This window comes from Streptomyces sp. NPDC057253, assembly GCF_042669125.1.
Classification (GTDB): Bacteria; Actinomycetota; Actinomycetes; order Streptomycetales; family Streptomycetaceae; genus Streptomyces.
Genome location: NZ_JBHUXV010000001.1, coordinates 169,781 through 226,835, shown reverse-complemented (window position 1 = coordinate 226,835; position 57,055 = coordinate 169,781). Strand labels below are relative to the sequence as shown.

Annotated in this window: 49 protein-coding genes (2 of these 49 cut by a window edge); 13 read left to right on the top strand and 36 right to left on the bottom strand. The window is 71.4% G+C overall.

Annotated features, from left to right (window positions below; all coding sequences use genetic code 11):
• The 6 genes in view from ACFULQ_RS00985 to ACFULQ_RS00960 are tightly spaced (at most 28 nt apart) and all read right to left on the bottom strand, a layout consistent with a single transcriptional unit that may run on beyond the window.
• Positions 1–609, bottom strand: the 5' portion of a protein-coding gene (locus tag ACFULQ_RS00985) for an aldo/keto reductase (protein ID WP_383536278.1). Its footprint begins 354 nt before the window's first position; the window shows 609 of its 963 coding nt (coding positions 1–609); its start codon is at positions 607–609; its stop codon lies off the left edge, out of view.
• Positions 606–1,361, bottom strand: a complete 756-nt coding sequence (locus tag ACFULQ_RS00980) for an SDR family NAD(P)-dependent oxidoreductase (protein ID WP_383536276.1) — start codon at positions 1,359–1,361, stop codon at positions 606–608. Before ACFULQ_RS00980 ends, ACFULQ_RS00985 begins: the two co-directional genes overlap by 4 nt.
• A complete protein-coding gene (locus ACFULQ_RS00975) occupies positions 1,358–2,707 on the bottom strand; it encodes an L-fuconate dehydratase (protein WP_383536274.1) in 1,350 nt (449 codons plus the stop codon). The genes ACFULQ_RS00980 and ACFULQ_RS00975 overlap by 4 nt, the downstream gene beginning before the upstream one ends.
• A gap of 28 nt (positions 2,708–2,735) precedes the next feature.
• Complete coding sequence (locus ACFULQ_RS00970; protein WP_383536272.1) at positions 2,736–3,761, bottom strand: ABC transporter permease; 1,026 nt, start codon at positions 3,759–3,761, stop codon at positions 2,736–2,738.
• Positions 3,754–5,256, bottom strand: a complete 1,503-nt coding sequence (locus ACFULQ_RS00965) for a sugar ABC transporter ATP-binding protein (protein WP_383536270.1) — start codon at positions 5,254–5,256, stop codon at positions 3,754–3,756. Before ACFULQ_RS00965 ends, ACFULQ_RS00970 begins: the two co-directional genes overlap by 8 nt.
• Positions 5,253–6,326 carry a sugar ABC transporter substrate-binding protein gene (locus tag ACFULQ_RS00960; protein ID WP_383536268.1) on the bottom strand — a complete coding sequence of 358 codons (1,074 nt, stop codon included), beginning with the start codon at positions 6,324–6,326 and terminating at the stop codon, positions 5,253–5,255. The genes ACFULQ_RS00965 and ACFULQ_RS00960 overlap by 4 nt, the downstream gene beginning before the upstream one ends.
• Before the next feature lie 158 nt (positions 6,327–6,484).
• Here ACFULQ_RS00960 and ACFULQ_RS00955 point away from each other — a divergent pair, with 158 nt between their 5' ends.
• The 3 genes from ACFULQ_RS00955 to ACFULQ_RS00945 all read left to right on the top strand — a co-directional run bounded on the left by ACFULQ_RS00955 (position 6,485) and on the right by ACFULQ_RS00945 (position 12,247).
• On the top strand, positions 6,485–7,186 hold the full coding sequence (locus ACFULQ_RS00955; RefSeq protein WP_383536266.1) for a FadR/GntR family transcriptional regulator: 702 nt from the start codon (positions 6,485–6,487) through the stop codon (positions 7,184–7,186).
• A gap of 86 nt (positions 7,187–7,272) precedes the next feature.
• Positions 7,273–7,698 (top strand): hypothetical protein, encoded by a 426-nt coding sequence (locus ACFULQ_RS00950; RefSeq protein WP_383536264.1) that lies wholly within the window; start codon positions 7,273–7,275, stop codon positions 7,696–7,698.
• 124 nt (positions 7,699–7,822) lie between these two features.
• Positions 7,823–12,247: an AAA family ATPase gene (locus tag ACFULQ_RS00945; protein WP_383536262.1), complete on the top strand. Its 4,425-nt coding sequence runs from the start codon at positions 7,823–7,825 to the stop codon at positions 12,245–12,247.
• Here ACFULQ_RS00945 and ACFULQ_RS00940 read toward each other — a convergent pair.
• The 7 genes from ACFULQ_RS00940 to ACFULQ_RS00910 form a co-directional block, all read right to left on the bottom strand.
• Entirely contained in the window at positions 12,237–12,713 is a 477-nt protein-coding gene (locus tag ACFULQ_RS00940) for a hypothetical protein (protein ID WP_383536260.1), read from the bottom strand. The two genes, ACFULQ_RS00945 and ACFULQ_RS00940, sit on opposite strands and share 11 nt — an antisense overlap.
• 381 nt (positions 12,714–13,094) lie before the next feature.
• Entirely contained in the window at positions 13,095–16,109 is a 3,015-nt protein-coding gene (locus ACFULQ_RS00935) for an alpha-mannosidase (protein ID WP_383536258.1), read from the bottom strand.
• Positions 16,110–16,136: 27 nt separating this feature from the next.
• Positions 16,137–18,125: an endo-beta-N-acetylglucosaminidase gene (locus ACFULQ_RS00930; protein ID WP_383536256.1), complete on the bottom strand. Its 1,989-nt coding sequence runs from the start codon at positions 18,123–18,125 to the stop codon at positions 16,137–16,139.
• Positions 18,122–19,378 (bottom strand): glycosyl hydrolase, encoded by a 1,257-nt coding sequence (locus ACFULQ_RS00925; protein WP_383536254.1) that lies wholly within the window; start codon positions 19,376–19,378, stop codon positions 18,122–18,124. The genes ACFULQ_RS00930 and ACFULQ_RS00925 overlap by 4 nt, the downstream gene beginning before the upstream one ends.
• A gap of 27 nt (positions 19,379–19,405) precedes the next feature.
• Complete coding sequence (locus ACFULQ_RS00920; protein WP_383536252.1) at positions 19,406–20,236, bottom strand: carbohydrate ABC transporter permease; 831 nt, start codon at positions 20,234–20,236, stop codon at positions 19,406–19,408.
• Positions 20,233–21,126, bottom strand: coding sequence for a carbohydrate ABC transporter permease (locus tag ACFULQ_RS00915; protein ID WP_383536250.1), 894 nt, complete (start codon positions 21,124–21,126; stop codon positions 20,233–20,235). Before ACFULQ_RS00915 ends, ACFULQ_RS00920 begins: the two co-directional genes overlap by 4 nt.
• A gap of 2 nt (positions 21,127–21,128) precedes the next feature.
• Complete coding sequence (locus ACFULQ_RS00910) at positions 21,129–22,421, bottom strand: ABC transporter substrate-binding protein (protein WP_383536248.1); 1,293 nt, start codon at positions 22,419–22,421, stop codon at positions 21,129–21,131.
• Positions 22,422–22,605: 184 nt separating this feature from the next.
• On the opposite strand from ACFULQ_RS00910, the gene ACFULQ_RS00905 reads away from it, so the two are divergent.
• Together ACFULQ_RS00905 and ACFULQ_RS00900 are read left to right on the top strand one after the other, a co-directional pair.
• Positions 22,606–23,652, top strand: a complete 1,047-nt coding sequence (locus tag ACFULQ_RS00905; protein WP_383536246.1) for a LacI family DNA-binding transcriptional regulator — start codon at positions 22,606–22,608, stop codon at positions 23,650–23,652.
• Between the two features lie 185 nt (positions 23,653–23,837).
• Entirely contained in the window at positions 23,838–24,908 is a 1,071-nt protein-coding gene (locus ACFULQ_RS00900) for an alpha/beta hydrolase family protein (protein WP_383536244.1), read from the top strand.
• Positions 24,909–24,924: 16 nt separating this feature from the next.
• Here ACFULQ_RS00900 and ACFULQ_RS00895 read toward each other — a convergent pair whose 3' ends face one another.
• Positions 24,925–26,457, bottom strand: coding sequence for an alpha-L-fucosidase (locus ACFULQ_RS00895; RefSeq protein ID WP_383536242.1), 1,533 nt, complete (start codon positions 26,455–26,457; stop codon positions 24,925–24,927).
• An 11-nt stretch (positions 26,458–26,468) separates the two neighbouring features.
• Positions 26,469–28,289, bottom strand: a complete 1,821-nt coding sequence (locus tag ACFULQ_RS00890) for a family 20 glycosylhydrolase (protein ID WP_383536240.1) — start codon at positions 28,287–28,289, stop codon at positions 26,469–26,471.
• A 248-nt stretch (positions 28,290–28,537) separates the two neighbouring features.
• Here ACFULQ_RS00890 and ACFULQ_RS00885 point away from each other — a divergent pair, with 248 nt between their 5' ends.
• Both ACFULQ_RS00885 and ACFULQ_RS00880 read left to right on the top strand, forming a co-directional pair.
• On the top strand, positions 28,538–29,881 hold the full coding sequence (locus ACFULQ_RS00885) for an amidase (protein ID WP_383536238.1): 1,344 nt from the start codon (positions 28,538–28,540) through the stop codon (positions 29,879–29,881).
• Between the two features lie 113 nt (positions 29,882–29,994).
• Positions 29,995–30,156: a GNAT family N-acetyltransferase gene (locus ACFULQ_RS00880; protein ID WP_383536327.1), complete on the top strand. Its 162-nt coding sequence runs from the start codon at positions 29,995–29,997 to the stop codon at positions 30,154–30,156.
• A gap of 39 nt (positions 30,157–30,195) precedes the next feature.
• Here the strand turns inward: ACFULQ_RS00880 and ACFULQ_RS00875 are convergent, their stop codons facing one another.
• Both ACFULQ_RS00875 and ACFULQ_RS00870 read right to left on the bottom strand, forming a co-directional pair.
• Complete coding sequence (locus ACFULQ_RS00875) at positions 30,196–30,678, bottom strand: GNAT family N-acetyltransferase (protein ID WP_383536236.1); 483 nt, start codon at positions 30,676–30,678, stop codon at positions 30,196–30,198.
• 51 nt (positions 30,679–30,729) lie between these two features.
• Positions 30,730–30,903, bottom strand: coding sequence for a hypothetical protein (locus ACFULQ_RS00870; RefSeq protein WP_007386357.1), 174 nt, complete (start codon positions 30,901–30,903; stop codon positions 30,730–30,732).
• Between the two features lie 471 nt (positions 30,904–31,374).
• Between ACFULQ_RS00870 and ACFULQ_RS00865 the strand changes: the two genes are divergently transcribed.
• Positions 31,375–31,725, top strand: coding sequence for a hypothetical protein (locus ACFULQ_RS00865; RefSeq protein WP_383536234.1), 351 nt, complete (start codon positions 31,375–31,377; stop codon positions 31,723–31,725).
• Positions 31,726–31,750: 25 nt separating this feature from the next.
• Complete coding sequence (locus tag ACFULQ_RS00860) at positions 31,751–32,542, top strand: SDR family oxidoreductase (protein ID WP_383536232.1); 792 nt, start codon at positions 31,751–31,753, stop codon at positions 32,540–32,542.
• A gap of 5 nt (positions 32,543–32,547) precedes the next feature.
• Here the strand turns inward: ACFULQ_RS00860 and ACFULQ_RS00855 are convergent, their stop codons facing one another.
• From ACFULQ_RS00855 to ACFULQ_RS00820, 8 genes are all read right to left on the bottom strand, one after another.
• Entirely contained in the window at positions 32,548–32,778 is a 231-nt protein-coding gene (locus ACFULQ_RS00855) for a hypothetical protein (RefSeq protein ID WP_383536230.1), read from the bottom strand.
• Between the two features lie 93 nt (positions 32,779–32,871).
• The gene (locus ACFULQ_RS00850; RefSeq protein ID WP_383536228.1) at positions 32,872–34,377 is read right to left on the bottom strand and encodes an SDR family NAD(P)-dependent oxidoreductase; all 1,506 of its coding nucleotides are present in this window, start codon (positions 34,375–34,377) and stop codon (positions 32,872–32,874) included.
• Between the two features lie 105 nt (positions 34,378–34,482).
• Positions 34,483–35,811 (bottom strand): wax ester/triacylglycerol synthase family O-acyltransferase, encoded by a 1,329-nt coding sequence (locus ACFULQ_RS00845; RefSeq protein WP_383536226.1) that lies wholly within the window; start codon positions 35,809–35,811, stop codon positions 34,483–34,485.
• A gap of 145 nt (positions 35,812–35,956) precedes the next feature.
• Positions 35,957–38,569, bottom strand: coding sequence for a PA14 domain-containing protein (locus tag ACFULQ_RS00840; protein WP_383536224.1), 2,613 nt, complete (start codon positions 38,567–38,569; stop codon positions 35,957–35,959).
• Positions 38,570–38,644: 75 nt separating this feature from the next.
• Complete coding sequence (locus ACFULQ_RS00835; protein WP_383536221.1) at positions 38,645–39,091, bottom strand: GNAT family N-acetyltransferase; 447 nt, start codon at positions 39,089–39,091, stop codon at positions 38,645–38,647.
• Positions 39,092–39,101: 10 nt separating this feature from the next.
• On the bottom strand, positions 39,102–40,322 hold the full coding sequence (glgC, locus tag ACFULQ_RS00830) for a glucose-1-phosphate adenylyltransferase (protein ID WP_383536219.1): 1,221 nt from the start codon (positions 40,320–40,322) through the stop codon (positions 39,102–39,104).
• A 48-nt stretch (positions 40,323–40,370) separates the two neighbouring features.
• The gene (glgA, locus tag ACFULQ_RS00825) at positions 40,371–41,525 is read right to left on the bottom strand and encodes a glycogen synthase (RefSeq protein WP_383536217.1); all 1,155 of its coding nucleotides are present in this window, start codon (positions 41,523–41,525) and stop codon (positions 40,371–40,373) included.
• A gap of 39 nt (positions 41,526–41,564) precedes the next feature.
• A complete protein-coding gene (locus ACFULQ_RS00820; protein ID WP_383536215.1) occupies positions 41,565–42,359 on the bottom strand; it encodes an IucA/IucC family C-terminal-domain containing protein in 795 nt (264 codons plus the stop codon).
• A 210-nt stretch (positions 42,360–42,569) separates the two neighbouring features.
• On the opposite strand from ACFULQ_RS00820, the gene ACFULQ_RS00815 reads away from it, so the two are divergent.
• Entirely contained in the window at positions 42,570–43,892 is a 1,323-nt protein-coding gene (locus tag ACFULQ_RS00815) for a DMT family transporter (protein ID WP_383536213.1), read from the top strand.
• On the opposite strand, the gene ACFULQ_RS00810 is transcribed toward ACFULQ_RS00815, so the two are convergent.
• A complete protein-coding gene (locus ACFULQ_RS00810; protein ID WP_383536210.1) occupies positions 43,882–45,021 on the bottom strand; it encodes a transglycosylase family protein in 1,140 nt (379 codons plus the stop codon). The genes ACFULQ_RS00815 and ACFULQ_RS00810 overlap by 11 nt on opposite strands.
• A gap of 286 nt (positions 45,022–45,307) precedes the next feature.
• Between ACFULQ_RS00810 and gndA the strand changes: the two genes are divergently transcribed.
• Complete coding sequence (gene gndA, locus ACFULQ_RS00805) at positions 45,308–46,747, top strand: NADP-dependent phosphogluconate dehydrogenase (RefSeq protein WP_383536209.1); 1,440 nt, start codon at positions 45,308–45,310, stop codon at positions 46,745–46,747.
• A gap of 1,138 nt (positions 46,748–47,885) precedes the next feature.
• Here the strand turns inward: gndA and ACFULQ_RS00800 are convergent.
• The 4 genes from ACFULQ_RS00800 to ACFULQ_RS00785 form a co-directional block, all read right to left on the bottom strand.
• On the bottom strand, positions 47,886–48,236 hold the full coding sequence (locus ACFULQ_RS00800; RefSeq protein WP_383536207.1) for a GNAT family N-acetyltransferase: 351 nt from the start codon (positions 48,234–48,236) through the stop codon (positions 47,886–47,888).
• Between the two features lie 34 nt (positions 48,237–48,270).
• Positions 48,271–48,690 (bottom strand): aspartate 1-decarboxylase, encoded by a 420-nt coding sequence (gene panD / locus ACFULQ_RS00795; RefSeq protein ID WP_383536205.1) that lies wholly within the window; start codon positions 48,688–48,690, stop codon positions 48,271–48,273.
• Between the two features lie 210 nt (positions 48,691–48,900).
• A complete protein-coding gene (locus ACFULQ_RS00790) occupies positions 48,901–49,869 on the bottom strand; it encodes a hypothetical protein (RefSeq protein WP_383536203.1) in 969 nt (322 codons plus the stop codon).
• Between the two features lie 108 nt (positions 49,870–49,977).
• Complete coding sequence (locus tag ACFULQ_RS00785) at positions 49,978–50,910, bottom strand: helix-turn-helix domain-containing protein (protein WP_383536201.1); 933 nt, start codon at positions 50,908–50,910, stop codon at positions 49,978–49,980.
• 135 nt (positions 50,911–51,045) lie between these two features.
• Here ACFULQ_RS00785 and ACFULQ_RS00780 point away from each other — a divergent pair, with 135 nt between their 5' ends.
• Positions 51,046–51,411, top strand: a complete 366-nt coding sequence (locus ACFULQ_RS00780) for a beta/gamma crystallin domain-containing protein (RefSeq protein WP_383536199.1) — start codon at positions 51,046–51,048, stop codon at positions 51,409–51,411.
• 266 nt (positions 51,412–51,677) lie between these two features.
• On the opposite strand, the gene ACFULQ_RS00775 is transcribed toward ACFULQ_RS00780, so the two are convergent.
• From ACFULQ_RS00775 to ACFULQ_RS00760, 4 genes are all read right to left on the bottom strand, one after another.
• A complete protein-coding gene (locus ACFULQ_RS00775) occupies positions 51,678–52,610 on the bottom strand; it encodes an NADP-dependent oxidoreductase (RefSeq protein ID WP_383536325.1) in 933 nt (310 codons plus the stop codon).
• 242 nt (positions 52,611–52,852) lie between these two features.
• Complete coding sequence (locus tag ACFULQ_RS00770) at positions 52,853–53,500, bottom strand: 3-oxoacid CoA-transferase subunit B (RefSeq protein ID WP_383536198.1); 648 nt, start codon at positions 53,498–53,500, stop codon at positions 52,853–52,855.
• A complete protein-coding gene (locus ACFULQ_RS00765; RefSeq protein WP_383536196.1) occupies positions 53,497–54,192 on the bottom strand; it encodes a 3-oxoacid CoA-transferase subunit A in 696 nt (231 codons plus the stop codon). The genes ACFULQ_RS00770 and ACFULQ_RS00765 overlap by 4 nt, the downstream gene beginning before the upstream one ends.
• Positions 54,189–55,394: a thiolase family protein gene (locus ACFULQ_RS00760; RefSeq protein ID WP_383536195.1), complete on the bottom strand. Its 1,206-nt coding sequence runs from the start codon at positions 55,392–55,394 to the stop codon at positions 54,189–54,191. The genes ACFULQ_RS00765 and ACFULQ_RS00760 overlap by 4 nt, the downstream gene beginning before the upstream one ends.
• A gap of 71 nt (positions 55,395–55,465) precedes the next feature.
• Here ACFULQ_RS00760 and ACFULQ_RS00755 point away from each other — a divergent pair, with 71 nt between their 5' ends.
• Positions 55,466–56,347, top strand: a complete 882-nt coding sequence (locus tag ACFULQ_RS00755) for a LysR family transcriptional regulator (RefSeq protein ID WP_383536193.1) — start codon at positions 55,466–55,468, stop codon at positions 56,345–56,347.
• A gap of 19 nt (positions 56,348–56,366) precedes the next feature.
• Here the strand turns inward: ACFULQ_RS00755 and ACFULQ_RS00750 are convergent, their stop codons facing one another.
• Both ACFULQ_RS00750 and ACFULQ_RS00745 read right to left on the bottom strand, forming a co-directional pair.
• The gene (locus tag ACFULQ_RS00750) at positions 56,367–56,789 is read right to left on the bottom strand and encodes a heme-binding protein (RefSeq protein ID WP_383536191.1); all 423 of its coding nucleotides are present in this window, start codon (positions 56,787–56,789) and stop codon (positions 56,367–56,369) included.
• 124 nt (positions 56,790–56,913) lie between these two features.
• Positions 56,914–57,055, bottom strand: partial view of a TetR/AcrR family transcriptional regulator gene (locus ACFULQ_RS00745; RefSeq protein ID WP_383536189.1) — the end only. 500 nt of this gene lie beyond the right edge of the window; the window shows 142 of its 642 coding nt (coding positions 501–642); its start codon lies off the right edge, out of view — the gene reads right to left on this strand; it ends in the stop codon at positions 56,914–56,916.

The following is a 57,055-nucleotide window of genomic DNA, read 5'->3' as shown; positions in this document are numbered from 1 at the left end:
GAGCGCGCTCTGGTCGAGCAGGGTGTAGCGGCCGGCGCACAGCACCACGTCCACGTCGGTCTCGCGGACGAAGCGGGTGAGCATCTCCGTCTGGTTCATCCCGGCGCCGATCGCCCCGATCACCCCTTCGGACCGGAGCTTCTCCAGGGCCGGGTAGCCCTCGCGGAAGGCCTCCTCGGCGTGCTCGTCGGGGTCGTGGAGGTAGACGACGTCCACGCGGTCGAGGCCGAGCCGTTCGAGACTGGCCTCCAGAGTGCGTCGTACGCCGTCCTCGCTGAAGTCCCAGACGCGGTGCCGGGTGGCGGGGACGGCGAAGCCGTTGGCGAGGTCGTCGCCGCCCGCCGTGGCGGGCTCCAGGCGGCGGCCCACCTTGGTGGAGACGGTGAACTCCGCGCGCGGATACGCCTTCAGGGCCTCGCCCAGCCGCTGTTCCGACAGGCCCAGACCGTAGTGCGGGGCGGTGTCGAAGTAGCGGATGCCGCGCTCCCAGGCGGCGGTGACCGCCTGGTGGGCCTGTTCGTCGCTCACCGCGGTGAAGAGGTTGCCGATGGCCGCTCCGCCGAAGGCCAGTCCGCTGACGGGGACATCGCTGTTGCCGAGCGTGGTCACTGGCCCACCGGCCTCAGGCGCAGGCCCTGCATGCCGCCGTCGACGGCGAGGGAGGTGCCGGTGGTGGCGCCGGAGAGGGGGCTCGCCAGGTAGGCGACGGCGCCCGCGACCTCGTCCGCCGAGACGAGCCGGCCGGTGGGCTGGCGGGCCTCCAGCGCCGCCCGTTCGGCGGCCGGGTCGGCGGCCTTGGCGAGGAGCCGGCCGATCCACGGGGTGTCCACCGTGCCGGGGTTGACGCAGTTCACGCGGATGCCCTCGCGGACGTGGTCGGCGGCCATCGCGAGGGTCAGCGACTGCACCGCCCCCTTGGTCGCGCTGTACAGCGCCCGCTGCGGCAGGCCCGCGGTGGCCGCGATCGAGGAGGTGTTCACGATCGCCGCGTGCGCGGACTCGCGCAGATGGGGCAGGGCGGCCCGGGTCACCCGGACCAGGCCGACGACGTTGACGTCGTAGACGCGGTGCCATTCCTCGTCGTCGTTGTCGGCCACGGTGCCCTGGGCGCCGATGCCCGCGTTGTTGACCAGGACGTCGAGTCCGCCGAGGTCGGCGGCGGCCGCCGCGACGGCCGCCCGCACCGAGGCGTCGTCGGTGATGTCCGCGCGGTAGGCCAGCAGCGGCTTGTCGACCGAGGACGGATCCAGGTCGAGGACGGCGACCTGGGCGCCGCGCGCGGCCAGGAGTTCGGCCGTGGCCCGCCCGATGCCGGAGGCCCCTCCGGTCACCAGAGCCCTCAGGCCCTCGAAGTCGCTCATGCCGCCTGCCCCTTCTTCCGTGTGTCGTCGGCGAGGTCTTCTGCCCAGAAGGCCCCGTCCGGGAACCTGTACCGCGCGATGGACTCCGGGCGCATGGCGGCCGAGAAGCCGGGCACGGTGGGTGCCGTGTAGTGGCCTTCCCGGATCACCACGGGATCCAGGAAGTGGTCGTGCAGATGGTCGACGTACTCGATGACCCGGTTCTCGGTGGTGCCGGTGACGGCGACGTAGTCGAACATCGAGAGGTGCTGGACGAGTTCGCACAGGCCGACCCCGCCCGCGTGCGGGCAGACCGGTACGCCGAACTTGGCGGCGAGCAGGAGGACGGCGAGGTTCTCGTTGACGCCGCCGACGCGGGCCGCGTCGATCTGGACGATGTCGACGGCCCCGGCCTGGAGCAGCTGCTTGAAGACCACCCGGTTCTGGACGTGCTCGCCCGTGGCGACCTTGACCGGGGCGACCGCCTTGCGGACGGCCGCGTGGCCGAGGATGTCGTCGGGGCTGGTGGGCTCCTCGATCCAGTACGGGTCGAACTCCGCGAGCGCCCGGGTCCAGCGGATCGCCTCGGCCACGTCCCAGCGCTGGTTGGCGTCGATCGCCATGCGGATGTCGGGGCCGACGACCTGGCGGGCGACCCGGCAGCGCCGTACGTCGTCCGCCAGGTCCGCGCCGACCTTCAGCTTGATCTGCTTGAAGCCGTCGGCGACGGCCTCGGCGGCGAGCCGGGTGAGCTTCTCGTCGTCGTAGCCGAGCCAGCCGGCGGAGGTGGTGTAGGCGGGGTAGCCCGTCGCGATAAGGGTCTCGCTTCTCCGGGCCGCCCCTTCCCGGCCCCGGCGCAGGATCTCCAGCGCCTCCTCGGGGGTCAGCGCGTCCGTGAGGTACCGGAAGTCGATCTGCCGTACCAGCCACTCGGGGTCCCCGTCGGCGAGCAGCTGCCACAGCGGCTTCTCGGCGCGCTTGGCGGCCAGGTCCCACACGGCGTTGACGACCGCGCCGATCGCCATGTGCATCACGCCCTTCTCGGGCCCGAGCCAGCGCAGTTGGCTGTCGCCGATGAGGTCGCGGTTCAACGTCCCCGGGTCCGCGCACAGTTCGTCGACGGGCCGGCCGATCACATGTCCGCGCAGCGCCTGGATCGCGGCGACCTGGACCTCGTTGCCCCGCCCGATGGTGAAGGTGAAGCCGTGCCCCTCGTGCCCGTCGGCCGCGTCGGTGCGCAGCACGACGTAGGCCGCCGAGTAGTCGGGGTCCGGGTTCATCGCGTCGGAGCCGTCGAGCTCGCGCGAGGTGGGGAAGCGGATGTCGTGGGTGTCTACCGCGGTGATGCGGGCGGTGGTCGGGGACACGGAGTGCCTTTCGGTTGGTTGCGGGGGGTCAGTCCTGGGCCCGGCCCGTCGTCACCCGGGCGATCATGAGGGCGACCAGGATGATTCCGCCGTAGATGGCCTGGATCCAGAAGGACGGCACCTGGGCGAGGGTGAGCAGGTTCTGCACGACACCCAGCAGGAGTACGCCGGTCAGGGCGCCGAACATGGTGCCCTTGCCGCCGTCCAGGCTGATGCCGCCGATGACCGCGGCCGCGAACACGGTGAAGATCATGTTCTGGCCCTGGTTGGCGCTGATCGCGCCGACGTAGCCGGTCTGCATGATGCCGCCGACGGCGGCGAGGACACCGGCGACCACGAACACGCCCAGCATCACCCGCTCGACGCGGATGCCGGCGGCGCGGGCCGCGTCGGCGTTGCCGCCGATGGCGTACAGGGCGCGGCCGACGCGGTGGTACTTGAGCACGAGACCGGCGACGGCGAAGGCGGCCGCGGCGAGCCACACCGACATCGGGATGGTCAGGAAGGTGGTGGTGGCCAGGGAGTAGAAGCTGTCCGGCATGCCGAAGAGGGTCTTGCCCTTGGTCGCGCCGACGAGCAGTCCGCGCAGCACGATCAGCATCGCGAGCGTCACGATGAACGCGTTGAGCTTGAACTTCACGACCAGGACACCGTTGAAGGCGCCGACTACCGCTCCGGCCACCAGGACCGCCAACAGGGCGAGCGCGGCCGGGAGTTCGGTCCCCCAGCCGGACTGGGCGGCGGGCAGGACGAGCAGGGCTCCGACGGCGGGCGCGATGCCGACGACCGACTCCAGGGACAGGTCGAACTTGCCGGTGATCAGGACGAGGGACTCGGCCAGGACCACCATCGCGAGGGCCGCCGAGGCGCCGAGGATGGAGATCAGGTTGCGTTCGGTGAGGAACGAGTCGTTGACGAACGCGCCGAGCACCATGAGGAGCAACAGGGCCGGGACGAGGGCGAGTTCGCGGGCCCGGCGCAGCAGGACCGTCCGGGCCGAGCCGGGGGTGCGGGCGCGGACGGGGGCGAGCGGGCGGGCCTTGGTGTCAGCCATGGTCCACTCCTTCTATGGAGGCGATCAGCTCGTGGTCGCGCCAGCCCGCCGGGTGCTCGGCGACCACGCGGCCGTGGAAGAGGACGAGAACGCGGTCGCAGCGGCGCAGGTCGTCGAGTTCGTCGGAGACGACGAGGACCGCGGTGCCGTCCTCGCGGGCGGTGTCCACGCGGGAGAGCAGGGACTCCTTCGACTTCACGTCGACGCCCGCGGTGGGGTTGATGAGGACGAGCAGCCGGGGGTCGGAGGCGAGGGCGCGGGCCATGACGACCTTCTGCGCGTTGCCGCCGGAGAGGTCGGAGACGGGCTGGTCGGGGCCCTCGGTGTGGATGTCGAGACGGTCGATGAGCTCGGTGGCGAAGCCGCGTCTGCGGTCGGTGCGGACGAACCCGCGGCGGCCGAGCCGGTCCAGGACGCTGAGGGTGGCGTTGTCGCCGATGGTCATGCCGAAGACCAGGCCCTGGGCGTGCCGGTCGCGCGGCACGAAGCCGACACCGGCCTTCAGGGAGGCCTGTACGTCGCCGAACGGAAGCGGTCTGCCGTCGAGCAGGGCCGTGCCGCTCGTGGGGGTGTGCAGTCCGGTGAACGACTCGGCCAGCTCGATCTTGCCGCTGCCGCTGATGCCGGCGAGGCCGACGACCTCGCCGCGGCGGACGGTGAGGTCGACGTCCCGGTAGGCGTCGGAGGTCAGTCCGCGGGCGTCGAGGAGGACGGGGGCGTCGGCCTGTCCGGTGCGCACGCTCTGTTCCTGTTCGGCGACGGTCTCGCCGGCCATCGCCTCGATCAGGGCGGCCCGGGGCATGTCGGCCACGGGCGCCGTGGTGATCCAGCGGGCGTCCCTGAGGACGGTGACCGTCTGGCACACCTCGTACACCTCCTGGAGGTGGTGCGAGATGAACAGGAAGGTGACGCCGGAGTCCTGGAGTGCGCGCATCCGGCTGAAGAGCCGTTCGATCTCCCGGTTGTCGAGCTGCGCGGTCGGTTCGTCGAGGACGATGAAGCGGGCGCCGAAGCTCAACGCCCGTGCGATCTCCACCATTTGGCGGTCCTCGACCTTGAGGTCGGCGGTGCGCGCGTCCGGGTCGACGTGTACGTCCCAGGTGTCGAGGAGCGCGGCGGCTTCCTTCTTCAGGCTGCGCCAGCTGATGAACCCGCGGTGCAGCGGCTGCCGGTTGATGAAGAGGTTCTCGGCGACCGTCAACTCGGGTACGACGGTGGGCTTCTGGTAGACGCAGGCGACCTTGCTCCGCCAGGCGTCCCGGTCGGCGAGCGGGGGTGCCGGCTCGCCGTCGAAGCGGACGGTGCCCTCGTCGGGGGCCTGGAGACCGGTGAGGACGGTGACGAGGGTGGACTTGCCCGCGCCGTTGCGGCCGACGAGGGCGTGGGACTCGCCGGGCAGGACGGTGAGCCGGCCGTCGGCGAGGGCGGTGGTGGGGCCGTACCGCTTGACGACCCCCTGGGCTTCGACGAGAGGTGTGACCGGTGGGGTGCTCATTTGACCGTGTTGCCCCACAGCTTCGGGTCGTCGACGTTGTCCTTGGTGACCAGGGGCGCGGGCAGCTGGTCCTCGAGGATGCCGCTGGGCAGCTTGACGATCGTGGAGTCGTGGTCGGTCGGGCCGGGCTCGAAGGTCTTCCCCTGCATCGCCGCCTTGATGTAGTACATGCCGTACTTGGCGTACAGGTCGGCGGGCTGGGAGACGGTCGCGTCGATCTCGCCCTTGCGGATGGCGTCGTACTCCTGCGGGATGCCGTCGTTGGAGACGATGGCGATGTGGCCCGCGGTACCGGCCTTCTTCAGCATGCCCTTGGACTTCAGGGTCTGGAGGGTCGGCGCGAGGTACACACCGCCGGCCTGCATGTAGATGCCCTTGATGTCGGGGTTGGCGTTGAGGAGGGTGTTCAGCTGCGAGGCGGCGGTGTCCGACTCCCACTTGGCGGGGATCTCCAGCACCTTGAGCTTCGGGAAGTTCTTCTTCACACAGGCGCGGAAGGCCTCGGAGCGGTCGCGGCCGTTGACGGAGGCCAGGTCGCCCATGATCTGCACGACCTTGCCGGAGGTGATGTGCTCGCCGAGGTACTGGCAGGCCTTCTCGCCGTACGACACGTTGTTCGCCCGGACGACCATGGCGACCTTGCCCTTGTCGGGGGCCACGTCGACGGCGACGACCGGCACGCCCTTGCGCTCCGCCTGGTCCAGGCCGGCTTCGATGGCGGCACTGTCGAGCGGGGCGACGACCAGGCCCTTCACACCCTGGTTGAGCTCGTTGTTGATGTCGGTGATCTGCTGCGAGGGGTCGCTGTTGGAGTTGACCGTCTTCAGCGCGTCCACCCCCTCGGACTTGGCCATCTTGGGCACGTAGTCGTTGTACGACTGCCAGAACGGCGAGGTCAGCAGCGGCAGGACCACGCCCACCTTGCCTGTCCCGCCGCCTCCCTCGCTGCCCGAGCTGCCGGTGTCCTTGGTGCTGCCGCACGCGGCGAGCGCGAGCGAAGCGCCGGCGGCCACGGCCACCGCACCGAACCTGCGCAGCGTGTTCCGCTTCCCCACTGTTCTCCCTGGCATCTTTCGGCTCCTCGTCGAGCGTGATCGGGCATGAGGGTGTTCGAGCAGTTGACGGCATACTTATCAGACCACTCGGAGGTCTTAACACCCTCCGGAGGCAGTTTTTCCCGGATACGGGCCATAGTGGTCCGACCACATCGGCGATTAGACTGCGGCGCGTGGACGAGACAGCCCCGCAGAAGGGCACCGTGACCCAGCGCGCCATCGAGCAGATCAAGGCGATGATCGGCGAGGGCCGGCTGGAGCCGGGCGAGCGGCTGCCGACCGAGCGCGATCTGGCGGCCCAGCTGGGCATCTCGCGCAGTTCGATGCGGGAGGCGATCCGCGCGCTGACGGTCCTGGGCGTGCTGGAGGCCCGGCACGGCTCGGGCATCTACGTCACCCAGCTGGAGGCCGGCGACCTGCTGGAGACCTTCGGCGTGGTCGCCGACCTGTCCCGGGGCCCGCGTCTGGTGGAGCTCCTGGAGGTCCGCCGCATCCTGGAGTCCACGGCGACCGCGCTGGCCGCCGCCCGGATCACCCCCGACCAGCTGGCCGAGGTCGAGAAACACCTCACGGCGATGAACGCCACCGACGACCCGGAGGAGATCCTCGCCCACGACCTGGCCTTCCACCGCGAGATCGCGGCGGCGGCAGGGAACGACACGATGGCCGCGATCCTGGACGGCCTGTCCTCCCGCACCTTCCGCGCCCGGGTCTGGCGCGGCTACCAGGAGGAGGGCGCCTTCGAACGCACCAGACGCGAACACGCGGCCATCCACCGCGCCCTGCTGGCCCACGACCCGGAAGCGGCCCGGGCGGCGGCGGCCGCGCATGTGGGCGAGGTGGAGCAGTGGCTGCGGGCTCAGTTGGGGGCCTGATCACCCGACGACGTTGTCGAGAATGCCGGAAACCTCTCTTGTTCGTCCCCCAAGTCCTAGCATTGTCACGGAAATCGGGGGGTGCGATGGACGTGGTGGTGACCGCGGACGGCGGCGACTCGGACGGCGAAGGGGCCGCCGCACTGGGCGAGTTGCGTCGGCAGCTGGCGAACGAGGACATGCTCCGGGGCCGGGTCCGCGAACGCTCGATCGAGGACGAAGCGGGCGAACACCTCGGTCCGCTGACCGACGCGCTCGTCGCCGCGCTGGAGCCCGGCGGAGCGTTCACCGTTCTCGTCGGCGCGGTCGTGGCCTGGATGCGCCTGAGGCCGCGCACCGAGGCAGTGACCTTCGAGATCACCCAGAAGGACAGGACCGTGCGGCTCGTACTGCGCCGGCAGCAGGCCAAGGAGTACGACGCCGTGGAGCGCATCGTGCGGGCCGCCGTGGAGGCCGGAGTCGACGTGGAGGCTGCGCCACAGCCCCCGGCGTCCGCCCCGTCCGACGGATGAGGCACCGGTGTCCCCACCCTCTCGCGGGCGAGGACAGCTGTTCCTGGATAACGAGAAGACCCAAGCGGTCATCGTGTCCTGTTCCCCCCGCGACGGCAGCGCCTCCTTTCCGCACGCCCCCTCTGTGCACCGCTCCGCCGACGCACTCACGCGGATCCTGACCCAGCGCTGCGGCCTGGATCCGACCCGGCTCCTGAGGATCACGGACCCCGAGTCGCCCGCGGACATCCTGGACCCGCTCACCGCTCGGGCGCGCGGCGCGACCGAAGGGCTCCTGTTCTACTTCATCGGCCACGGATCGGTCGCGCACGGCCCCGAGAGCGCGCTCCTGGTGACCGCGAAGGCCGCCCGCCGCGACTTCGACGACACCTCCCTGCCCTCGGAATCCCTGCGGTTCGGTGAACTGACGCGCGCCCTGGAGCCGGTGGGCCGGGGGCTGCTCATGATCGTGCTCGACTGCTGCCACTCCGGAGTCGCCCAGAGCAGTGGGGAGTTCGCCGACAGCAGGCTGCACGCGCTCGCCGAACGCGAGGCACGGGCCAATGTGCTCCTCACCGCCGCGGCGCAGGGCTGGGCCTTCGCTCCGCGGGACGCCGAGCACACCGCCTTCACCGGTGAAGTGGTCCGCTTCCTGGAAGGCGGTGACGCCACCGGGCATCGGCTGCTGACCGTAGGCGCGTTGGCCCAGCACCTGACCCGTGCGTCGTCCGCGGGCACATTGCGCTCGGTCCCCCGCTACTCGGCCCACAACCGGGCGGAGACCGTGGTCCTGGCCCACAACCCGGCCTACGACCCCGAGACGCTCTGTCAGGCCTCGGATCTCGGCCACCCCGAATGCCCCTATCCCGGACTGACCCCGTTCGACAACGACGACACCTCGCGCTTCCACGGTCGGCAGACCGAGGTCGCCGAACTCACCCGGCACCTCGCGAACCGCTTGGACGAAGGCCCCGTGCTGATCACCGGTGCTTCCGGCATCGGCAAGACGTCCCTGCTGAGGGCCGGGCTCCTGCCCGCGCTCGCGGCCGGCCGCGGACTGCCGGAAGCAGCCCGATGGCCGCAGCTCACCGTCTCGGTGGGCCGTCACCCGTTCGCCTCCCTCGCCCGGGCGTTGCTCGGCCGACGGGAGGGTGAACACAGCGGTTCCGTCCTCGAGTTGACGCGCCGGCTGGCCGCGGATCCGACGGCCCTGGCCCGCGAACTCACCGCACGCGCCGAGCGCCTCGCCGCCCGGGACGAGCAGGGCGACCCGGTCAGGCATCTCCTCGTCGTCGACCAACTGGAGGAAGTCTTCCAGCGCCACGACGAGGAGACCGCCGAGGAGAAGAGCGAACGACGCGTCTTCCTCCAGGCACTGGTGAACGCCTCGACCGCATTCGACACCACCGACGGCTCGGACTCCACCGGATCGGACCACCGCACGGCGCCCGCCGCGGCCGTCGTCATGGCGGTGCAGCACAGCCATCTGCACGCCTTGCTGTCGTACGAATTCCTGGAATCCACCTGCACACTCGGCGTCGGAATGTACCTCCTGCGGGTCCTGGACGCGGAACGACTGGAGGAGGTCATCGTCAGACCGGCCCACATCGCGGGCCACGACATCAGTGCCGAACTGATCGCCCAGCTCAAAGCCGACGCCGCTCCCCACTCGGGTGCCCGCGCCGACTTCGACAGCGGGGTGCTCCCCCTTCTCTCGCACGCTCTGCGCGCGACCTGGGAAGGCCACAGCGGTCCGGTCCTGCACAAGAGGGACTACGACCGCACCGGCGGCCTCGGACAGTCGATCGCCCGTGAGGCCAACGCCTTCTACCGGCGCCTGGCCAGTGACCAGGACCGGGAGATGGCTCGCAGGATCCTCGTGGAGCTGGTGCACTGGACCGGCGACACCGAGTCGACCGTGAGACGCATGCCCACAGGACTGCTGCGCGGCGCGTTCCCGGACGGCCAGCAGGAGGCCTTCCGGTCCCTGCTGGACCAGTTGAAGCGGCACAGGCTGGTCACCGAGGGCGAGCACCACGTCCAGCTCGTCCACCGCAGTCTCCTCACGGGCTGGGCCGAGCTGCGGGAATGGGTGGAACAGGAGCACGACGGCGAGCCGCTGCTCAAGATGCGCCTGGAGGCCGCCGCCACCGAGTGGGAGCGCGAGCCCCGCGACCAACTGCTGTGGCAGGGCGGTGACTTGTCCGACGCACAGCAGTGGGCGGACCGGCAGCTCACCCCGGTGAGAAGCCATGTGCGGGACTTCCTGACCGCGTCGGCCGGGCGAAGCCGGCGCCTCCGCCGACGCCGGGTGCTGCTCGGCGCCCTGCTGGCCTGTCTGATGGTCCTCGGGGGCGGTACCGGGTTCCTCGTCAGTGAACACCTCGCGGACCAGGAGGCCCGCAGGGAAAAAGCGGCTCGCCGCCTGCTGGCCGAGTCCGAGTCACTGCGGGCCGCCGACCCGGCCCTGGCCGCGCAGCTGGCTCTGGGCGCGCACCGCACCCACACCGATGCGGACAGCCGGGACGCCCTGCTCACGACCGCGTCCGCCCAGTCGTCCGTCCAACTCACCGCACAGGGACCGGACATATCGTCACTGGCCTTCGACGCCACAGGTGCTCGTCTGGTCGCCGCCGGTGGAGGGCGGGTGCGTGTCTGGCCGGTCGGAGCGGCGGGGCCCGGCAGGCCCTCGTCACCGGTCGGTGTGCGACAGCCGACCGTCGCCGTCTTCCGCCCGGACGGAAAGCGCCTGGCCGTCGACACTCGGGAGAAGGTGCCCGCCGGGACGATGGACCGGGCTCATGTGGCCCTGCTGTCCGCCTCCCCCGGGGCCCGCCGGGACGACAGGGCCCTGTCACAGGCCTTCAACGGACGGGTCACCGGGATCGCGTTCCGCCATGACAGCCGGCGTCTCGCGCTCACCTTCGCACCCGGCTTCACCGTCGTCCTGGACGCCGAGAGCGGTGCCGCCGTCACCGGCGCCTGGACGAGCTGGCAGATCGCCGGTGACGCCGGGCCCGTGGTGTACGGCCGGGACGGGGACTGGGTGGCCGTCGGCGCGGAGGACGGTTCCGTGATCGTCCTGGACGGCTCCGGCGAGCGGCGCACGACAGCGGTTCACCACACGCTGCCCGGCATCGGCCCGGTGCGCACCCTGGCGCTCAGCCCGGACGGATCCCTCCTGGTCGCCGGGCACGACAACGGCACGGTGTCCCGCTGGCGGATGAGCGACGAGGGGCGGCACGCCGAAGCACTGCCCGCTGATCCGGTGCTCGCCGGGGACGGGCCGGTGGTGGGTCTCGCCTTCACCGGTGACGGGGCCGAACTGCTCGTCGCCCACCGCGACCGCACCATTCGTGTCTTCAGCACACGCGCAGACCGGCTGACCGCCGAACTGCGCACTCCGGATCCCCTGGACGCGGTCGCCCTGTCGCCCGACGGACGCACGGTGGCCGCCTCGTCCGGTCCCCGGCTGGTCCTGCGGAGTCTGCCCGACCCTGACCTGCGCCGACAGCCGGATCCGGTGACCGTCCTCGCGGTGCGGCCGGACGGCGGTCTCGTCGCCGCGGGCGGCACCGACGGTTCCGTACACCTGTGGCGCCCCGGCCCCAACCGGTCGATGCTGCCGGCCGGCGGGCTGCCCGGCTCCGCCGCCGAGCGTGGCAGTACGACAGCCCTGGCGTTCGGCGGGAAAGGCGACTCCCTCCTGGTGAGCGGGCACGCCGAGGGTGCCGTCCTGCTGTGGCGGGCAACCGCGCCCGGCCGGCGGCCGTTGATTCGGCTGCGGACGACCGACGGAGCTCCGGTCACCTCGGTGGCTCTGAGCCGGGACGGCTCCCTCCTGGTCGCGGGCACCGCACGGGGCCGGGTGGTCGTCTGGAACCTGCATGACGTCGACCGGATCCCCCGGCCCGTGGAGGTCGCCGGACACGCCGGCGCCGTGACGGGCATGGCGTTCCTCGGCGGTTCGGACGAGCTGGCCATCTGCTCGGAGGACGGCACGGTGGACGTGTGGGGTTTCTCCGACCGCAGAATGCCGGATCAGGCGCTCAAACTGGCGGGCACCGGCCCCGGTCGGCCGCGCGCGCTGTCGACGAGCGGTGACGGGACCACGGTGGCCGTGGCCCAGCAGGACGGCTCGGTGACGGTGTGGGATCTGACAGGGGGCGGCCGCTCTTCGATCCGGCTCCCGGGCAGCGAGGGCAACCTGACGGCCGTGGCCCTCGGTACGGGAGAACGGCCGGGGAACCGCACGCTCGCCGCGCTCGGCGAGGACGGAACGGTGAGGGTCTGGGCGTCGCACCGACCGGGTGTCTGGACGGCCGACGGCCGACTCGGTGCTGCCGCTCCAGGGGCCACGGCCATTGCCTTCGCGTCCGGCAGGAGCGCGACACTCGGCTCGTCGCTGGTGGCGGTGACGGCGGAAGGCCGCATCGGCCCGTGGTTCTCCGACGCCCCCACCGCCGCCGCGTGGGTGTGCGCCGCTCCGGGCGCGTCGACGACCGCCCGCCTGTGGCACGCGCGGTACCCGGTCGAAGCCCCCTGCACTGCCGCGCAGGTCACTCGTTGAAGAGGGCGTCGAGCTTTCGGTAGGCGATGGCGACGATGTCCTGGGTGACATCCGCGTCGGCCGCGTCGCCGTACGTGAGGACGGAGATGGCCAGGACCACACCGCTGGGGTGGACCGCGTAGACGGTGTCGGTGTTCTGGCGAAGTCCGTACGCCGAGGTGGCCAACCGCCCCGCCGCCGTCCGCTCTCCCGTGGCGGGAAACGCCAGCGGACCGACGTCCATCGGGAAGCTGCCGATGACCAGGCGCCGGCACTCCCGGAAGACGTCCGCCTGGGACTCGACGAACTGCCGGGCGTCGGCGATCTCGTAGACGGCGAGCACTTCGTGCAGGATGGCGATCGGCTGGTAGCGCCACAGGTCCGAGGCCACATCGGGCCGGATCGGCCGGATGTCATGGTGCGTGGCGCGGTCCATCGCCGCACAGCCCTCGGAGGAGTTCGGCGTCGCCGTGTTGGGGCCGCTCATCGTCGGTGAGGGTGCATTGCTGGGCGGATGAACGAACCCTTTGAGGTCGGCGGGCTCAAGGAGCGCCGGTCCGAGGTCCGTCGGCACGCGCAGCGTCCGGATCGACGGCGCCGACGAAGCGGACGGGGACGACGACACCGGGTGCGGTGGGACGGGCGCACCGTCCGTCCCACCGCACCCGGCCAGTAACAGCGCCCCGCCCACCGCCGACCACACCAGCCGGCGTGGCATCACATGACCTGAAAAGGCGACTCTCCCCATGCCCCGACGATAGGTGCCGAGGATCACACAGGGAATCATTTAGTCATACACGCCAAAAGGCGACAGGGCATGCATCTTGTCCGTCAGAAGCAGAGCACACGCATACAGGATCCGAGCGGGTCACGCCCTGCTGAGTCGCAACGTCATCAGCTCGAACGGACGCAGTCGCACAGAGATCCGGTTACTGTGCACCACAGGTGCGGTCGTCTCGTCCGACGGCCGCTCCAACAGATCCGTCGCCGTCACCCCGGCGACCTCGAACCCCGCCGTGAGCGTGGCCCGCGCCCGCCCCCCGTGCGCCTCGTGGAAGCGGACCACCACGTCGCCGCTGCCGTCGTCCGCCAGCTTGACCGCCGTGACGACGACCGCGTCCTGGTCGACGGTCACCAGCGGGGCGACCTCCTCGGCGCCCCTCACGAGCCGTTCCGGGACATTGATCCGCCAGCCCTCCCGTACCGCGTCCCCGATGCCCGCCCCCGGCACCAGCGCGTGCCGGAAGCGGTGGACGCCCTGGTCGGTCTCGGGGTCGGGGAAGCGCGGGGCGCGGAGCAGGGACACCCGGACCGTGGTGGTCGTGCCCAGGTCGCCGTCGCTGCGGACCGTGCGGGTCACGTCGTGGCCGTACGTCGAGTCGTTGACGACCGCCACGCCCCAGCCGGGTTCCTCCAGGTGCACGAAGCGGTGGTTGCAGGCCTCGAACTTCGCCGCCTCCCAGGAGGTGTTGGTGTGCGTGGGCCGGTGGAAGTGCCCGAACTGCGTCTCGGACGCGTACCGTTCGGCGTGCACGTCGAGCGGGAAGGCGAGCTTGAGGAACTTCTCCGTCTCGTGCCAGTCCACCTCGGTGTCGATGAGCAGCCTGCGCTCACCCGGCGCGAGGGACAGGACCTGGGTGACGCGGGAGGAGCCGAAGGCTCGGGTGATCCGCACGGCCCCGTCCTCCGGGACCAGGTCGTCCACCTCGGTGAGGTCGGTGACGGTGTTGCGGTAGAACTCGTCGACGTCCCAGGCGTCCCACATGTTCGGGAAGTCCGGGTGGAGTTGGAGGAGGTTGGCGGCACGGCCGGGTGCGACGGTCTCCCGGTCGGCCTCGATGTCGAAAGCGGAGACGACCAGCCCCTGCGCGTCGATCTCGACCCGCAGGATGCCGTTGTCCAGGATGTGGCCGCCACCGGGACGCCCGGTCACCGTCGTCCGCCCCTCGACGGTCGCGGTCCCGGCGCCGCCCGCGGCGACTCCGGCCCGGCCATGGGGAGCCGCGTTGAACACCAGCTCGCGCTCCCCCTCCCCCGCCAGCGCCCGTTGCGCCGCCCCGATGATCCCGTCCAGCTCGGCGGCGACCGCTTCGTACGTCCGCCGCGCCTCCCGGTGCACCCACGCGATGGACGACCCCGGCAGGATGTCGTGGAACTGGTGCAGCAGGACCGTCTTCCAGATGCGGTCCAACTCCTCGTACGGGTAGGCGAATCCGGCCCGTACGGCCGCGGTCGCCGCCCACAGCTCGGCCTCGCGCAGCAGGTGTTCGCTGCGGCGGTTGCCCTGCTTGGTCCGCGCCTGGCTGGTGAGGGTGGCGCGGTGGAGTTCGAGGTAGAGCTCGCCCACCCAGACGGGCGGTTCGGGGTACTCGGCCTCGGCCTTGGTGAAGAACTCGGCCGGGGTCTCCCAGGCCACGGTGGCCGAGCCTTCGAGGTCGCGCAGCCGGGCCGCCTTGGCGATCATCTCGCGGGTCGTGCCGCCGCCTCCGTCGCCCCAGCCGGTGGGGGCTAGGGAGTGCCGGGCGACCCCCTTGTCCTTGAAGTTGCGTGCCGCGTGGGCGATTTCGCTGCCCTTCATGGAGCAGTTGTAGGTGTCGACGGGCGGGAAGTGCGTGAAGATCCGGGTGCCGTCGATGCCCTCCCAACGGAACGTGTGGTGCGGGAACCTGTTCGTCTGCGACCACGAGATCTTCTGGGTCAGCAGCCACTTGGAGCCCGCCGCCTTGATGATCTGCGGCAGTCCGGCCGCGAAGCCGAAGGTGTCGGGCAGCCACGCCTCCTCGTTCTCGATGCCGAACTCGTCGAGGAAGAACCGCTTGCCGTGCACGAACTGACGGGCCATCGCCTCCGAGCCCGGCATGTTGGTGTCCGACTCCACCCACATCGCGCCGGCCGGCACGAACCGTCCGTCGGCCACGGCCTTCTTCACCCGGGCCCACACCTCGGGCCGGTGGTCGCGCACCCACGCCCACTGCTGGGCCTGGGACATGGCGAACACGAACTCCGGCTCGTCGTCGAGCAGCGCGGTCATGTTGGAGGTGGTCCGGGCGACCTTGCGCACGGTCTCGCGCAGCGGCCACAGCCACGCCGAGTCGATGTGCGCGTGGCCGACCGCGCTGATCCGGTGGGCGGAGGGGACGGCGGGCTCGGACAGGACCGTCTCCAGCCGTACCCGCGCCTGCGCGGCCGTGCCGCCCACGTCCTGGAGGTCGACGGCGTCCAGCGCCTTCTCCACCGCCCGCAGGATCTCCCAGCGCCGAGCGGATTCCACCGGCAGCTCGGCCATCAGCTCGCCGAGCACCTCCAGGTCGAGGACCAGCTGCCAGACGGTCTCGTCGAAGACGGCGAGGTCCATGCGGGTCAGCGTGTACTGCGGTGTGCTGCCCGCGGTCTCCTTGTCGCCCAACCGCGTGGGCAGGAAGGGGTGGTAGTCCAGGATCACGGGGTTGGAGGCGGCCTCGATGTGCAGGCGCACCTCCTCGCCGCCCTCGACGGGGGCGCCGATCCGCACCCACTGGTTGCGCGGGTTCAGGCCCTTCACGGGGGTGCCGTCGGGCCGGTAGACCAGGCCCTCGCACTGGAAGCCGGGCATGTTCTCGTCGAAGCCGAGGTCGAGGAGGGCCTCGACGGTCCTCCCGGCCCAGGCCTCGGGGACGGTCCCGGTGACGCGGAACCAGCTGGTGCCCCAGGGAGCACCCCAGCGGGCGCCCACGGCGATCGGCTCCGGCTGTGCCGCCAATCCCTCGGCGACGGGTACCGGCTCGTCGGGGGCGTGCCACACCGCCACCTCCAGCGGCACGGACTCGGGGTACACGGCGGGGCGGAGGCGCTCGTCGAGGACGCGCTTGAGGCGGGCTTCGACCAGGCTGCGGTCGTCATGCATGCGGGGTGCTCTCCAAGGTCGCGGGGGTTACCAGGGGTGGGTCACGGTCACGGGGGCCGACGACGTGTACAGCTCCCCCACCGCACGCAGCTCCAACCGCGCCTCGGCCTCGCCCTGTTCGGGCCGCAGGCCGCCGACGAACCAGGCCCGCTGGCAGGTGCCGCCGAGGAAGCGCCGGGTGCCGTCGGGGAGTTGCCGGTGCAGGGTGTAGTGGCGTACGGCGCCGGGCGCGGGGTTCCAGGCGAGGCGCAGGTCGCCGCCGGAGGCCGCGGTGACGCGCAGACCGGAGGGCGGGCCGGGGGTCCGGGGCGTGTCGTACACGGCGAGACCTCCGAGCCGCCACCTGACCGGACCGCTCCCGGTGAGCCGCACGCCGAGCGCGTGGACGGTCCCGGAGATCCCGGTGAGCCGTACAGTCGAGGTCTGCCAGCCGTCGCCGCCGGCCACCGGCACATAGGTGTACGGCGGTGCCGCCCCCGGCGCGCTCGGCTCACCGGTGGCCACCGCCAGCTCGACGGCGACGGCCCCCGCGTCGGTCCGGTGGGTCAGCTCGACCACCGTGTCCTCGCCGATCGGCAGCCGGGTGGCGTACAGGTCCACGGTGACCGGCTGGTCCAGCGCGCCGCTCACCAGCACACTGCTTCCGCCCCGCCAGGCGTCCGCGAAGTCGAAGGAGACGCTCGGCCGTGAGCCCGCCGTGCGCACCACCCACTGCCGCGACGGCAGCAGGTCCTGGAGTCCGAGATGGTTCCAGGCGGCGTCCGAGGTGACGACGCCCTCCTCGTACCAGCGCAGCCCGTGCCCGGTGTTGAACACGCTCGCGAACGGCACCGACGTCACCGTCGACCGGTCGGCGACCGACACCGCCGGTGCGCGCCAGGTGTCGGTGCCGTCCGGCCGGGAGGGGTCGAGGGACCTGCCGGTCCAGAAGCGGTCGTCGGCCGCGTGGAAGTCCCCCGGCGACCGCTGGTCCGAGGGCAGGTGGTTGCGGGTCCACTCGGGCCGGTACAGCCCGATCGACGTGACGTGGTCCGTGCCGGACGGCACGATAGCGTCCCAGTTCTCGGACGTGTTCCAGCCGTTCGCCTCCACGTCCACGCCGGCCCACAACTCGTAGCGGCTGCGGCCCAGTTGCCGGGCCAGCGTCCCGGAGGAGGCCAGGCTGCCCGCCGTCCACCGGAAGTCCACGAACATGTCGTCGGCGGCCTGGAAGAACGCCTGGTTACGGCTGTTGAGAGCGCCCTGCCAGCTCACCGACCCGTTGACGGTCATCGAGTCGTACCAGGTCACCCGCTGACCCCGGGCGGCGGCGAGGGACTTCAACTCCCTGACGAATCCCAGCATGTCCGCCCCGACGGCCGCGTCCCCTCCCCCGGTCTCGGCGTTCACGAACCACCCGTCGAAGCCGTAGGCCGCTGCGACCGCGACGAGTTGAGCGGCCAGCGGGTAGTGTCCCGCCGCGTCCTTCTGGACCAGGTCCCGGGTCCACCGCAGCTGTCCGCCGTAGGCGACCGGCGGCAGGAAGATGTTGCCGAGGACGGGCACACCGTGGCGGTGGGCGGCGTCCACGATCGGGGCGTTCGGCGCGAGGATCAGGCCCTCGCCCGAGGAGCCGCCCCAGAAGACGAGTTCGTCGACGTAGGCCCAGTGTCCGAAGGCGTAGTAGTCGGAGCTCGCCGAGCCCTGCGAGGGGTTGCCGGCCGTGGGTCCGAAGGAGACCAGCGACTGGACGCGGGCCTGGTCCGCCCGGGCCGTGCCGTTCACCGGGGTCGGGGTGAAACGGGCGGCGAGCGGTACGGACGCCGTGTTGAAGGCCAGGTCGGCGTCGTCGGCCGCCCGCCAGGTCTTGAGGCTGCGCCAGGTGATGCCGGTGCCGGGGCTGCCGGAGGGCAGGGAGTCCGGGTACCAGTAGCCGGCGTAGGGCTGGAGCGCGGTCGCCGCCGCGCTCGCCGGAAGCCCGGGGAACAGTGCCGCCGCGGTCACGGCGAGCAGGACCGTACGTCTGGTGGGTTTCACGAGCGGGTGCCTCCTTGTGGGGTGGGGAGTACCTGATCGGACGTGACGACCTCGGTGATGCCCCGCGCGGAGAGGTGCTCCGCATCGGCGGCACGCGTGTCGAGGACGGTGGTGGGGCGGACGCCGTCGGCGACCAGCCGGAAATAGGCGTCGAAGACCGGACCGCCGGGCGCACAGAGAGACCGGGCGGCGGGGTCGGCGGGGACGACCAGGGCGGTCGTACGGCGGTCCGGCGCGTGTGAGCTCGCTCGGGCCGCCCGCTCCAGCACCCGGGCGGTGTCCTTCGCCTCGCGGTCATTGGTCAACAGGCCCAGCCCGTACTCGAGTTCGGGGAAGTCGGCCAGCTCCCGCGACACGTCGTGGGAGCACCACCAGGTGATGCCCCACAGGTCGGGGCAGTCAAGGGCATTGGCGACCGTGGCCTCGGTGAAGGCGGCCGCGTGCTCGGGCGGGACCAGGGGTGCGGGGGCGCCGACCTCCTGGAGCCAGACCGGCCGGTGCGGGTCGTCGGCCCAGGCCTTGCTGAGCTCGACGAGGTAGGCGGCGTGGTGCTCGGCCGGGACCGAGTCGCGCCCGTGCCGCTGGGCGGTGCCGTTGAAGACCCAGGAGTGCACGGCGGTGACACCGCCGTGGCGGGCGGCCTGGGCCGGGGTGAAGGGCTGGTCGTCCTGGTACCAGGTGGCGTCGTACTCGGCGTGCAGGTGCAGTCGGCCCGGGGCGCCCTCCTCGCAGGAGGCCAGCATGCGGGTGAGCCAGGTGTCGATCTGCTCGGACGTGGCCCGGTCGGGGTCGGGGTGGGGGCCGGCCGAGAACTGGTTGACCTCGTTGCCGAGGGTCATGCCGAGGAAGGCGGGGCGGTCCGCCAGTGCCGCCGCCAGGGTGCGCAGATAGGCGGCCTGGCCCTCAATCACCTCGGGGTCGGTGAAGAGGTTGCGCCGGTGCCAGGTCCTGGTCCAGGCGGGCAGGAAGTCGAAGCTGCTCAAGTGCCCTTGCAGACCGTCTACGTTGACGTCCAGGCCGCGTTCGGCGGCGGCGTCGACCAGCCGTACGAGATCCGCGACCGCCCGCTCCCGGATCAGGGTGCGGTTCGGCTGGAAGTACGGCCACAGCGGGAAGACCCGGATGTGGTCGAGTCCCAGCGCGGCGATCGAGTCGAGGTCGGCGCGGACGGAGTCGAGGTCGAAGTCGAGCCAGTGGTGGAACCACCCCTTGCTCGGAGTGTAGTTGACGCCGAAGCGCACGGCAGGAGGCATACGGGATCCTTGACTCGGGGAGTTCGGTCAGCCCTTGACCGCGCCCTCGCCGACCCCGCGGAAGAAGTACCGCTGGAGACAGGCGAAGAGGACGATCAGCGGTGCCACGGCGATGACGGTGCCCGCGGCGACGAGCCGCTCGTCGTTCGCGAAGGTGCCGTGCAGATAGTTGAGCCCGATGGTGAGCGTGAACCTGGACGGGTCGCTGAGCACGATCAGCGGCCACAGGAAGTCGTCCCAGGCGCCCATGAAGGCGAAGATCGCGACGACGGCGAGCGTGCCCTTCACCGACGGCAGCGCGATCCGCAGGAACCGCTGCCAGACGTTGGCGCCGTCGACATAGGCCGCCTCCTCGATCTCGTACGGCAGGTTGAGGAAGGCGTTGCGCATCAGCAGGACGTTCATCGCGCCGATGCAGCCGGGCAGGACCACCCCGATCAGGGTGTTGTTGAGGCCGAGCTCCCGCATGGTGGTGAACTGGGCGATGATGATGCCCTCCACCGGCACGAGCATCGCCAGGACGAAGGCGAGGGTGGCGGCGCGCCGGCCCCGGTAGCGCAGTCGGGCCAGGGCGTATCCGGCGAGGGCCGAACCGGCGCAGTTGGTCACGACGTTGGCGGTGGCGACCTTCAGCGAGTTGAGGGCGTAGTCCCAGACGGGGATGGTGTCGGAGACCCGCTCGTAGTTGTGCAGGGTGGGGTGCTGGGGCAGGAAGCTCGGCGGGGAGCTGTAGATGTCCTCGGTGGGGCCCTTCAGCGAGGTGGACAGCTGCCACAGGAAGGGGCCCACGGTCAGGGCGAGGACGGTGAGCAACAGGACGTACCGCAGGGCCAGTTCACCCTTGCGTACCCGGGTCACGACTCCGCCCTCCGGTCGGCCCGCAGCACGAGCAGCATCAGGGCGACGGTGACGACGAAGACGACCACCGAGAGCGCGGAGGCGTAGCCGACCCGGCCCGTGAGTCCGGTGCCGGTGCGCTGGACGAGCATCACCAGCGTGGTGTCCTCTCCCGCGGGTCCCCCGCTCGGCCCGGCCATCAGGTAGACCTCGGAGAACACCTTGAAGGCGGCGACCGAGGACAGGGCCCCCACGAGTGCCATGGTCGAGCGGACCGCAGGCACCGTCACCGTCAGGAACCGCCGCACCGCGCCGGCCCCGTCCACCGCCGCGGCCTCGTGCAGCTCACGCGGCACGTTCGCCAGCGCGGCCAGATAAATGATCATGTAGTAGCCGAGGCCCTTCCACACGGTCACGGCCATGGCGCTCAGCAGGAGCAGCCACTGGTCGCTCAGGAAGCCGATCCGGCCGACCCCGATGGACTCCAACAGCGAGTTGACCAGACCGCGTTCGTCGAGAAGCCACACCCAGATCAGGCCGACCACGACGATCGAGGCGACGACCGGGGTGTAGAACGCGGACCGGAAGAAGGTGATGCCGGGGATGTTCTTCTGCACCAGCAGGGCCAGCAGCAGCGGCAGGATCACCAGCGCGGGCACCACGCCGAGGACGTACAGGGTGCTGTTGCGCAGGCCGATCCAGAACATGTCGTCGTGCAGCAGCTCACGGAAGTTGGCGAGTCCGACGAACTCCCCCGGGATCAGGGTGCGTTTGTCCGTGAAGGCGTTGACCAGCGTGGAGACGAACGGGTACAGGATGAACGCGCCGATGATCAGCAGTCCGGGGGCGGCGAACAGCCAGGGACTCAGGGGCCATTGGCGCCGCACCCGCGACACGGTGGACGACGACATGGCTAACCCTGCTGCTGGAGCAGCGTGTCGCACGCCTTGACAGCGTTGTCGAGAGCTTCCTTGGGGCTCTCCTTGCCCTGGAGCGCCTTGGCGACCTCGTTCCGCAATGCCGTCTTCATCTGCTCGCTGAACAGCACCGGCGTGTAATTGACCGCGCTCTTCAGGGACTTGGCGGCGGCGATCCGCACCCGGGTCTCGTCGGTGCCGTCCTCCTCGGTGAAGTAGGGGTCGTCGAGCGATCCGGCGGTGCTGGGGAAGATGGCGACCTTCTTGGCGAAGGACATCTGGTGCTCGGCGTCGGTGACGTAGTGCGCGAAGGCGACGGAGGCCGCCTTCTTCTTGCTCTGCGCGTTCACCATCACACCCATCACGTACATGTTGACGTGCCCGGTGCTGGTGATCTGGTCGGTGATGCCGATGTTCCTGTACAGGCTCGGCGCCTGCTTCTTGAAGTTGCCGAGGTCCAGGGCGCTGCCGGGGTTCATGGCGACGGCCCCGGTGAGGAACTTCTTGCCGGAGGACTCGGGAGTCGCGGTGAGCGCCTGCGAGTCCAGCGCCTTGGCGTCGTAGAGCTCCTTGTACCTGGTGAGGAGTTCGACGCCCTTGGTGTCGTTGAAGGCGAAGGCGGTGCCCTCGGCGTTCATGAGGGGGACGCCGTAGCGGCCGAAGTCCTCGATGGTGGGCACGTTGGCGAGGGTGGCCACCTTGCCGTCGCTCTTCTCCGCCAGTTCCAGGGCGTCGGTGAAGAGTTCGTCGTACGTCTTCGGCGGCTGGTCGGGGTCGAGCCCGGCCTCCTTGAAGAGGGACTTGTTGTAGAAGAGCGGGCCGGTGTTGAGGTACCAGGGGAAGGCGTACGTGCCGGTCATCCCCGGTATCCGGTGGCTGGCCCAGGCGCCGTCCAGGTACTCCTTCTTGTACTGGCCGGCCGCCTTGTCGAGGTCGAGCGCGAGGCCCGCCTTGGCGAGCGGCGCGACCAGGTCCGGAGAGACGTTGACGACGTCGGGCAGGGTGCCGCCCGCGGCATCGGCGCTGATCTTGTCGGCGTAGCCCTCGGCGGGCTGGTCGATCCACTTGACCTCGGTGCCGGGGTACTTCTTCTCGAAGTCGGCGATCAGGCCGTCGAAGTAGTCCTTGAAGTTCGCCCGGAGATTCCAGGTCTGGAAGGTGATGTCGCCTTCGACCTTTCCTGAGGCGTCGGACGAGCCGCCGTCGTCGCCTGACGAACCGCAGGCGCTCAGCGGCAGGAGGAGAAAGGCAGCGGCGGCGGCTGCGAGGGTTCTGCGGGACATGGGCACGGCGAACCGGTCTCCTTCGGGGCGGAGTTGGCCAACGACGGAGACCCTGCACGCCGCTCCACGAGCCCGTCAATGCATCTCGCCGAGCTAATTTCTTTAGTTACTAATGCGCATTAGGTTGACGGAGCTGAACCGTATTAGTGCATACTGGGCACCGAATGCGTCCCGGGAATGAGGAATCACCATGTCAGGCAAGCGGACGCCGGCCCGCCGCCCCACGATGAAGGACATCGCACGGCATGCCGGCGTCTCCCAGAGCGCGGTCTCGTTCGCGTTGAACGGCCGCCCGGGAGTCTCCGAGGACACCCGCGACCGGGTGCGGCAGGTGGCCGAGGACCTCGGCTGGCGGCCCAGCACGGCGGCCCGCGCGCTGTCCGGCGAGGGCGCCGCGACGGTCGGCTTCGTCCTCGCCCGCCCGGCCGAGACCCTGGGCGTGGACTCCTTCTTCCTCCAGCTCGTCTCCGGCATCCAGGAGGTGCTGGCGGAGCGCCACCTGGGCCTGCTGTTCCAGGTGGCCGAGGACGTCCAGGAGGAGTGCGAGGTCTACCGGCGCTGGTGGGCCGAGCACCGCGTGGACGGTGTCCTGGTCGTCGACCCGCGCACCGACGACCCGCGCACCGGGGTGCTCGACGAACTGGGCCTGCCCGCCGTGGTGATAGGCGGCACCCCCGACGAGCGCCATCCCGGCCTCTCCACCGTCTGGGCGGACGACGCGGGCGCGATGGCCGCGGTCGTGGACGAGCTGTACACGCTCGGTCACCGGCGGATCGTGCACATCGCCGGCCTGCCCGGGCTCGCGCACACCGAGCGCCGGGTCCGCACCCTGCGCGCGGAGGCCGAGCGCCGCGGCCTGACAGGGGTGCGGTCGGTGACCACCGACTACTCCGACGCGGAGGGCGCCGCCGTGACCCGCCGGGTCCTGGAGGCGTCCGCCCCGCCGACCGCGCTGATCTACGACAACGACGTGATGGCCCTCGCCGGCGTCGCCGCCGCGACCGAGCTGGGCCACTCGGTACCCGCGGACGTGTCGGTGGTGGCCTGGGAGGACTCGGCGCTGTGCCGCATGGTCAAGCCGTGGCTGTCGGCGCTGTCCCGGGACAGCGTGGAGTTCGGCCGTACGGCGGCCCGGGAACTGACCGCGCTGCTGGACGGCGGCCCGGCACGGACCGTACGGGTGCCGGTGCCGCGGCTGATCGTGCGGGACAGCACCGGGGCGGCGCGGGGCGCCTGAACCCAGGGGAACCTTCAGCACACCCCGATCGTGCGGGACAGCACCGGAGCGGCGCGGGGGGCCTGAAACCCGCCTGGGCAGCCGGCGCACCCCGGAGGACTGATCGTGCGGGACGGCACCGGAGCGGCCCGGAGCACCTGAAAAGCCACGGGGACATCCGGCGCGCCGGAGGGGACAATGGCCCCATGCGGACGAGGGGAACGCTCTGCGCGGCCGCCGCGCTCGCGCTGTCGGCCGCGATGGGCTGCACCGGCGGTGACGGCGAGGACCGGGCGCGCCCGAGCAGTCCGGCCACCTCCGCTCCCACCGGAGCGACCGCCGGCGCTCCGGCCGCCCCGCCGCCCCGCGGCGCGACCCCGGGCAGCCCCACGGCGACGGCCGCCCCGGTGGATCCCGTGTCGATCCCGGCCCTGATCCGGCGCGACCACCAGGGCTCCGACCTGAAGCTGGGCCGCGAGCTGGCCCGCACCTCGGCCTACGTCAACCACGAGGTGACGTACGAGTCGAACGGCCTGACCGTCTCGGGCCTGATGAACATCCCGAGGGGCCGGGGTCCCTTCCCCGCGCTGGTGCTGGCGCACGGCTACATCGACCCGGCGATCTACACCACCGGCCGCGGCCTCTCCCGTGAGCAGGACCTGCTGGCCCGGAACGGGTACGTCGTCCTGCACACCGACTACCGCAACCACGCCCGTTCGGACAAGGACCCGGACAACGACGTGAATCTGCGCCTCGGTTACACCGAGGACGTCATCGGCGCCGCGCTGGCGCTGCGGTCCTCCGGGCGCCCGGAGATCGACACCGGCCGCCTGGGGCTGCTGGGCCGTTCGATGGGCGGCGGAGTCGTATACAACACGCTGGTGGTGGCCCCGGGTCTGTTCGACGCGGCGGTGGCCTACGCGCCGGTCAGCACGCACCCCGAGGAGAACATCGACCAGTTCCAGCGCCCCGAGGGCGACCCGGTCGTCGCCGAGATCGAGGCGGCTCACGGGACGCCCGCGGAGAACCCGAGGTTCTGGCGCGAGGTCTCCCCCGTCACCTACGTCGACCGGGTCACCGAGCCCCTGCTGATCCACCACGGCACCGCCGACACCACGTGCCCGATCCGGTGGAGCCGTGAGGCGGTGGCCGCGTTCGAGAAGGCGGGCAAGGACGTCGAGCTGCGCACGTACCGGGGCGAGGGCCACACCTTCTACCAGCAGTGGACACGCTCGATGGACACGACCCTGGCCTTCTTCGAGCGACATCTGCGCTGAGCGAGGCTCGGCGCGTTCAGCCCCGGGACCGGTAGAGCCCGAACTCCTTGATGTGCACGGCACTTCGGGCCCGTGTCACCCGCAGCCGCCACCGCCGCGCCCGCACCGGGGCCGCGAGCAGCAGGATGCGGCTCGCGCCGATGGTCCCGGCGCCCGTGACCTCGGTCCAGCCGCCGTCACGGAACGCCTCGACGACGAACTCCTCCACCTGCTGGCCGTACCGGATGTCCTCCGCGAGCCGGACGCGGTCCACCTCCTGCTCGCGGCCCAGGTCCAGCGTGACGCGGTCCGGAGCCGTGGTCCTGCGGGCGCCCCGGGCCAGGTCGGCGGGCAGCTCCTGCTCGATCCGCTCGCGGAACTCGCGCAGGCGCACGACATCGGTGGCGTGCAGCAGGCCGTCCGTGTCCGGGGGGACGTTGAGCAGCAGGACGGCGTTGCGGCCCACCGAGCCGAAGTAGATCTCCGTCAAGTAGTCGACGGACTTGGGCTGTTGGTCGGGGTGGTAGAACCAGCCGTCGCGGAGGGAGACATCGCATTCCGCGGGCCACCACTGGAGGTAGTCGGTGGCCGGCCGCGCCTTCACCAGCGCGGCCCGGCTGCCCTCGTCGGGGGTGTCGTAGGACAGGGCCCAGTCGGTACGGCCGTACTGGTTCTCCTTGACCGGGACGACGCTCCACTCGTCCTCGCGCGCGATGCCGCTCTCGTTGCCGACCCAGCGCAGGTCGGGACCGGTCACGGCGATCGCCGCGTCCGGGGCGAGCGCGCGGACCAGGGTGTACCAGCTGTCCCAGTCGTAGCTCTCCACCTTGTCCGGCGGGATGTGTCCCTGGGCGCCGTCGAACCACACCTCGTCGACGGGGCCGTACTCGGTGAGGACCTCGTACAGGGTGTTGAGCATGTGGGCGCCGTAGTCGGTCGCGTCCAGGGTGTGAAAGCGGTCCGGCGTACGGTCGTCGCCCGCCACCAGCGTCGGGATCGTGCGCGGGGAGCGGGCGCTGCCGTTGGCGTACACGCCGTGCAGGTACTGGTTCTCGTCGGCGGGCGAGAGATACACGCCGACCTTCAGGCCGTAGCGGCGCATCGAGTCGGCGAACGACCGCAGCACGTCTCCGCGGCCGTCGCGCCAACTGCTCGACGCCACCGAGTGGTTCGTGTACCAAGAGGGGTAGAGCACGAAGCCGTCGTGGTGCTTGACGGTGAGGATGGCGAGCTTGAAGCCGCCGTCCTTCAGGGCGGCCGCCCACTGGTCGGTGTCGAGGCCGGTCGGCTGGAAGACGTCCGGGTCCTCGTCGCCGGTGCCCCACTCCAGTCCGGTGAAGGTGTTCACGCCGAAGTGCAGGAACGCGGTCCGTTCGAGGCTCTGCCAGGCGATCTGCCGTGCGGTGGGCCGGACCTGGGAGGCCTTGCGGACGAGGTCGGCCTCGGTGTCGTCGGGTGAGACGGGGACACGGTAGAAGCGGTCGCCGTCGGAGGCCGCGGCCAGGGTGGGGACGCCGGTCACGGCGAGTGCGGTGGCGGCGGTGACGAAGAGGCGTCTGGAGACGGTCATGGGGGGACTCCTCAGCTCAAGTGCCAGACGGTGGGGGTGTGCTGGTCGACGGGGTACTGCACGAGCCGGCCGTCGTCGGTGACGTCGAGCGCCATCTGCGTGATCGCGTTGACGAGCCGGTGGCCGCCCGCCACGGGCTCCAACTCCCAGCGCTGCAAGGTGTTCGTGACGTCGCAGCCGTCCCAGGTCGCCTCGACACCGGGTTGCAGCGGCACGTTGAGCGTGAGCTTTCCGCCGCTGATCGCGAGGCAGCCGGCCGCCGAGCGGAGGGTCACGTAGCCGTCGGCGGTGCGCTGGACCGCGGCCGTGAAGGACTGTCCGAAGCGGTACGTCCCGTCCGCCACCGGGACCCGGGTCAGGTCCCGCCATCCCGGCGCGTGTCCGACCGCCGCGCCGCGTGCCGTGAACGCGGCGTAGGTGCCGTCGGGATGCGAGTCGCCCCAGGTGGCCTGGGCGATGTGGCGCAGCGCGGGCCACAGCCGTACGGCGACCTCGTTCTCGGTCTCCCCGCGTCCGTTGTCCGGCCACAGGCTGATCTTGGCGCCGGTGACGCCCTTCGAGGAGGTCAGCCGCTCGCCCTCGAAGCTGCGGGGGTCCCACTTCTGGTCGTACAGCGAGGCGGTGTCGCTGTGGAAGCCGCCGCGGATGAGGTAGAGGGAATAGGCGGAGTTCATCACCGAGTAGCCCTGCGCGATGAGTTGACCGGGTTTGACGGCCACGTTCAGCCAGTGCTCGACCGTGGTGTCCTGGTCGACCGGCACGGTGTTGGCGCCGGTCAGTCCGTCGTTCCAGATGCGCAGTTTCACGCCTTTGCTCGCCGCGTAGTCGTGGACGCGGTTGACGAAGTCGACGAAGGCGTCCTGCGGGGTGGCGTTCGGACCGTAGGTGTCCTGGGCGTACTTCAGGATCTGCGGGTACTTCGCGAAGTCGGAGCCGAGCATGTACTCGTCGGCGCCCATGTGCCAGGACGTGGAGGTGAAGACCTGGGCGTACTCGTCCATCAGGCTCGTGTAGTAGTCGAAGGAGGCCTGCCGGGTGATGTCGAGCCGGGAGGGCTGCTTGTTGCCGTCGGAGTCGGTGAGCTGGAGGTCCGGGCGGTTCTCGATCCACGGGTCGATGTGCCCGGGCGAGTTGATCTCGGGGATGATCTCGACGTGGTAGCGCTCGCCCAGCGCGACCAGCCGCCGTATCTCGTCCTTGGTGTAGTAGCCCCAGGTGTTGGCCTCGGGGTGGGCGTCGCTCCTGACCTTCAGCTCCACGAGCAGCTGGTTGAGCTTGTGGTACGCCATCTCGCGGACGAGGTTCTCCAGCCAGGGCAGCGTGATGTGGATGTAGCAGGCGCACACGCCGACCCCGCGCTCCCGGTAGCGGGGCACGTCGACCGTGTGTCCGGCGGGAATCCGGTCGCCCTGGGCCAGGAGCTGGAGCAGGGTGCGGGTGCCGTAGAAGGCGCCGGTCTCGGTGGCGCCGGTGATCGACAGGCTCCGGCCCGCCCGGAGTGCGTAGCCCTCGGCGCCGAGGGAGGTCCTGGACGGCTGGACGTCGACAACGATGTCACCGGGCCGGGCTCCGCCTCGGACGACCGGGGTGGTGCCGTGGCCGGCCGCCCGGAGGTCACCGGCCAGCGTCTCGGCGACCCGGCGGTCGGCCGTGCCGTCGGCCACGAGGCGGGTGCCGGTCCCGAAGACGTAGCTGCCGGGCTCCGGCGTCCAGTCGGTCAGGGCGGGCACGGTGACCGGCGTGCTCGGCGCCTCGCGGGCGACGGCCGGAACGGGTGCAAGGAGCAGCGTCAGCAGCGCCACGACGGCGGCGAATCTCAGCCGTTTCCTCATGAGCGACTCCCTATTCATCGGATGGCTGATCATCGAGCTCCCCATGAGGGCTGTCAACGGGGCTGAAGAGGGCGGGAGTTACTCCAGAGATCCGATGACCTGCTGGTCAGCGCCCCGCTCCTGCCCTTGTCCGTCGCGAAAAGTCCAAGAAGAGCGACCCGAATGTCCAAGCCCGAGCGCTCTCGACGCGCGGTCCGCCGCGGGGCAGAGTTCTCCCCACATACTCACGAGTAGCCCGAGGAGCGCACGTGACCAGCTGGGTCGGCCGCACCGCCGCCGAGATCGCCGCCGCCGTCCGCGAGAAGCGGGCCACCCCGCGCGAGGTGGTGGCGGAACACCTCGCCCGGATCGGGAAACTGGACGGGCGCCTCGGGGCGTTCCGGGTGGTGCGGGCCGAGGCGGCGCTCGCGGAGGCCGACGAGGTGGGCGCCCGGGGCGATCTCGGCGAACTGCCCCTGGCCGGGGTGCCGGTGGCGGTCAAGGACAACCTCCCGGTGCGCGGCGAGACCAACCGCGTCGGCTCCGCCGCGACCCCGGACACCCCCGCCGAGGCCGACCATGTCGTGGTGGCCCGGCTGCGCGCGGCGGGCGCGGTGGTCGTGGGCCTGACCAACGTGCCGGAACTGTGCGTCTTCGGCACCACGGAGGGCGTCCACGGCACCTCCCGCAACCCGTGGGACACCTCGCGCACGGCCGGCGGCTCCTCGGGCGGCAGCGCGACTGCGGTCGCCGCCGGACTGGTCCCGCTGGCCCTCGGCAACGACGGCATGGGCTCGCTGCGCATCCCGGCGGCCAACTGCGGCCTGGTGACGCTGAAGCCGGGGTTCGGGGTGGTCCCGGCGGGCATCAGCGACGGCGACTGGTTCGGCATGTCCGAGAACGGTCCGCTCGCGACCACCGTCGAGGACGCCCGCCTGCTGCTTTCGGTCATCGCCGACACCGAGTTCGTACGGCGGGACGCGCCCGCCACGCTCGACGTGGCGGTGTCCCTGCGCAGCCCGCTCGCCGGGGTCACCATCAGCGCGCCGTACGCGAACGCGGTCCGGGAGGCGGCGGGGCTGCTGATCAAGGCGGGGCATCAGGTGCGGCGCGCCGACCCGCCGTACCCGCTGTCGCTGGGCGTCACCTCGCTGGCGACCTGGACGGCGGGCACCTCGGTGGACGCGCAGGGGCTGGATCCGCGGCTGCTGGCCCGGCGTACCCGGGTGCACGCGGCGATCGGCCGGCGGTTCGTCAAGGCCGTGCGGACGGGCAGCGCGCGGCAGGCGTTGCGCGAGCGGCTGGAGCCGTTCTTCGCCGAGCACGACGTGCTGCTGCTCCCGGCGCTGGCCCGCCGCTCCCCCAAGGCCGAGGCCTGGCACGAGCGGGGCTGGCTGCGCAACGTCCTCGCCAACACCGCCTACTCGCCGCTCACCCCGCCGTGGAACCTCACCGGCTGGCCGGCCATGTCGGTGCCGCTGGGCACCCTGCCCTCGGGCGCCCCCACCGCCGTACAACTGGTGGCCCGGCCGGGGTCGGAGACCGTGCTGCTGGAGGTCGCCGAGGAGCTGGAGCGACGGCAGCCGTGGCGGCGGACCGCGCCGGTCGGCTGACCTGCCCCGGGGGCGGAGCCAAATCGTTCGCGGCGGGGCCGTGCGGTTCCTAACCTGAAGTCCGTGATCACTCTTGGGCTTTCGGACCGCGCGGGGCGGCAGGTCGTCCTCCGCTGGCCGTCTGCGCCGACGACACCGTGGCCGGTCACCTCATGTGGGGGCGCGACGACGACGGCTCGTACTGGCTCGGGGGGATGGTGGCCGACGGCCCCGAACAGGGCAAGGGGGTCGGGCGGGCGGCGGTTCGCACCCTCGTGTCTCCGACGACGAGGTGATCGCCGGCCGGTCCGTACGCCGGTCCGGGTCAGGTCAGCTCAGAGAGCCTTGTACATGATGCGCAGGCCCACCCACCCGTGCCGGGGGTGGTCGAAGGCGGCCGGGACGGTGCCGAGGATCGTGAAGCCCAGGGAGGTCCAGAGCTTCACGGCCGGGTTGGTCTCGACGACGGCGTTGAACACCATGCCCCGGTAGCCGTCGGCCGCGGCGGCGGCCAGGATGTGCTCGGCGAGGGCGCGGCCGTAGCCGCGGCCGCCCCGGTCGGGGTCGACCATGAAGCCGGCGTTGGCGATCCGGGCGGCCGGGCCGCCGTAGTTGGGGGTGACATAGGCCGAGGCGACGATCGCGCCGGTCTCGTCCTCGACGACGAACACGCGCTTGGCCGGGTTCATCCACAGGGCGCGGGCGGCTTCCTCGGAGGTGTCGGGGTCCCAGGCGTAGGTCTCGCCGGCGGCCACGATCCGGTGCCAGAAAGGCCAGATCCGCGGCCAGTCGTCGGCCGCGGCTTCTCTGATCAGCATGGGCGTGAGTCTGGCACGCCCATGCCGTCGGCGATCGCGAAGGTCCTGCGGTCAGTCCACGCTGGGCAGGATGTGGGGCTCGGCGAGGTCGTCCTCGTAGCCCGCGAGACGGATGGGGGCGGAACGCGCCCACACGTCGAGACTGCCGATGTCCCCGGGCCGTCGGCCCGCGCGCTCCGGGCGTTCCTTGGGGCGCTGTTCGCGATTCGTCTTCTCCGGTGTCACCGCGCACTCCTTATGTGTCGGGCTCACCCTCGGGACGTCACCTGTCCGGTGCTACGGCCGGGTGCCAGGGCGTCCGCTCGGGTCCTGTGTCGAGATCGGGTTCGGACGCGGTGGCGCCGGTAACTCATGTGAGAGCAGGCCGTGGTGACCGGCTTGTCCCGGGACGGACTGTGGGTGTGGGTGGGACCCCGTACTGCCGTCCGTCCGCTACAGATTAACCAGATGAGCGGGGGCGCGCTCGATAGGGGCTGAAAACAAGGTGTAACCATTGCGATTCGACTGCGTTCATTCGGCCATGTTCAGCCTGATTTGTCACTTGATATGCCTTTCTGAAGTCACTCGTTCGGCCTAGGGCTCGACCGGGCCTCCGAGCCGTCGGGGGCGCGCAGTTCAAGTCCCGTTGGCCGAACCGCAAGGCGCCCATGCTGTGCTGACCCACGGCAACGGCCGGACCGGCGGGAGGTCTGACGTATGGAACTGCGCAGTGTCGACGAGCTGATGGATCTGCTGCACGCCTGCGGCAGCGAACACGCCCTGCGGACCGCGGCACTGCTGCGCCGCAGCCGGCCCGCCGACAAGGAGCTCCAGGTGGCCGGCCTGCTGCTGGGCATCGGACAGGCCGCCGAGGCGTTCCGCGCCCTGCTCGGCGACCGGGTCCACCGCCTCGTGCGCCACCACGGCCCCACCACCGACGACGACCTGCTGCGTCTGGCCGGCGAGGACGGCCTGACGGCCCGCTTCGACGCGGGCGTCCTGGAGGACTGGCGGGCCGTCCTGGAACTGGTCGCCGCGCGCAACTCCCGTCTGGAGCCTGTTGACTGACGGTCCGTCATGAGACGGTACGGCGATGACGTCGTCGTACGGACTCAACGGCAGGGCCGCCCTGGTGACCGGCGGCACCCGCGGGATCGGGCTGGCGGTCGCGCGCCAACTGGCCGACGCCGGGGCGCTGGTGTGCGTCACGGCCAGGGACCCGGAGGACGTGCGGCGGGCCGCCGACGTGCTGGGCGGCATCGGGCTCGCGGGCAGCGTCGCCGACCCCGCCCACCTGCGCGCGGTCGTGAACCTCGTCCTGAGCGAGTTCGGCCGTCTCGACGTGGTGGTGAACAACGCGGCGACCAACCAGCCGTACGGCCCCCTCATGGAGGTCGATCCGGACGCGTGGCGCGAGGCGTTCACCGTCAACGTGGAGGCACCGCTGCGGCTGGTGCGCGAGGCGTGGCGGGCGTGGCTGCGGGAGCACGGCGGCGCGGTGGTCAACGTCTGCACCGAGGGCGCCGCGCATGTCGGGCCGCACGTGGGCGCCTACGGCACCAGCAAGGCGGCGCTGCTGCATCTCACCCAGCAGCTGGCGGGCGAGCTGGCTCCCCGGGTGCGGGTCAACTCGGTCTCCCCCGGCCTGGTGCGCACCGAGATGGCACGGTTCGTGTGGGAGAAGGGGCCCGTCGAGCTGCCGCTCGGCCGGATCGGCGAGCCCGAGGACATCGCGCGGGCCGTGGTGTGGCTCGCGTCCGACGCGGCGGAGTGGATCACCGGCGCGGATCTGCTGGTGGACGGAGGCACCCGGGTGCGGGCGGCGCGCCCGGGCGGGTATGCCGTCCACGACCGGCTGCGGTCGTACGCCCCGCCGCCCTCATGACCGGGTCACGGGAACAGGGCGATGCCCATCAGAACGATCAGGCCCACGAAGACGACGAACGCGATCATGCCCCAGCTCCAGGGGTGCCGGAGCGGATCGGCGGCGCCGCCGCGGGGCCTGTCCTCGGGGAGCTCGCGGTGGACCGGGCGGTCACTCGCGTAGAACTCCTCGTCGGTCTGGTAGTGGTTGCGCGGATCGTTGAAGGCACGCGGATCGATGCTGTGTGGACGCGACATGACAACTCCCTGGCGGGGAACCCTCCGGCTTCCGGAGTACCCCTTGGGCGGCGGCCCACACGCCGGGCCGCCGCCGGAGGTCGGTCCGCGGGCTCACCACTTCCCGGGCGCGTAGTCCTTCAGGAAGACCCCGTACACGTCCTCGCCGTCCTCGCCGCGCACGATCGGGTCGTATACGCGGGCCGCGCCGTCGACCAGGTCGAGGGGGGCGTGGAAGCCCTCCTCGGCGAGCCGGAGCTTGTCGTAGTGCGGGCGCTCGTCGGTGATCCAACCGGTGTCGACGGAGGTCATGAGGATGCCGTCGCTCTGGAACATCTCCTGGGCGCTGGTGCGGGTGACCATGTTCATCGCCGCCTTGGCGGCGTTGGTGTTGGGGTGGCCCGCGCCCTTGTAGCCGCGCCCGAAGACGCCCTCCATCGCGGAGACGTTCACGACGTACGCGCGTCCGCTCCGCGCCTTCTTCGCCGCGTCGGCCATCGCCGGACGCAGGGCGCTGATCAGGATGAACGGCGAGGTGTAGTTGCAGAGCTGGGTCTCCAGGAGCTCCACCGGGGAGATCTGGTCGATGGTCTGGACCCAGGTGTTGCTGTCGACGACGTCCGGGACCAGGCCGCCCGCGTCGATGGCGGTGCCGTCGAGGTGCCGGGCGACGCTGGCGTTGCCCGCGACCAGGGCGAGGTCGGCGACCTGCTGGGCGTCGATGCCGGAGATCCCGGCGGGCAGCGAGGCGAGGCCGTCGACCGCGCCGGAGCCGAAGGCGCCGATGACGTGGTGGGCGGGGAGCTCACCGGCGGGCAGCGGGGCGCTCTCGCCGTCGACCAGGGCGGCGTACGCGGACGGCAGGCGCCGTACGGTCTGGGTCGCGTTGTTGACGAGGATGTCGAGCGGGCCCGCCTCGGCGACCTGCTCCGCGAGGGCGACGGCCTGGGCGGGGTCGCGCAGGTCGATGCCGACGACCTCCAGGCGGTGCAGCCAGTCGCCGGAGTCCTCCATGGCCTTGAAGCGGCGAATGGCGTCCTTGGGGAAGCGCGTGGTGATGGTGGTGTGGGCGCCGTCGCGCAGCAGCCTGAGCGCGATGTACATGCCGATCTTGGCGCGGCCGCCGGTGAGCAGGGCGCGCTTGCCGGTGAGGTCGGCGCGGGCGTCGCGCTTGCCGCGGTTCAGGCGGGCGCAGTCCGGACAGAGCTGGTGGTAGAAGTAGTCGACCTCGACGTACCGGGTCTTGCAGGTGTAACAGGAGCGCGGGCGCTGGAGTATCCCCGCGACCCTGCCCTCCTCGGTGATCGACGACGGCAGGATGCCCTCGGTCTCGTCGTCGATGCGCTGGGCGGAGCCGGTCGCCGTGGCCTCCGTGACCGCCTTGTCGTGGGCGGTCTTGGCGGCCCGGCGCTCCTGGCGGCGGCGCTGCTTGACGGTGCGGTAGAGCCCGGCGGTGGCCCGGCGCACGGCGATCGCGTCGGGGTGGTCGACCTCCAGCTTGTCGAGCTCGTCGAGCACGCTCAGGCAGACGGCCAGCCGCTCCGGGTCGATGCCGGGGCCGTACACGACCTCGTCACCGGGCTCGTGCATGGTCGCCGAGCCGTCGTCTGTCACCGTCATCGCGCTGCCGTTTCCCTGGTCACCCGTGCGGCGCTGAGGCCGCGTCCGCTTGTCGAACGCGGAATTTTACTTCAGCGCCGGGCCCGGCCCCCAATCCGGAAACGATCAGGAGCCGCAGGCGGTCAGCAGTTCCTTCACCTCCTCGGACAGCGCCCGGGCGAGCCGGTCCAGGTCGGGCACCGCTTCCGCGTCCGCGACCAGGCCGTAGTGGACCTGTCCGCGGTACGTCGAGATCGCGACCGCGAGGGACTGGCCACCGGCGAGCGGGGCGAAGGGGTAGACCTCCGTGACCGGGTTGCCGCCGAGCTTCAGACCGATGCTCGGCAGGGGCACGCTGGTGACCAGGATGTCGAACCAGAGCCGGGCGCCCTTGCCGGCCAGGGGGCCGGCGAGCCGGTGACCGAGGGCCGGGACGTGGTCGGCGAGCAGGGCCACCGCGCCCGCGCCCCGGTTGGAGCCCGCGTCCTTGTTGCGGTCCATGGCCCTGCGGACCGTGTCGAGGCGGCCCAGCGGGTCGGGGTCGCCGACCGGAAGCCGCATCAGGTACCCGGAGAGCCGGTTGCCCTGCGGGTGCGCGGTGCGCGGACGGCGCTTGGAGACGGGGATCAGGGCGCGGGGCGCCACGCCCGCGCTGCCGTCGCCGCGCTCGTCCAGCCAGCGGCGCAGGGCGCCCGCGACGACGGCGATCAGGACGTCGTTGACGGTGCCGCCGCGGGACTTGCGGACGCGGTGCACGTCGTCGAGGTCGACGACGACTCCCGCGGTGCGGCGGGTGCCGCTCGGCTCGGCGGTGAGGGCCTGCGAGGAGCGCACGGCCACCGAGGACAGGGCGACGCAGGCGCCGATGTCGAGAGCACGACCGAGGTCGGAGACCGCGCCCCGGACCAGGTCGGGCAGCTTGCGCACGTCCGGCAGCAGCGGCTTCGCGGGCTCCTCGGGACGCGGCTTGCGGGCGGGCAGGTCCATCGGGTCCAGGACGGCGGCGGCGAGCGTCAGCGCCCGCAGTCCGTCGGCCAGGGCGTGGTGGAACTTGAAGAGCACGGCGAAGGAGACGCCGTCCTCCCCCGGCAGCACATGCGCCTCCCACGGCGGCCGCTCACGGTCGAGCGGCCGCTGCATGAGACGGCCCGCCTCGGTCTGGAAGTCGGCGGTCGGGGCGTGCAGCAGGACGTGCCGGAGCGGGTCGAAGGCGGGGTCGGGCACGCGCGCGGCGCCCCCGAAGGCGTACGGGAAGCCGAGCGGCCACACGTCCCGGATCCGCATTCTGAGGCCGGGCACGGCGGCGGCCCGGCCGGCGAGCAGATCGGCCGCGTGGGCGCCCGCGGTGGGCGAGTGCGCCGCGAAGACGCCGAGCGCGCCCAGGTGCATCGGGTGCTCGGCGGTTTCCATGTTCCAGAACGCCAGGTCGAGAGGGGCGAGCAGGTCTGAAGTCAATGGCTTGCCTCGCGTCGACGACGGGTGGAGCAGCAGTCAATCGCCCTCCGGCGATTACGGTCAAGTACGATCAAGCTACGCACAGTTAACAGCAGATTACGTCCCGCCCCTTCGGAAAGGGGCGGGACACAAGGTGTGGATGTGATCAGCCGTCGGTTGCCGCACAGCCCGCCGGAGTCGCCCGGGACGCGTCCCGGATCAGCGCCCGGTGCGCGGCCGCGACCCGCTCGACGTCCGGTTTCAGGACCTTGCGGTCGTAGGTGAGCAGCCCGTTGAGCTCTCCTTCCACGTCCGTGATCTGCGTGTACACGGCCCCGTTGCTGCCCCGGCACACCAGCGCCCGCACCTCGTCGAGCTTGGCCAGGTAGTCGTCGGTGTAGGTCGCCGGATCGACGTCGACGTACGACTGCTGCACGGACCAGGCGTGTCCGGGCACCGCCAGGCCGAGGCCGCCGTACTCCCCGCTGACCAGGGCACGCCTGCCGTCCGGGCGGGGCGGCAGGGCAGGGCTCGGGTAACCGTGCTCGTCCATGATGTCGCCGGCGTTGCCGTCCGTCCCCAGGTTCAGTCCCGACTGGTTGTTGACCAGGCGGGTCGGGTCCCAGGCCTTGGCCTGTTCGGCGATCCGGCCGATGTCGTACTGCCCCCAGCCCTCGTTGAAGGTCACCCACATGACGACCGAGGGGCTGCTGATGTGCTGGTCGATCATCTGTTTGAGCTCACGCTCGTACTCGGCGCGGGCGGCGGGGCCCGGGTTCACCCCGGCCGTCATGGCGGGCATGTCCTGCCACACCAGCAGGCCCAGCCGGTCGGCCCAGAAAAACCAGCGGTCGGGTTCGACCTTGATGTGCTTGCGCACGGCGTTGAAGCCGAGCCGCTTGTGCGCCTTCAGATCGTGGGCGAGGGCCTCGTCGGTGGGCGCGGTGTGCAGGCCGTCGGGCCAGAAGCCCTGGTCGAGGGTGGCCATCATGAAGACCGGCTCCCCGTTGAGGACCGTGCGCGGGGTGCCGTTCACGCTCTCGACAGCGATGGAGCGCATCCCGAAGTAGCTGCCGACGCGGTCGGCACCGACGGTCACCTCCAGGTCGTAGAGGAACGGGTCGTCGGGCGACCACAGGCGCGGATTCGCGATGCCCAGGTCGAGCGGTTCACCCGTACGGCCGCGCGCCGTCGCCACCTTCCGCTTTCCGGCGTACGCCGTCGCCGTGATCGGTACGCCGTCGCGGACGCCCCGCGCCTCGACCCTCAGCCGGTCGGTGGAGAGGTCGGGTGTCAGCTTGAGGGAGTCGACGTGGTCACGGGCGACCGGTTCCATCCAGACGGTCTGCCAGATACCGGAGGACGGGGTGTACCAGATGCCGCTCGGGTCGAGGCGCTGCTTGCCGAGGGGCGGGTTCTCGCCGTCGGCCGCGTCGGTCGGGTCGTACACGCCGACGATCAGTTCCTGACTGCGGCCGGGCTTCAGCGCGTCGGTGATGTCGGCGCTGAACTTGTCGTAGCCGCCGGTGTGTTCGGCGACCCTGGTGCCGTTCACGTACACCTCTGAACGCCAGTCGACCGCGCCGAAGTTGAGGCGCAGGCGCTTGCCGGAGCCGATGTGCCAGTCGGCCGGGACGGTGAAGGTGCGGCGGTACCACATGCGGTCCTCGTGCCGTTCCAGACCGGAGAGCTGGGACTCCACCGGGTACGGGACGAGGATGCGCTCGGCCAGATCCCGGCCCACCGGCGGCTGTTCGCCCGCCTCGGCGGCGGCGAACTGCCAGCGGCCGTTGAGGTTCTGCCACTGCGTGCGGGTCAACTGGGGGCGCGGGTACTCGGGATGGGCGTTGTCCGGCCCCACCTCGTCGGCCCACTTCGTCAGCAGCTCGTACGTCGAGCGGTTGGAGCCGCTGCTCCAGAAGGCGTTGACAACGTTGCCGTCGGTGCCGATGAGGCCGCCGGCACCGTCGTAGCGGATGTCGGCGGTGCCGCGTGCGGTGCCGGTCCTGTTGCCGACGACGGGCTCGGCGAGGGTGACCAGGAGGGCGCGGGCGTCCTTCGGGTCCTGCTTCACCGCTCCCAGAGGCCACTTGGCGCCGCCGATCACCGCCTGGAGGTGGTCCGTGAGGCCGGCCGGGGGTGCGGCGAGGGGCTGGGCGAAGTCGAGCCTCAGGGTGCGGCCGGTGCCGAGGACGGTGGTCGCGACCGGGCCGTCGTAGTCGTAACCGTCGGGGAGCCGGAACGCCGACTGGGGGACGGCCTGCTTGGTGCCGCCCGGCTGGATCCAGCGCAGGTGGAGGTTGGAGCCGCCGTAGTGCTCGAAGTACTCGACCTTGATGTCGTAGGACTGTCCGGCGGTCAACTCGACCGGCTCGGCGCTCTGTTCGCGGTCCCAGTCGTCGACCCAGTGGTCGATGAGGAGCCGGCCGCCGATCCAGAGGCGGAAGCCGTTGTCGCCGATGACCGAGAAGGTGTGGGGACCGGTCGTCTCCGGTACGACCTTGCCGGTCCAGCGGACGCTGACGTCGTCCGAGCGGCCGGTCGCGGCGGCGAGGCGGGGTTCGAGGGTGTCGAAGTCGAGGTTCGGGTCGAAGGTGGTGGCCTTCAGCTCGTGGAAGTCGAAGGCGCCGGGGGCGGACTGGGTCCAGTACTCGCCCTTGAGACCACGGGCCTCGACGGGGTCGTCCGCGGCCGGGGCGGGCGTGGCGGTGAGGCCGGCCAGGCCGAGCAGCGCGGCCAGCAGTAACGCGAGCCGGCCCCTGAGACGTCTGGTGTGCACGGAAGCCTCCATAACAACGTTGTCATGGGCATGAAATGGCATGACAACACGGATCCGGGCTTCCGTCCAGGGATCTCACCGCCCGGCTCGGGCTCCGGGAGTCCACTTGAGGTAGGCGGCCGTCTCGGTGAAGCCCAGGCGCCGGTAGAAGTCCGCGGCCCGGCGCGTGGGCACGCACACCTGCGCGTCGGCGGCCCGCTCGGCGGCCTCCAGCACCGCGCGCACGAGCCCTGAGCCGATGTCGTGGCCGCGGTGCGCCGCGTCGACGGTGAGTTCCAGCAGTTCGAGGACCGTGCCCCCGGCGAAGAGCGTGGGAGCGCGGACGGCGTAGGCGTACCCGACCACGCGCCCGCCCTCCTCGGCGGCCAGGAACTCGGCCCTGCCGTCCGCGGCGGCCGCCAGGACCGCGGGGAAGGTGACCGCCGTGAAGCGGCCCGGCTCGGGAGTGTGGCTGGTGGCGAAGTCGCGGAGCAGGCGGAAGACGTCGTCCGCGTCGGCGGGTGTCACGGCGCGGACGGTCATTCCGGGCCTCCTACGACACCAGCTGGCCCTTGCCCAGCGCGATCACCCCGCCCTTGGACACCGTGTACAGCTCCGCGTCCCGCTCCGGGTTCACGCCGATCGTGGCGCCCGGCGGGACCTCGGTGTTCTTGTCGAGGACGGCACCCCGGACCACCGCGCCCCGGCCGATCTTGACGTTGTCGTGCAGCACCGAGCCCTGGACCACCGCGCCCGGGTCGACCAGGACGCCCGGGGAGAGGACGGAACGGGTGACCTGGCCCCGGATCAGGCAGCCGGCGCTGATGATGGACTCGCTGGCGATGCCGCCGGCGTTGAAGCGGGCCGGGGAGAGCTGGCCGGAGTGGGTGTAGATGGGCCACTGGCGGTTGTAGAGGTTGAAGGCGGGGCGCTCGGCGATCAGGTCCATGTGGGCGTCGTAGTAGGCGTCCAGGGTGCCCACGTCCCGCCAGTAGCCGCGGTCGCGGGTGGTCTCGCCGGGGACGTGGTTGGCGCTGAAGTCGTAGAGCTGGGCCTCGCCGCGGTCGGTGAGCTGCGGCAGGATCGAGCCGCCCATGTCGTGGACGGAGTTCACGTCCTCGGAGTCCCGCTGGAGCGCCTCGATCAGCGCCTTGGTCGTGAAGATGTAGTTGCCCATCGAGGCGAACACGCACTCCGGGTCGTCCGCGAGGCCGGGCGGGTCGGCGGGCTTCTCCAGGAAGCTCTCCACCGTGAGGCCGTCCGAGCCCGGGGCGATCACCCCGAAGGACGACGACTCGGAGCGCGGGACGCGGATCCCCGCCACCGTCACACCCGCCCCGGACTCGATGTGCTGCGCGAGCATCTGGCGCGGGTCCATGCGGTACACGTGGTCGGCGCCGAACACCGCCACGTACTCGGGGCGCTCGTCGTAGATCAGGTTCAGCGACTGGAGGATCGCGTCCGCGCTGCCCAGGTACCAGCGCGGACCGAGGCGCTGCTGGGCGGGCACCGGCGTGATGTAGTTGCCGAGCAGGCTCGACATCCGCCAGGTGGTGGTGATGTGCCGGTCCAGCGAGTGCGACTTGTACTGCGTGAGCACACAGATGCGCAGGATGTCGCCGTTGACGAGGTTGGAGAGGACGAAATCGACCAGACGATACGTTCCTCCGAAGGTGACCGCAGGTTTCGCGCGGTCCGTGGTCAAGGGCATCAGACGTTTGCCCTCTCCGCCCGCCAGTACGATGCCGAGCACCGAAGGTCCACCACGACGCATGGCCGCTCCCCTCACCCTGGTTGAACCATGCTTGCCCTTGTCCGGGGCTTAGTACGCCTGTTTGACGATCTCCTCGTAGAGCCGGACCGTGCGCCGGGCGACGGCGTCCCAGCCGAATTCGCCCACCGCGCGCTCCCGCCCCGCCTCGCCCATCCGACCTGCGGCTTCCGGATCGCCGAGCACCGAGTCGAGTGCCCCGGCGAGGGCCGTTTCGAACCCGTCGTCCACGGTCACGAGCAGTCCGGTCCTGCCGTCGTCCACGACCTCGGGGATCCCGCCGACCCGCGAGGCCACCACGGGAGTACCGCAGGCCATCGCCTCCAGATTGACGATGCCGAGGGGTTCGTACACCGAGGGACAGACGAAGACGGCCGCATGGGTGAGAAGCTGGATCACCTCCGGGCGGGGCAGCATCTGCGGGATCCAGTGCACGCCCTCGCGGACCCGGCTCAGCTCCTCGAAGAGCTCACGGAACTCGCGGTCGATCTCGGGGGTGTCCGGGGCGCCCGCGCACAGCACGACCTGCGCTCCCGGGTCGATGTCCCGCACCGCGCGCAGCAGGTGCGGCACGCCCTTCTGGCGGGTGATACGGCCGACGAACAGCACGAACGGGCGGTCGCGGTCCAGGCCGATGCGGTCCAGCACGTCGGTGCCGTGGTCCGGCCGGTACAGCGTGGTGTCGATGCCGTTGTGCACGATGTGGACCTTGGCCGGGTCCAGTCCCGGGTAGCAGCCGAGGATGTCCTCGCGCATCGCCCCGGAGACCGCGACCACCGCGTCGGCGGACTCGATCGCGGTGCGCTCGGCCCAGCTGGAGAGGGCGTATCCGCCGCCGAGCTGCTCGGCCTTCCAGGGGCGCAGGGGCTCCAGGGAGTGGGCGGTCATCACGTGCGGGATGCCGTGCAGCAGCTTGCCGAAGTGGCCGGCGAGATTGGCGTACCAGGTGTGCGAGTGGACCAGCTCACGGCCTTCGAGCCCGGCGGCCATGGAGAGGTCCACGGAGAATGTGCGCAGCGCGTCGTTGGCCGCGTCCAGCCCTGACCAGGGGCGGTGCCGGATCACGCCCTCGGTGCGGCCCTCGCCCCAGCAGTGCACGTCCAGGTCGACGAGGGGTCTCAACTCCCGGGCGAGGAACTCGACATGGACACCCGCGCCGCCGTACACATCCGGCGGGTACTCCCGGGTCAGCAGGCCCACACGCACCCGGAACCCCCTGTCTTTGCGGCTGGTCGGCTTTCATGGTCACCCAGATGCGCCGCGCGGGGAAGAGCGCGGGGCTCGTGTGAAGCAACAGTCACCGCACACGCCTCCTTGCGGCAACCGGTAGTACAGGCAGCAGCTGCGGCGGCGGAGCGTGCGGGGGTCGAGGGTGCCCGCGAGGAGCGGGTGGGCGAGGAGCTCGGCCGCGAGGGTGCGGGCGCGGTCGCCGGTGCTGTGGTGGCTCAGTTGTCGGACGGCTCCGGCCAGGGCGGATCCGGCGTTGCCCCACAGGAGTCCGAGGGCCAGGCGGTACTGGGTGCGGAGCGCGGCGGCCAGGGGTTCGAGGTGGCCGTGCAGGACGGTGTCGGCGAGGGTCTGGGCGTCACCCGGCAGGGACTCGTCCGCACCTTGGAGGCCTTGGAAGCCTTGGCGTCCTCGGGGTCCTTGTAGGCCTTGGAGGCTCAGCCACAGGTCGTCGGGGGCGCTGCCGTCGGGGTCCCAGTGCAGCCGGCCGGGCGACAGGTCGGGGATCCGGCCGTACACGGCCGCACAGCCGAGCGCCACCGACCACAGCCGGGCCGCGAGGCCCAGGTGGGCGATGGAGGCCCCGATCCGGGGCTCGGGGGCGTTCAGGGCCTGGGCGACCTTCCGGACACGAAAAGTCAGGGAATTTCCGTAAACATCCGACGACCGGTTCTCGTAGACTTGTGCGAGGGTCGGCAGCGCCGGGCGCGAGGTCCCGGCGGGGTCGCCGATCGTGCGTAGGACGAAGAAGGCGCCGAGCGGTCGCAGCGCCGCGAGTTCCGGGTCGAGGTCCACGACCAGCAGTAGTACCAAGGCCCGTAGGGGAACCCACCAGGGGGCCTCCACCCCGTGTCACCCGCCTTGGGGAGGACACGGACCCTTTTGTACTCCATCGGCAGTAGGACCCATTGCCTGCTCAGGTACGACGACGGGAAGAAGTTTTCCGGGCATCGTGTTGTTCATGGAAGACGACCGTTCGTCGCACCGGGCAAGTCGCCCCCGCCTCACGCAGAGGAGCAGCTCATGAGTGCCCTCGCGTTGTCCGTGCTCCTCTCGCTCGTCTCCGCCGTCGCCTACGCGGGCGGAGCGATCGTGCAGGAGCAGGTCGCCGTGTCGCACCCCGACGAGCAGTACGCGCCCCTGCGCCGGCCGAGCTGGTGGGCGGCGGTCGCGTTGAACGGCCTGGGCGGACTGCTGCACGTGGTGGCGCTCGCGTACGGTCCCCTGAGCCTGGTCCAGCCGCTGGGCGCCCTGACGATCGTGTTCGCGCTGCCGATGGCCGCGCTGTTCGTGGGCCGCAGGGCCGGGGCCACCGCCTGGCGGGGCGCGATCATGGCCACGGTGGGTCTTGCCGGTCTGCTCTCCCTGGTGGGCGCGGCCGACGCGCAGTCGCTGAGCACGGCCCAGCGGGTGTTCGCCGGGCTGGTCACGGCCGCCGCGGTGGTCGCGCTGATGATCGCGGGCCGGGCCGCGCACCGGCACCCGGCGGTGCGCAGCGTGCTGCTCGCGACCGCGTCCGGCATAGCGTTCGGCATGTCCTCGGTGTTCACCAAGACGGTCGCCGTCGACTGGAGCGGCGGGATCGCCACGGCGGACCTGCCCTCACTGGCCGCGATCGGCGTGCTGGCCACGGCCGGTCTGATGCTGTCGCAGGCCTCCTACCGCGGCGCGGGCCTCGCGGCCCCGCTGGCCACGCTGACGGTCGTCAACCCGGTGGTGGCGGCGGCGGTCGGCATCACGATGTTCGGCGAGACGTTCCGCTACGGCACCACGGGCACCGCGCTCGCGCTGAGCTGCGGTGTGGTGGCGGCGGGCGGTCTGATCCTGCTGACCACGGAGCGAATCCAGCGGACCCACGCCGAGGCGGAGCCGACGGCGGCCGAGGGCGAGGACGGGTTCCTGCCGGCGGCGGGCGAGCGGGAGGATGTGCTGCTGGGAGAGGATGTGCTCCGGGGCGGGGACGTGCTCCTGACGGCGGCCGAGCGGGAAGGCGGATTCCTGCCCGCCGCGACCGAGCGGGAAACCCGACTCCCGTCGGCGGCGGGCGAGCGGGACACCCGGTTCCTGGCCGCGCAGGGCGAGCCCGAGGAGGTGTTCCTGCCGGCGCCCGCCGAGTCACCGGCCGACGCGTTGGTGCGCGAGGGCGTGCTCGTCGAGCAGGTCGCCGCCCTGCGCGAGGAGTTGCTCGTCCCGGCCCCGGCGGCGCCCGCGGCGCTGACGGGCGGCCCGGCCGACGAGCGCCCGGCGTCTCGCGCCGAAATGCCGACGTACTACGGCCCCTTCTACGGCGCCGCCTACATCCCGTTGCCGATGCTCGACCGGCACCGCGCGCGGGTCAAATCCTGACGCCCCCGGCCCGGAGGTACGCCACCGGGTCGATGTCGGAGCCGAAGCCGGGCCCCGTCCGCACCTCGAAGTGCAGATGCGGGCCCGTGCTGTTGCCGGTGGACCCGGAGCGGCCGATGCGCTGTCCGGCGCCCACGCTCTGCCCGGCCTTCACGGAGATGGCGGACAGATGGGCGTACTGGGTGTAGCGGCCGTCGCCGTGCCGGATGACCACCTGGTAGCCGAAGGAGCCGCCCCAGCCGGAGGCGACCACCTTCCCGGCCGCGACCGCCTTCACGGTGGTCCCGGTGGGCACCGCGAAGTCGACGCCGGTGTGGTAGCCCTTCGACCAGGACGAGCCCGCCTTGTGGTACGGGGTGCTGAGAGAGGCGTTCACGGGGGCGACCAGGCCGCTGTCCGTGGCCTTCTTCTCCGCCTTCTCGCTCTTCTCCGTCGTCTGCGAGCCGGAGGAGGTCCTCCTCGTCGAGACGGGGTCGGCGGTGGTGGTCGTACCGGCCATGGCCCGCAGTTTCAGCCGCTGCCCGGGCAGGATGAGGTCGGGATCGGCCCCGACGGTCTGCCGGTTGGCGGCGTAGAGCTGCCGCCAGCCGCCACGGACCTTCTCGGCGTCGGCGATCCCGGAGAGCGAGTCGCCGCGGACCACGGTGTACATCTCGGCGGTCCCGGCCCGCGACTGCGGGGTGGTCTGCGGCTGGACGTCCGGCGCCGAGGACGACTTCCTGGATACGGGCTGGATGTCCGGGCCTGCTCCCCCGCGGGTGAGCCCGGCCCGCACCGAGCACGTCGGCCAGGCGCCCGGTCCCTGTCCGTCCAGCACCTTCTCGGCCACGGCGATCTGCTGGTCCTTGGTGGCCAGATCCGCACGGGCCGCGTACCGGGTGCCGCCGTACGCCTCCCACGTGGACCGGGTGAACTGGAGCCCGCCGTAATAGCCGTTGCCCGTGTTGATGCTCCAGTTGTTGCTGGACTCGCACGCGGCGACCTTGTTCCAGGTGTCCACGTCGGCCGCGTGGGCCGTGCCGGTGCCGATGAGCGGGACCGCGATGCCCACGCCACCCGCGGTGACGGTGAGCGAGGCGCGGTTGATCCTGTTCGGCTGATACCGACGGTGCCGGCCGCGTACGGCCATGGTGGCCTCCCCCTACGACATGCGTCTTGCGCCAGGAGGGGCAAAAGTAAGCGCTGCGAACAGGCCATGACAAGACGGCAACCAGCCGAGCCGGAGCTCAAGCGGGCGCGTTCACGGCCGAGTTGGGAAACGGCTGAGGCAGGCGGGGGCTTTCGTGCGTATCTGCCTGCGTAACGACGCACACCCCGGACGTGCGCACGCCGTACCGGCACGTCAGGATGGCCAGGGTCGATACTGGTCGGACGACCGGCACCACCGATAACGGATGCTTTAGGAGCCACACCGTATGAGCACTACAGCGCAGATCGGCGTCACGGGCCTCGCGGTCATGGGCCGCAACCTGGCCCGCAACTTCGCCCGCAACGGCTATACGGTCGCCCTGCACAACCGGACCGCGTCGCGTACGCACGCCCTGGTCGAGGAGTTCGGGAGCGAGGGCGACTTCATCGCGGCCGAGACCGCCAAGGAGTTCGTCGCGGCGCTGGAGCGGCCGCGCCGACTGGTCATCATGGTGAAGGCCGGCGAGCCGACCGACGCCGTGATCCAGGAGTTCGCGCCGCTCCTGGAGCCCGGCGACATGATCATCGACGGCGGCAACGCGCACTTCGCGGACACCCGGCGCCGGGAGCGCGAACTGCGCGAGCAGGGCATCCACTTCGTCGGCATGGGCGTCTCCGGCGGCGAGGAGGGCGCGCTCAACGGCCCGAGCATCATGCCGGGCGGCCCGAAGGAGTCGTACGACTCGCTCGGTCCGATGCTGGAGAAGATCTCCGCGAAGGCGGCCGACGGGTCGCCGTGCGTGACCCACGTCGGTCCCGACGGCGCCGGGCACTTCGTGAAGATGGTCCACAACGGCATCGAGTACGCCGACATGCAGCTGATCGGCGAGGCGTACCAGCTGCTGCGGGACGTGGCCGGGTACTCCCCCGCGCAGATCGCGGACATCTTCCGCACCTGGAACACGGGCCGTCTCGACTCGTACCTGATCGAGATCACGGCCGAGGTGCTGTCCCACGTGGACGCGGCGACGGGCAAGCCGTTCGTGGACGTGGTGGTGGACCAGGCCGAGCAGAAGGGCACGGGGCGGTGGACCGTGCAGATCGCGCTGGACCTCGGTGTCCCGGTCTCGGGTATCGCGGAGGCGGTCTTCGCGCGCTCGCTGTCCGGGCACGCGGAGCTGCGGGAGGCGTCCCGCGGTCTCGCCGGGCCCAAGGCGACGCCGCTGTCGGAGGCCGAGGCGGGCGCCTTCGCGGACCGGGTCGAGCAGGCGCTGTACGCCTCGAAGATCGTGTCGTACACGCAGGGCTTCCACGAGATCGCGGCCGCGCGTGAGGAGTACGACTGGGACATCGACCTGGGTGCCGTCGCCGCGATCTGGCGTGGCGGCTGCATCATCCGGGCGGCGTTCCTGGACCGCATCCGCTCCGCCTACGACACCCGCGCGGACCTGCCGAGCCTGCTGTCCGACGACACCTTCGCGCAGGAGATCGCCGCCGCGCAGGACGACTGGCGCGAGGTCATCGTCGCGGCGACGCGCCAGGGTGTGCCGACGCCGGGCTTCGCGGCGGCGCTGGCCTACTACGACGCGCTGCGCGCCGAGCGGCTGCCTGCGGCGCTGACGCAGGGGCAGCGGGACTTCTTCGGAGCGCACACCTACCGGCGCACGGACCGCGAGGGCTCGTTCCACACGCTGTGGGGCGGGGACCGGTCCGAGGTGGAGGCCTGACGTCCGAGACGTACGGCATGGAGGAGGGCCACCGCTCGGTGGCCCTCCTCCACTGTGTCGCTCGTCGTCAGCTGAGCGGCGGACCCGGCTCCGGGTTCGGTACCGGCTCGGGGCCCGGGGGGATCGGGGACGGGGCCGGGTCGGGGGTGGGGGTGGGGCCGGGCGTCGGGTCCGGAACGGGGCCTGGGCCCGGGGTCGGGTCCGGACCTGGGGCCGGGGGTTCCGGGGTCGGGCCCGGTGTGGGGGCCGGGCCGGGGCCCGGAGTGGGACCCGGGGGTACGGGGTCGGGGTACGGGTTGGTCATCAGGTCCTCCAGCCAGTCGGTCGACGTCGGCTCTGAACTGCTCCGTCCGTCTCTGGACTACTCCCCGCGTACCCGTGACCGATCCCGGCAGTCACCCGACGGTGTGAGGGGGGAGGCAGGCGGGGCCGCGTGTCACTGTGCCGCGGCCTCACGGTTCATGCGTGGCAACTGCCCGCCCATGAGCGTGCCACCCCCTCCCCAGACACATCGACGCGAACCGGCCGGCCTGGGGCCGAGGGGTCGGTGGCAACCTTGGTCGAGGGATAGTCCGGGTCGCGGCCCAGGGATGGATGGGGCCACGACTCGGCTCGTGGATCGACGGGGCCACGGCTCGCGAACTGCGTTGCTCGCGGCCCTGGGCGTCGCTGGGGACCGCATTCGCGGGACAGGCCGGGTAGCCGCCCAGGGATGGGGGGCTTGCGGTCCGGCTCGTGGATCGGCCGGGCTGCGACTCACGGACCGGCGGGGCCGCGGCCGATGGACCGGCGGCACCTGGCTCAAGCTGAGGGCGGTCCTCGGACCGGTGGAGGCCGCGGCCCATGGACCGGTGGAGGCCGCGGCGCGTGGACCGGTGGCAACTCAGCCCATGGACCGGCGGAAGCCGCGGCCCGTGGACCGGTGGCACCTCACCCCACCGACCGGCTGGACCGCAGCCCAAGGACCGATGGAAGCCGCTGCCCGTGGAGACGGTGGCACCTCACCCCACCGACCGGCTGGACCGCAGCCCATGGACCGGTGGCATCTCAACTCACGAGCCCGCGCCGGAGGTTGCTCACGGCGCGACGGGATTGCCGATCTCGGAGCCGTGGGCGGCGTCGGTGCCGTGTTGGTTGGTCAGAAGCCCTCGGGGTTGGCTGCCAGCCACTGCTTCGCCGCACGGAGGAGTTGGGGGTCGGCCGCGGGGGCCTCGTCGGGGTGGCGTTCGGCCCACTTGACGACGTACGGGCACAGGGGCGCGACGGGGATGCCCTCGCGGGCCGCGATGGTGTAGAGCTCGCGGGCGAGGGAGCCGGCGATGCCCTGGCCCTCGTGGGCCGGTTCGACGATGGTGTGGACCGGGACCAGGGCGCGCTCGGGCGATTCGAGGACGAAGTACTGGATGTGGCCGACGACTTCGCCTCCCCCGGAAGCGAAGGCCTCCAGGCGCCCGGCCTGTCGGTCGTCGCGGATCTCGATGTCGCTCATGGGCACGCTCCTGGTCCGAAGGTCGTCGAACGGGTCAGGCCGACACCGCCTGCGAGCTGCGCTCCTGGTCCGAACCGGGCACCGGCTCGGACGGATCGGCCCCGAGCGCGACGACACGGTTGTCGTGGTCCACGTGCACGACCCGGGGTACGAGTGCCCGCGCCTCGGCGTCGGTCACCTGAGCGTAACTGATGATGATCACCAGATCTCCGGGGTGGACGAGATGGGCGGCGGCACCGTTGATACCGATCACACCCGAACCGCGCTCGCCTTCGATGACGTACGTCTCCAGCCGGGCGCCGTTGGTGATGTCGACGATGTGGACGAGCTCACCGGGCAGCAGGTCGGCGGCGTCGAGAAGGTCCGCGTCGATGGTCACCGATCCCACGTAGTGCAGGTCGGCCTGGGTGACGGTGGCGCGGTGGATCTTGGACTTGAACATGGTGCGCAGCATGTCGAACTCCTGAAAGACGGCTCCCTGCCTGCTTTGTGCAGGTCAAGGGCGGTCGTCACTGTACACCGGGACGCGTCGGACTCGAAGGTCGAGAGAGACACCGCTGCACTCGCGTGAGACGGCTCACTGCGTGCCCGGCCGATCCACTCTGTCGTATCCGGACCCACGTGGTGCGAGCCTCGCTCCTCCCCCACGTGGACGGCATCCCCCTCAGCTCCTGAACCGGAGGCGGAGCAGGTTGGGGTCTTCGGCGGTCACGTACGCGGCGCTCGTGACGTAGAGGGTGTCCCCGCGTACGGCGACGGACGTGGGGTTCTGCAGCCCGTCGGCCGGGTTCAGCACGATGGAGTGCCCACCGTCGGGTTCGACCAGCGCGACCTGACTCGTGCCGTTCAGGGTGGCCAGCAACTGCTCGCCGCGGCCGGTGAAGGCGAAGTCGTCGATCCCCTGCAGCCCGGTGGCCTCCGTCCTCACCCGGCCGGCACGACCGTCCGGGAGGATCGGGATGCGCAGGACCGTGCCCTTGTCGAGGTTGGTGGCCCAGACCGCGCCCTTGTGGATCTTCAGGCCGTTGGCGCCCAGGAAGCCGGTGGAGGCCAGTTCGGGGGCTGCCGACCAGGTGGTGGGGGTGCCACCGGTGACGGGCACTCGCGAGATGGTGCCGAGCACGGAGTCGGTGAGGTAGAGCGTGCGCGTACGTGCGTCCAGGGCCAGGCCGTTGGGGAGCCCGTTCGCGGGGAGCGCGGCGATCCGCTGCGGCTCGCCTCCGGGGCGCAGACGCCAGACGCCGGTCAGGTCGGGTGTGCCGGTGGCGTAGAGGAAGTACAGCGTGCCGTCGTGCGCGCGGACGATGCCGACCGTCAGGGGGAAGCCCAGCACGGGGGTGTGGATGCCACCGTCGGCGGGCGCGGGCAGGGTGGCCAGGATCCGGGTGGTGCCTTCGCGGGAGACCACGGCGACCTGTCGGCCGGCGGCGAAGGTGACATAGGCGTCGCCGTTCGGCGCCAAGGCGATGTTCTCCGGTGTCTGGCCCTTGGCCAGGTCGAAGTGCACGGACACCCGCGGGCCGGTTTTCGGTGCGGCCGCGGCCGCCGCTGCGCCTCCGGTCGAGGCCACAGCGCCGGTGACCGCGAGGAGGACGGCTGACGCCACGGTGAGGTTGCGGAGAGTTCTGGACATGGTTCCTCCATGGGATGTGACCGACGTGGATGGGGGTTGGGCGGTCGAGGGCATGACGGGTCCGCACGACCACGCGGCTGCCGTGGGCGGTGGAGATCTGTGCCGGTGTCAGTCGGTGAGCGGGGATCCCGTATACGACGGGCCCGCGGGGCGGGGTTCCGGCAGGGTGGGCCGGATGGTTGACGGTGCGGCGGCCGGTGCGGCCGCCTGGGCGAGCAGGGTCAGTGCGGCACGCGAGGGCGAGCCCGTCTCCGTGGTGGCAACGACGACGACGGGGCCGTTCCCATGGCTCAGGGTCTGCTGGACGACGGTGAGGGCGCCGATCAGCGGGTGCCGCATCTCGTAGGTCGCGACCGTGCACGGCTGGACCCGGTGGTCGGCCCACATCGATGCGAACTCGGTGCTTCGGGAGCTCAGTTCGCCCACCAGCCCGTGCAGCGCGCTGTCCTGCGGGTGCTGCCCGGCCACGAGCCGCAGGTTTCCCACCACGGCCCTGGCCTTGCCGGGCCAGTCCGCGTACAGCTCGCGGGTGTGCGGGTCGAGGAACACCAGCCTGGCCATGTTGGGGCGCCGGCCCGCGCTCTGCGGGACGTCGGGGTCCAGGTGCCCGGCGAACAGCGCGTGGCCCAGACGGTTCCACGCCAGAACGTCACTGCGTCGGCCGAGCACGAGCGCGGGAACGTCGTCCAGTGCCTCCAGCAGCTGACGAGTCGCCTCGTTCACCCGCTCCGGCGCCGGCCGTCGAGGGCGGTGGCGGCCCCTGTCCGCCTGGGCCAGGTCGTGCAGATGCAGTCGCTCGGACTCGTCCAGCTTCAGGGCCCGGGCGATCGCGTCCAGCACCTCGGGCGAGGCGCTCTGCGACTGGCCCTGCTCAAGTCGCGTGTAGTAGGAGGCGCTCACACCCGCCAGCAGCGCCAACTCCTCCCGCCGAAGCCCCGGAACACGCCGGGGCTCGCCGTACGTGAGTACTCCGACGTCCGCGGGACGCAGCTGCGAACGCCGCGTCCTGAGGAAGTCCCCGAGCTGTGCTTGACCCTTCATGGTTCCGAGTATCGACCGCTCCGCGGCACCGTGCCTGCCCCGGCCGGGGATAGGCACGGACGGGTCTGGCTGCCGGACCGAGCCTGAGCTGAACTGGCTCGGAACGGCGCGACTCCTGAAAGGTGGATCATCTCCATGCGACGAATCGCACGACGAGCGGCTCTGGCCGCGCTGACGTCCATCGCGGTCACGGCTGCCCTCACCGTCGGCGCGACGAACGCGTCCGCGATCAACGAAGGCACCTGCAGCCGGAGCGACTTCTTGCAGATCACCATCCATCGTCCCGGCGAGAACTCGGAGTTGCGGTGTTACGCGAACGCCGGAGAGGCCGACCTGCTCTCCTCGAACTGGTGGGTCACCCAGATCTCGACCGGCAACAACCGCGTGCAGTGGTACGGGGACGGCACGTGGCAGCCCACTCAGGCGATCGACAAGTGGACCGTGTACACCTGGCCGAGCCATCCCGGCGGGGTGCGCATCAACAGAGTCAGGATCCTGTGAAGCGTCCGGCGTAGGGCGGTTCCCAGGAGCCGGGCCGCGGCGGCCGGCGAGGTCGTGGAAGCCGAACTCCGGTTGCAGCACCTTCGCCGGAGGGATGTCGGTGCACAGCTTGCCGGCTCGCCGAGCGGCCTCGAGTGTCTCGCTCGAAGTCGTCGAATACGCCGTCTACCAGGTCCGCGACGAAGGGTTCGTGCACATGCCCGCACTGCACGACGCCGTCGAGATGCGTCGGCAGCTGACCGTCCGACCTTGCTGGCGGTCTGACATCAGGGAAGCAGGACGATCTTGCCGGTCGTGTGGCCGGTCATGATCTCTCGATGTGCTGCGGCGGCCTCGCGCAGCGGGTGGCTGCCGGCGATCAGGACGCGCAGCCGGCCCGCCTCGGCCGCCGCGGTCAGCTCCAGGCGGGCCGCTGCCCGGATCTCCGTGCCGGGGTCCGCGCCGGGTGAGCCGCCGAGGAGCTTGATGCCGGCCCGAGCGCCACGCTCGAATCCGGCGATGGTGGCGACGCGGGAGCGGTCGGGCACCAGGTCCACCGAGACGTCCACCGCCTCGTCGGTTCCGACGAGGTCGGCCGCCGCGTCCACGCCGTCGGGCGCCGCCGCGCGTACCCGGTCGGCCAGGCCGGGGCCGTACGTGATCGGGATCGCGCCCAGGTCCCGCAGCAACTCGTGCTTCGCCGCGCTCGCCGTTCCGAGAGCCGTGGCTCCGCGCGCCACCGCCACCTGGACGGCGACCAGGCCCACTCCCCCGGCGGCGCCGTGGATCAGCACGGTGTCGCCCTTGCCCAGGCCGATCGCCTCGAGGACGTGCACGGCGGTGACTCCGGCGGACATCAGCCCACCGGCCTGCTCCCAGGACAGCCGGGCCGGCTTCGGCACCACTTCCGAAGCCGGGACGACGATGTCGGAGGCGTACGCGCCCGGCGCGCGGTAGACGATCACCTCGTCGCCCACCTCCACCGGACCCGCGGGGCCGAGCGCGTCGGGGCCCACCGCGGTCACCACACCCGCGGCCTCGGTGCCGAGCCGCAGCGGCAGCCGGGCCGGGTCGGTTCCGAAGGCACCGCTGTACACCTTGTGGTCGAAGGGGTTGACCCCTGCGGCACGGACGGCGACCCGCACCTGACCGGGCCCGGGATCGGGGACGGTGACCTCGATGACCGACAGGACCTCGGGACCGCCGTACGCACTAGCCACCACAGCTTCGCTCATACCGGTCCACAACACCTGTCTCACGGAGCTCATTCCGAGACGTCGATGGTGAACGTCGTGGATCGTCACCGTGATGGGGGCGGGGCAGGACAACGGCAGCGCCGGACTGAACAGCATCCTCCAGTGGCCCGTGCCGTCGGCGTGCGGTTCGGAGTCCAGCTCCCACCCGCGGCGGGACACGGCGGAGGAACAGGATCCCCGCCACGCGTACTCCCGCCGCGCGAGCCCTACGCCCGCGGGATGCCGAGCCGCTCCCCGAGCTCTCGCGCACTGACGCCGTACGTCTCCCGGATCCGTACGCCGTCCGGGCCGACGTCGAAGACGCCGTGGTCGGTGTAGACGCGGCTGACGCAGCCGACGCCGGTGAGCGGGTAGGTGCACTGCGGGACGAGTTTGGGCTCGCCGGAGCGGGTGAACAGGGTCATCATCACGTAGACGTCCTTGGCACCGATGGCGAGGTCCATGGCGCCGCCCACGGCGGGGATGTCGTCCGGCTTGCCGGTGTGCCAGTTGGCGAGGTCGCCGTTGAAGGCGACCTGGTAGGCACCGAGGACGCAGACGTCGAGGTGGCCGCCGCGCATCATGGCGAAGGAGTCGGCGTGGTGGAAGTACGCCGCTCCGGGCAGTTCGGTCACGGGGACCTTGCCGGCGTTGGTGAGGTCGGGGTCGATCGCGTCGCCCTCGGCCTTCGGGCCCATGTTGAGCATGCCGTTCTCGGTGTGCAGCACCACTCCGGAGTCGGCCGGCAGATGGTCGGCGATCTTGGTGGGCTGCCCGATGCCGAGGTTGACGAAGGCGCCGGCCGGGATGTCGCGGGCGATGACGGCGGCCAGTTCGTCCATCGAGAGCCGGTGGTCGGTGGACGTGGTGGTCATCGTGCCCCCTGGACGGTGTAACGACGGGCCGTCACCTGGACGATCCGGTCGACGTAGATGGACGGGGTGACGACGGCCTCGGGGTCGAGCTTGCCGGGCTCGACGACCTGGTCGACCTGGACGATGGTCGTCGTCGCGGCCGTGGCCATGACCGGCCCGAAGTTGCGGGCCGTCCTGCGGTAGACGAGGTTGCCCAGGGTGTCCGCGATGTGCGCGCCGATCAGCGCGTAGTCGCCCTTGATCGGGTACTCCAGCAGGTAGGTACGGCCGTCGATCTCCCGGACCTCCTTGCCCTCGGCCAGCGGGGTGCCGACCGCGGTCGGGCAGTAGAAGGCGCCGATGCCGGCCCCGGCCGCGCGCATCCGCTCGGCGAGGTTGCCCTGCGGCACCACCTCCAGGTCGATCTTCCCGGCGCGGTAGAGGTCGTCGAAGACGTACGAGTCCGCCTGGCGCGGGAAGGAGCACACCACCTTGCGCACCCGGCCGGCGGCCAGCAGCGCGGCCAGTCCGACGTCGCCGTTGCCGGCGTTGTTGGACACGATGGTGAGGTCCTTCGCACCCTGCCGGATCAGCGCGTCGATCAGGTCGAACGGCATTCCGGCCAGGCCGAATCCGCCGATCAGGACGGTGGAGCCGTCCTCGATCCCGGCGACCGCCGCGTCCGTGCTGTCGAGGATCTCCGCCCGGCTCATCGGGTCGCCTCCGTGACGTCGCAGTTCTCCAGTACGACGGCCAGGCCCTGGCCGACGCCGATGCAGATCGCAGCGACGCCGTACCGCTGCCGGGTCTCGCGCAGCACCTTGGCCAGCGTGGCGAGGACGCGGCCGCCCGAGGCGCCCAGGGGATGCCCGATCGCGATGGCTCCGCCCTTCTGGTTGACGATGGCCGGGTCGATCTTCCACGCGTCGACGCAGGCGAGCGACTGCACGGCGAACGCCTCGTTGAGCTCGACCGCGCCCACCTGGTCCCAGCCGATCCCGGCCCGGGCCAGCGCACGGTTGGCCGCCTCGACGGGGGCGTAGCCGAAGGCCTGCGGCTCCAGCGCCATCACACCGCGGCCGGCGATCCGGGCCAGCGGGTCGGTCCCGATCGTGGCCGCCGCCCTCTCGCTGCCCAACAGCACCGCGGAAGCACCGTCGTTGAGCGGGCTGGCGTTGCCCGCGGTGATGGTGCCGCCCTGCTCCGGGGTGCGGAAGACCGGCTTGAGTCCGGCCAGCACCTCCGGCGTGGAGCCGGGCCGGATGCCCTCGTCGCGGGTCAGGTCGACCCCTTCGACCGGGCTCACGAGGTCGTCGTAGAAGCCCGACTCCCAGGCGGCGTGGGCGAGTCGGTGGGAGCGGGCGGCGAACTCGTCCTGCCGCCGGCGGGAGATGCCGAAGCGCTCCTGGAGCTGCTCGTTGGCCTCGCCGAGGCTGACGGTCCACTCCTTCGGCATCCTCGGGTTGACCAGCCGCCAGCCCAGGGTCGTCGAGACCGCGGTGACGTCGCCGGCCGGGAAGGGCTTCGCCGACTTGGGCAGCACCCACGGTGCCCGGGTCATCGACTCCACACCACCGGTGAGCACCACCTCCGCGTCGCCGGACTCGATGGTCCGGCTGGCCGTCATCGCCGCGTCGAGGCTGGAGCCGCACAGGCGGTTGACCGTGGTGCCGGGCACGCTCACCGGGAGGCCGGCGAGCAGCGCGGCCATGCGGCCGACGTTGCGGTTCTCCTCGCCCGCGCCGTTGGCGTTGCCCCACACCACGTCGTCGATCGCGGCCGGGTCGAAGCCCGGCACCCTGGCGAGCGTCGAGGTGATGGCGGCTGCGGCGAGGTCGTCGGGGCGGACGCCGGCCAGCGCGCCGTTGAAGCGGCCGAAGGGTGTCCGTGTCGCGGCATAGAGGAATGCGCTCATGGGAGCGACGCTAGTCCCGCGACGCGATATTCTGAAGTACGCATATCCCGGCTGATTGATATGGACGACATATGGATCTGCGGCACCTGCGCTACTTCGTGGCGGTGGCCGAGGAGCGGCATTTCGGCCGGGCCGCCGAGCGGCTGCACATGGCCCAGCCGCCGCTGTCCCAGCAGATCCGCCAACTGGAGACGGAACTCGGCGTCCAACTGCTGCACCGCACCACCCGGCGCGTCGACCTGACCGAGGCGGGCCGCGCCTATCTGGACCGGGCGCGCGGGATTCTCGCCGAGGTCGACGAGGCCGCCCACCACGCACGGCTCGTGGCGACCGGCTCGGTGGGGCACCTGGCCATCGGGTGCGTGGGTTCGGCCACGTACAGCCTGCTGCCCGCGCTCTCCCGCCGCCTGACGGAGGAACTGCCCGGAGTCGACTTCTCCTTCCGCGGCGAGATGCTCGCTCCCGACCAGGTCGAGGCGCTGCGCACCGGCGCCATCGACGTGGCGCTGCTGCGTCCGCCCGCGGCCGATCTCTCCCTCACCGTGCACACCCTGCGCCGGGACCGGCTCGTCGTCGCGGTGCCGGTCGACCACGCGCTCGCCCGCCGGAAGCGGCTCCGCGCCGCGGACCTCGCCGACCAGGACCTGATCGTGCACTCGGCCGACCGCCGGTCGGTGATGTACGACGTCGTCCTCGGCCTGCTGCGGGACGCCGGTGTGGAGCCGCGCATCCGCCACGAGGTCGGCGAGACCTCGACCCTGGTCACCCTGGTGGCCGGCGGACTGGGGCTCGCGATCGTGCCCGAGCCGGTCACCGCACTGACCCTCGCCGGGGTCGCCTACCTGCCGCTGGCCGGGCCCGACGCACGTGTGGAGCTGGCCGTCGCCCATCGCGCCGACCGGGCCGAGCCGCATCTGGCGCGCGCGGTGGGCATCATCAGGACGGCACTGTGAGACCTTCCGGGCAAAGGACCTACCCGACGATCTTCGCCACCGAGTCGCAAGCCCGGCTCGCGATACGGTCATCGGTCGTGTCGTCCGCCCCGCCCACGCCGATCGCCCCGATGACCTCCCCGTCCGCCGTGAGGATCGGCACGCCGCCGGCGACCGGCAGCAGGTTCGCGTCGACCAGGTGCGGGGGCGCGACCTGCATCTGAGGAGAGGCCGCGAAGGCCGCGAACCTGGCGGTCGGCACTCCGCTCACGGCGGAGGTGTAGGCCTTGCGGCGCGCGGTCTCCACCCCGAGCAGACCCACCCCGTCGTCGCTGAGCAGGACCTTGGTCACGCCGCTTCGGTTGACCACGACGGCGCACACCTGGTGCCCCTCGGCCCTTCCCGCCTCCAGGGCGGCGGCAGCGGCGCCGTACGCGATCTCGTAGCTGAGCGGCTCTCGCATGGGGCGGTTCCTTCCCTGGCCGGCCGCGGGCTCCAGCGGCCGGCGTCCGTGGCGTCGGCCCAGTATGTGTCCGCCGACCCCCTGATGTGAAGGGGTGCTCGCATTCACATCGAAGAACCGCGACTCACCGCGCCGGTACACCGAGCAGATACCGACAGGCGACCTCCACCAGTTCATCGGTGAGCTGACGCCACGTCAGCGGCCGGTCGGACTCGAAGAGATCGCCGTACAGCACACGGTTCTGGCAGGTGCCGTAGATCAGGCGG

Bases quoted from the DNA above. Each gene is read 5' to 3' on its own strand.
- ACFULQ_RS00875 (WP_383536236.1), bottom strand. From the start codon at position 30,678: ATGCTGATCAGAGAAGCCGCGGCCGACGACTGGCCGCGGATCTGGCCT.
- ACFULQ_RS00865 (WP_383536234.1), top strand. From the start codon at position 31,375: ATGGAACTGCGCAGTGTCGACGAGCTGATGGATCTGCTGCACGCCTGC.
- ACFULQ_RS00785 (WP_383536201.1), bottom strand. From the start codon at position 50,910: ATGAAGGGTCAAGCACAGCTCGGGGACTTCCTCAGGACGCGGCGTTCG.
- panD (WP_383536205.1), bottom strand. From the start codon at position 48,690: ATGCTGCGCACCATGTTCAAGTCCAAGATCCACCGCGCCACCGTCACC.
- ACFULQ_RS00925 (WP_383536254.1), bottom strand. From the start codon at position 19,378: ATGCCTCCTGCCGTGCGCTTCGGCGTCAACTACACTCCGAGCAAGGGG.
- ACFULQ_RS00810 (WP_383536210.1), bottom strand. From the start codon at position 45,021: ATGGCCGTACGCGGCCGGCACCGTCGGTATCAGCCGAACAGGATCAAC.
- ACFULQ_RS00890 (WP_383536240.1), bottom strand. From the start codon at position 28,289: ATGAGGAAACGGCTGAGATTCGCCGCCGTCGTGGCGCTGCTGACGCTG.
- ACFULQ_RS00835 (WP_383536221.1), bottom strand. From the start codon at position 39,091: ATGACCGTCCGCGCCGTGACACCCGCCGACGCGGACGACGTCTTCCGC.
- ACFULQ_RS00855 (WP_383536230.1), bottom strand. From the start codon at position 32,778: ATGTCGCGTCCACACAGCATCGATCCGCGTGCCTTCAACGATCCGCGC.
- ACFULQ_RS00760 (WP_383536195.1), bottom strand. From the start codon at position 55,394: ATGAGCGCATTCCTCTATGCCGCGACACGGACACCCTTCGGCCGCTTC.
- ACFULQ_RS00950 (WP_383536264.1), top strand. From the start codon at position 7,273: ATGGACGTGGTGGTGACCGCGGACGGCGGCGACTCGGACGGCGAAGGG.
- ACFULQ_RS00940 (WP_383536260.1), bottom strand. From the start codon at position 12,713: ATGAGCGGCCCCAACACGGCGACGCCGAACTCCTCCGAGGGCTGTGCG.
- ACFULQ_RS00750 (WP_383536191.1), bottom strand. From the start codon at position 56,789: ATGCGAGAGCCGCTCAGCTACGAGATCGCGTACGGCGCCGCTGCCGCC.
- ACFULQ_RS00900 (WP_383536244.1), top strand. From the start codon at position 23,838: ATGCGGACGAGGGGAACGCTCTGCGCGGCCGCCGCGCTCGCGCTGTCG.
- ACFULQ_RS00815 (WP_383536213.1), top strand. From the start codon at position 42,570: ATGAGTGCCCTCGCGTTGTCCGTGCTCCTCTCGCTCGTCTCCGCCGTC.
- ACFULQ_RS00935 (WP_383536258.1), bottom strand. From the start codon at position 16,109: ATGCATGACGACCGCAGCCTGGTCGAAGCCCGCCTCAAGCGCGTCCTC.
- ACFULQ_RS00905 (WP_383536246.1), top strand. From the start codon at position 22,606: ATGTCAGGCAAGCGGACGCCGGCCCGCCGCCCCACGATGAAGGACATC.
- ACFULQ_RS00970 (WP_383536272.1), bottom strand. From the start codon at position 3,761: ATGGCTGACACCAAGGCCCGCCCGCTCGCCCCCGTCCGCGCCCGCACC.
- ACFULQ_RS00780 (WP_383536199.1), top strand. From the start codon at position 51,046: ATGCGACGAATCGCACGACGAGCGGCTCTGGCCGCGCTGACGTCCATC.
- ACFULQ_RS00765 (WP_383536196.1), bottom strand. From the start codon at position 54,192: ATGAGCCGGGCGGAGATCCTCGACAGCACGGACGCGGCGGTCGCCGGG.
- ACFULQ_RS00850 (WP_383536228.1), bottom strand. From the start codon at position 34,377: ATGACGGTGACAGACGACGGCTCGGCGACCATGCACGAGCCCGGTGAC.
- ACFULQ_RS00800 (WP_383536207.1), bottom strand. From the start codon at position 48,236: ATGAGCGACATCGAGATCCGCGACGACCGACAGGCCGGGCGCCTGGAG.
- ACFULQ_RS00965 (WP_383536270.1), bottom strand. From the start codon at position 5,256: ATGAGCACCCCACCGGTCACACCTCTCGTCGAAGCCCAGGGGGTCGTC.
- ACFULQ_RS00770 (WP_383536198.1), bottom strand. From the start codon at position 53,500: ATGACCACCACGTCCACCGACCACCGGCTCTCGATGGACGAACTGGCC.
- gndA (WP_383536209.1), top strand. From the start codon at position 45,308: ATGAGCACTACAGCGCAGATCGGCGTCACGGGCCTCGCGGTCATGGGC.
- ACFULQ_RS00755 (WP_383536193.1), top strand. From the start codon at position 55,466: ATGGATCTGCGGCACCTGCGCTACTTCGTGGCGGTGGCCGAGGAGCGG.
- glgC (WP_383536219.1), bottom strand. From the start codon at position 40,322: ATGCGTCGTGGTGGACCTTCGGTGCTCGGCATCGTACTGGCGGGCGGA.
- ACFULQ_RS00790 (WP_383536203.1), bottom strand. From the start codon at position 49,869: ATGTCCAGAACTCTCCGCAACCTCACCGTGGCGTCAGCCGTCCTCCTC.
- ACFULQ_RS00860 (WP_383536232.1), top strand. From the start codon at position 31,751: ATGACGTCGTCGTACGGACTCAACGGCAGGGCCGCCCTGGTGACCGGC.
- ACFULQ_RS00895 (WP_383536242.1), bottom strand. From the start codon at position 26,457: ATGACCGTCTCCAGACGCCTCTTCGTCACCGCCGCCACCGCACTCGCC.
- ACFULQ_RS00980 (WP_383536276.1), bottom strand. From the start codon at position 1,361: ATGAGCGACTTCGAGGGCCTGAGGGCTCTGGTGACCGGAGGGGCCTCC.
- ACFULQ_RS00915 (WP_383536250.1), bottom strand. From the start codon at position 21,126: ATGTCGTCGTCCACCGTGTCGCGGGTGCGGCGCCAATGGCCCCTGAGT.
- ACFULQ_RS00960 (WP_383536268.1), bottom strand. From the start codon at position 6,326: ATGCCAGGGAGAACAGTGGGGAAGCGGAACACGCTGCGCAGGTTCGGT.